The sequence below is a fragment of the Paenibacillus validus NBRC 15382 genome (assembly GCF_004000985.1).
GTDB classification, from domain to species: Bacteria; Bacillota; Bacilli; order Paenibacillales; family NBRC-103111; genus Paenibacillus_G; species Paenibacillus_G validus.
The window spans coordinates 1-57,671 of the sequence record NZ_BIMH01000035.1 but is presented as its reverse complement, the minus strand read 5'-3'; the positions used below and the strand labels follow the sequence as shown (position 1 = coordinate 57,671).

The window sequence follows — 57,671 nt, the reverse complement described above, 5'->3', positions numbered from 1 at the left end:
ACACAAGCTGGCAACATGAACAACCTGTTGGTGCAAAATAATCTCTTCTATTCTCTTCGCCAGCCAGCGTATTTAAATCCGGGTACAAACGGCAATATCCTGGATAATGTTGTCTATAACACCCGCGGATTTGTTGTTGAAGCAGCTGTATTTGTCTTTTCCGGAAATTCATGGGGCATCCCGGAAAACGCTGTAGATATCGCGCTGATACCTGGAACAGTGGTCGGTCCTCCATACGATCCTTTGACAGTACTGGCCGAGAATAACAGTAATGCTTCGATACAAGACACTCGATAACTACAAGCTGCAAGTTTCACTGAAGAGGATGGTAACGTTGTAAAAAGATTTTGGATAGAAAATTGACCTGAAAAGGGTGGCATATGATGCCACCCTTCATTAATTTCTTGAAAATCAACATTAAAATTTAACAGAGCCTTAAAATAAAGAAACGCTGTTTTCGCAAAGATTGTTGTTTTAGGGTAAAGTTTTATAATATCCAGATTTTCTGTAATATTGTAAATAAGAAATAGGATAAATCCGTCTTGTCTCTAAATCAATATTTGGTGGTGATTAGATGATGAAACATCTTTCTTGGATAAAAGGTCTTATCTTCGGTGCTTTATTTTCATTCATTACTGCATTATTATTTATGTTAATAGGTCAAGTTTGGGCTGGTGGAATTACTTCATTCTGGGGTGAAGAGTGGCTATATTTCTCAGTGATAATTCCTTTTGCTATTACCTTTGCAGTTTTAGGTGGATATTTTCACAATAGAAATGCATTATCTAACAAAAAACTTTGGCTGATAAGCCTTATAAGTGCATTTCTCGTAACCTTATACAGCGGAACAGTTGGTGCGATTTTTGGCGAAACTATCGTTAGGGGCGGATTGGAAACGATAAACGTTGAAGGTACATTCGTTTGGGGTACAATCTATGCTTTTATTTTACTTCCCCTTACAACACCATTCGCAAGATTTTTGATAGGAGTTTTTTATAAAATCATTTAGAAGATAAACCACTTTCGTGCTGTAAACCTTTATCCTTAGCGAATCAGGGAACAAGTCATTCTTAATCGCTCTGAACAGCTCTATTTGGTCTGCTTTGCTCACGAAAACAGCGTAAAGAAAAGACCATCGAGAATTCCCGACGGTCTGAAGCACGTGTTCAGTAGACACGGCCTTCGTTTCCTCTAAGTCCATCAGCGGCTCCAAAACGGAGGCAATAGGCCTCCAGCTCATGAAACGAAACCGTATAGAGAGCCAAGTTGTTCACGATGGATTTTGTCGAACCAGGCAGTGCGCTGAATTTCGTGAAGAGCCTTTCCAGCTCCCCCTGACCCTCAGAAGCCCAGAACTGAACCTTCTCGACATTCGGGTTTCCCGCTTTCATCTGGTCAATCAGCGCCTGCAATCCTCGTGCAAACACAAATGTGCGCCGATAAGCCTTCTGAATAAAAGCAACCTCCACCTGACATACTTCCCGGTCCTCATATTGGTTGGCGCCGGTACCATAGACGAAACCGGCCGCACCGACAATCTCGTAAGGCTCTTCACTGAAGATGAGCATGGCTTTGCCAAAAATTAAAGGGCTGCTGATAAAACTAAGCTTAATGGCAAATGAATAAGGCAAATTCAGTTCATCGTGATGCTTGATTACAAACTTTACATACGATTCATAGTCCATTTCCAAATCGCAAGGACGAAATTCGTAGGGCATTACTTCGGTTGTGCTCTTAAGGAATCATTGATGATGACTAATTGCCCAAATCTGTCACCTTTGCCGCCGGTTCCTTTAGAACCAAATCCTTTTGGTGGAATCATTCGGTACCCCTCCTTTTCGAAATCAATCCTTTGTTTTCTTTTTCCTAATTATACCTTGTCGAAAATTTTTAAGATAGTCCTAATCTGGTTAATTTTCACACAAAAGACCAATTCTTTTCCAAGCATACCCTCACGTCTGTAGCTTGTTTCGGAAAATTTGGAATACAATTTGCATAAATATTCATTTTCCTCCAGAGCGGCGAATCTCAATTCCTGCACCTCCGGATGCTCCTTCACGAGCTCACGAACCCAAAACCGCAGCCCGGTAATAAATAGCCGCGTCCCCCTGTGGGCTTTGTCTAAAATGACCATATCCGCAAAAGCAACCTCTTTATCCTTAAATTCCTCTTCCGGTGTACCCTGATAATAACCCAATACTCCGATCACCCGGTTGTCGGCATCCGTGGCTTGAAGCAAATGGCCCTGCGTCAAATAGGAATAAAGCAGGCTAATCGTATCCATGGTTGTATAAGAAAGATGCAGGTCGCGTCTGTTCTCAAGAAAGAATAAACTGACTTTGGCGAACTCATCATCATTGGAACAGCGTCTGCAAAGCGTCGTCATTGCGATCCTTCTTTCTGTCTCCACGAGACGTCAAATTCGCTTCTTCAGCGTTTGCTCCAGCGTTTGAAGAATTTGAGGGTATTGGTTTGTTAATATTTGAAATTGTTCCCGTCTTACAGATAGCAGCACCGATGGGCCCATGGCCCTCACCGTAGCGGTCCTTGGAATATCCCTGAGCAGGGCGATTTCGCCAAAGTGATCACCGTCCTGCAGAACGGCTACCCGCTTATCTCCCTCTTCGGGAACCTGCTTCACGATTTCAAACTTGCCGCGGACAATAATGTAAAATTTATGGCCTTCCTCTCCCTCACGCACAATAGCCTCGCCCTCTTTGCACGTTTCGGTGGAAAACAGGCTAGCCATGTCCTGGAGCAGCGGAAGCTCGATCCCTTCGAAGAAGGGCAGCTTCGCAAGCCGGTCAACCTCCACCGTTGCATGAAGGCCATCCTGAGACAAGTGAAACCCATGCTGCTTTTCCCAAAGGCTATAGTATAGTCCGTTTTGCTGCAGAAGTTCCTGGTGGGTACCGGATTCGACGATTTGGCCCTCCTTGAACACATGAATCCTATCGGCATTCACAACAGAGGCTAACCGGTGGGTTACGGAAATAATCGTAGTGTGCCTGCGAATCTGTTGAATCCATTGATTGATATCCGCTTCCGTAGCCGGATCCAGTGCCGACGTCACCTCATCAAGCAGCAGCAGCCTCGGATTTCTCAGAATCGCCCGTGCAATCGCGATGCGCTGCCGTTCACCCCCTGACAAAGATCCCCCTTCATGGTGGATCATTGTCTCATATCCCGCAGGCCAGCTTGCAATGACGTCATGTATTTTCGCCTGCTTCGCGGCTTCAACCATGTCCGCATCCGTGACGTCAACCCCGTCCAGCAGCAAATTATCCCGTATCGTTGTGTTAAATAAAAAAGTATCCTGAGTAACCAACGTGGATAGCTTTCTTAAGGAAGCCTCGCTTACGGTACGCAGGTCATAATCATCCATCGCAACCGTGCCCTGCCTGGGATCGTAGAAACGGGACAGCAGCTGCAACGCGGTGCTTTTGCCGGAGCCGCTTGAACCTACGAATGCCGTATAGCTGCCGGCTGCGATGTGCAGGCTGACGTCCCGCAATTGATCGGTTTCCTCGGTATATCCGAAGGTGACCCGTTCCATCCGGATCGAAGTTATGGAAGATGGAAGCTCTATGGGGTTGGCGGCTTCCGGAACGCCGGGATGCTGATCGAAAATTTCCCCGACGCGCCGGAAGCTAACGCTCGAATCAATGAGGTTCGGGATCAGGAACGATAAATTGGAGGCCGCCTGACCAACGCTCATAAACAATGTAAAAAAGGCCATAAAGCCGCCGACCGTCATATCGTCATGGAGTATCAAATATCCGCCGAAGCCGAGCATAATCCCGTTCAAGATCAATAAAGCCGTTAGAGGCAAGCGCTCCATCAGGGAGTTGGTCATGTGCATGTTCAAACCAAAGGAAAACAGCTCTTGAATTTGCTTACGGGCCCGCTCCCGCAACCTGGCCTGCTGATGCAAGCCTTTAATCGTTTTATGACCCTTGACCATCTCGTCGATCGTATTGGAGAAGCGCTCCTGGGCTTCTTTATAGCCCGCATTGGCCGTTTCCGCACGGGCTTGAAGGAGTCTGGGCCCGACAAACATCAGTACGGAGCCGGCAAGCACGGCCAGCGCGAGCTTCCATTCGATTGAAAACAGCATAAAGAGACCGAGCAGGATGCTTAAAGCCTCCTTCAGAAAGAAGGGACACGAGATGCGGATCACTTTCTCCATGGACGCCATATCCGCTGCGAAACGAGTAACAAGGTCGCCGACTCTGTAGCGTTGATAAAAAGGCAGCGATTGCTGCTGCAGATGGATAAACAGCTCGGTTCTCAGCTTCCGAATCACCTCGCCGCTCAGCTTGCCTAACGAGTAATCCCCGCATGCACTTGCGCAAATGTTGAAAAATCCGCCTCCGAGCAAAATGCTCAGAATGATCGTGAACGCTTGGAAGTCCTTAGGTGTGAATGCCTCATCCACCAAGTATTTCAGGCTCAAGGGGGCTGCCACCGCATAAGCGACTTCAAAGAAGATGCTAAACAAAAAAATGGAGAACAGTAGTTTATATTGAGTAAAATGGCGCAACATGGTCCTTATAAAATCCAATTTTAATCGCCGCCTCCCAGTACCCATAGATTACCGCAGTTTCGCCAGGCTGTAAACGTTTTCCATGATAGGAGCGAGATTTGATTGCAAAAAAAAGGCAGCTTTTAGCGCTGCCTTTCATTCACGAGCATTTATGGAGCTGGCGCGTATAAACGGTCCAGCCTGCGACGCAGCCACCCGATTTCCCCACTCAGCATCCGTCCAGGTTCGGCCCCGAACCATTCCAAAGAGGCGAACTTGCCGCTCGACCCGATGCGATCGATAATACGACGGTAATCGACCGCTCCGTTCGCCAGCGAAACCATCCCTTGCCGGCTGCCGTTAGCCGCATACACCTGATGGGGTTGAAACACGCTGCAGTGAGCAAGAGAGAGGATATTTTTCAGATGGAAATGCTCCACCCATGGCTCCAACTGCTCATAGCTTTCCAACGGGTCGTCCCCAGCCTCCCATAAGTGAAGGAAGTCCATATTCAGCTTAACCGCTTCATGGCTCACTTCCGTCATCAGCCGATGAGCCGCCGCTTTGTGATCGGCCAGCGTCCCCGGATGTGTTTCCACCAGCAAATCGATTCCATGATCCATACACAGGTCGCCAAGGATTCGAAGCTGCCGAACCGTATCCTCGAACTCGCCTGCGCTCACCTCTCTGCTGCCGCGCCTCCCCGCAAAAGTACGAATCCGCCTCGTTCTAAGCCAGCCCGCCAACGTGAGCAGTTCCTCGCATCGGGTAACGGTATCCGGGAAATTCACCCGGGATCCCACTTCCAAATAATCGCTGATCATTGAAACCGTCAGCCCTGCGGCTTCCGGCAAATGCATCCTGGAGCCCTTGCGCTCCTCATACAGGTGACGGGCGTGAACTCCCCATACTTCCATTCCGTTGAAGGCATGGACTCGGGCAAATTCGATCAGCTGCTCGAAAGAAATCAACGTGTGGCGAAAAGAGATGGTGCACAACGAGCACCCTAATCTGGATGAATCAGACATCAATAAGAAGCCCCCCTGCGTTGGAGTAGCGGGCAGACCATAAGGCAAGCTCCCGCTCCAGTTCCTGTTTAAGCCCACGTTCGATCGCTTCGGCCTTATCCAATGTTTCCAATAGTGAAGGAAGCAGCTCGGTACGGCCGGTCAGCGATAGTTTGACAGCCATATATTGCATCGTGTTGAAGGCTTGAACCAAATCGCGGATTTGCTGCGCCCAATGCTCATAATGTTCCCGTGGCAACTGCAGCTCATCGTGAAAGTACATGAACGCGTAATCATACCCGTATTTGCGAATCACAATCACGTGCAGATGCTTGAGCGCATCCGCGAGCTGAGGCAGCTTCTCAGGCTCCCCGGCCAATCTTGAGACAAGCGCTCGCAGCTTGGATACCAGCTCATTGCCATGGAGATTAAATCCGTCATAAAAGTAAGAAACGACCGTATTCGGTGTCGGCGCCTGGATAGCGAGGGCTTCGATATAAAACCCGTCCGGATAAGGGTTATGAACAAAAGCCTGGAGCACCTGCTCCCGGCTGACGACCCCCTCCCACTTCATATCCGCGTCAAGCATGAACCATTCGCCCTCTCGTTCGGTAGACGAAACCAGCAAATAATGAGGGAACGGATTCAGATTGAACTTATTTTCCCGCTCCGGCATGAGAGACATGTCAATCTGCACGACGACATGCCTGTGCTTAGGGGCATTCTCAACAAGTTCCACCAGTCTGGCCGCATTTGCTGCCGAATCCTGATGCCGGTCATGCCACTGGATCACCCGAGTTCCGAACATTCGTTCATACCACTTCATCGATCGCTCATGCTGAATGGTATCTGAATAATACGACAAACCCGCCTCCGTCCAGGCAAACTCCGCATCCCACACGCCAAAATAAAAAGGGCGGTAATCGACATCGCTGTACCTTTTGACCACCTCGCACAAGCAGCTCACCACACAGTGAACCTTAATGCGCTGCTCCTTCCATCCGAACATAAATTCGCCTCCTTCTGTTACGCTCTTTGCTCCTCGTCAGTACCGGCGGGAGCCAAACGTTCCATGAAATCAAGAAGTGAGCCCACCGTATGAAAGACCCGCGGATCCACCTCCTCCTCCGGTATACGAAGCCCGAATTCCTCCTCAATCCAGACCAACAGCTGCAGCATCATCACCGAATCGACGCGAAGGTCCTCATTCAGCCTGTGCGTTTCCTCCAAGGGAGACAAGTCTGTCAGAAGAAGCCTGGTTTTCATCAATGAATGAAGCTCTGTTATCCGTTGATTCCGTCTCATCAGCTTAGATCCGCCTCCTCCAACATTTTACGGCTGATTTTACCCGTCGCATTCCTTGGCAGCTTCGTGACACACTCCACTTTGGCCGGCACTTTATAGGGAGGCAGCTTGCGTATGCACCATGCGCGAACCGCCTCGGGCGTAACCTGATGATCGGCCGCCACCATGCAGCAAACGACCTCGCCCATCACCGGATGCCGCCCTCGGTAGACGACGCACTCGCGGATGCCGTCCAGTTCGGAGACGACGTTTTCTACCTCCGTAGGATATACTTTAAGGCCGGATACGTTGATCACATCGTCGGCCCTGGCTAGAAGCCGCAGCTCTCCCTGCTCCATATACCCAAGATCTCCGGTGCGGATCACCCGGTCTTGCACAGCTATGATCAGTTCTTTCGGCATGTCTGCTGAAGCCCCGGCTTCCCTAATCCGAATGTGGCCTAACGGCTTGCCGATATCCGCGCTAAACCGAAGGGAGCGGCTGACGCTGATGCATCCGGCTTCGGAGCAGCCATACTGCTGAAGCACACCGTCCGCCAGAGGAGCAAGCTTATCCAACAAACCTTGCGGCAGAGGAGCGCCCGAGCTCATCAACTGATGATAACGAAAGCCGGAAGCGAAAGATGTCAGCACATGCAGCGTCAACGGTACCCCATACACGATATGCTTCGGCGTGTCCCGAAGGAGAGCCAAAGTCAGCTTCGGATTCGTATAGGCCGCGACGTGAGGCACCGCTTGCCGCTTCATAGCGGACAACACTCCGCTGATCAGGCCGTAAGCATGGCTTACCGGCGAGATGATGACCGGGGTAACCGAACCGTCCAGATCAATCGCTTCATTATAAGCCGTGATTTCCTCCGCTACAGCCGACCACGTTCGGCAAATGAGCTTAGGCTTGCCGGACGTACCTGAGCTGAACATGCAAAGCGAAGCCTCCTGGGCGGAGTCAAGGGTATCGTTCGCTCCTTCCGGCGGCCTAAGCGTCAGAAAGCCGTCCTCGGCGGATCGGTACACGAGGCCGCTGCACCCTGCTTCAATCGCCAGAGACTTGGCCGTCTCCAGCGGAGTTTCTCCGTGGAGCAGAAGCACCGATCCCCCTTGCTCCCGCAAAAAAAGCACCAGTATAATCAACTCGGCCGCGTTCGCCATGCAGACCGCGATCCGGCTTCCAGCTTTCCCCGCGTCCCGATAATGCGGCAAAAGCCCCCAGGCTTTCCAGCGTACATCCACATCCTCTTGGCCCAAATACAATTGGTTGACGGCAAACAGCTTCCCATTCACATGCGGACCTCCTCTTACTTGTACTAGTCGGGCGATTGGAAAGCCGACAAAGGATTGGGCACCCTGTGCGATAGCCCTTTTGATTGAACCGTCAATCGTTTATACGTCAACTGCTCCACTCTGGTGGTCGGGGCAAACAAATCCAAAGCCTCAAACCGCTCTTTCCAATGCGGATCTTTTGCCTGATGGCGATGTATACATGCAGACGTCATCCGCCAAAATCGCCTTTCCTCAAAGCCGTACCAATCCGCTAGCATCATAGCCAGTTCACCGAGGTTGACGAAAAATAGCGCCCCCAAAGTCAAATACCGCAGCGGCGTCACATCCTCCGTTTCAAAATTGGCTCTCTCCTCCTGGACAGCATACCGTTCGTGAACAACCGTTAAATCCGGGCAAAACTCCGGTTGCTTCAGAAAGGAACGGCAGTACAGCACATCCTCATGAAAATCTTTGAGCGCCAACCGCTCTGGCCAACCTTCCCGGTGCACCATCACCATATTTTGCGCATGCGATTCCGTAGCGACGCCATGAACTGCGGCCAAGTGGAGGACAGGCAGCACGCACCGCTCCAGAAGCCGGTTCAGCCACGCCTCGATCCCATAGGCTTGAAGCCATGGCTCAATGAGCGGGGTGCCATCCCGTTCCGAAGCACAGAGCGCATAGAAGGGCACGCATTCTTCCCCCAACTGTAAATAGCGGTGCAAGCTTTCCCGCCAAATGCAGCCCACTGCTGCGTACAGCGGGTGCGGGGCCTGGTCATGCTCCCGGCCCGAGCGTCTTCCGTCGCCCTTGTGATCCTGCGGATCATACGAGACGGCAGCCACCTCCCGCAGCAAAATCAGTTTCGCTTCCTCCTTCAAATAGCGGTCTCCATCCACTAAGCTTTGAAGCCAGAAGGACAAGACCGGGGCCGTTACCGTATAGTGGGGCAGCAATTGACGGGAACTTGACGTATTCAACAGATTCATCGACAGCTTGATATACGCTTTATGCGGCTCTGTCCGGTTCGCAAGCGTGCGAATCGACTGCTGGGCGCGATAAGCATCAGGAGAACATCCCAGCAGCACCATACGTTTCGTGCGGAGCTCTTCCGCGCAAGCCGGAACGATCGCCCGGCGCCATTGCCACGGGTGTACCGGCGCGAAGAAATAGTCGGCAGGGTCGCAGTTCTCGCTCCGCAACAACGCTTGAAAGGAATCGACAGCAGCATCCCCCAATTCCTCACGCAGCAAGCCGTCGAGCGACATGCCCGGCAGCACGGCCGCCCGGCTCTCCTCCTTCCGCACGGCCAGCCATATAGGCGTCACATCCCGGGCAAACTCGGGGCCGTAAGCAAGATGGTCGGCATAATCAAAGCCGATCCGCGACTTATAGCTCGGATGGTACCGATGCCCGTCCATGACCGCCGACTCCAAGTCATCTCCGCTTAACCGCCGCAACTCACGGCCTTCCGAAATCCGATGAAACTGAGCTATGGCATCCTTCAGCAGCGTCTGCTCCAGCTCCTCCGCAAACGAGATCAGCTTGGACCGATCTACACCCGGCACATCCAGCACTTCCTCGACAAATAAACGCAGCGAAGACGCCTCCGCTTCTACGCCGCCGCCAAGCCGGATGAGCGGAGATTCCGTTAACATCCGAATCCGGCCGAATGTGAACCTTCTTTGCCCAAGACACCGGTAGATCACCTTCCGGCCCGCAGCATCTTGACCTTGAAGGCTGTATAATATCTTTTCCCCTTCCGCTTCCATCAGCGGCGTGACGATTCCTTCATAGATGACCGACTCCGCCAATTGCCGGAAAATTCTTCTGCGCACATGCACGCAGGCCTCGGATCGTAAAGCTTGAGCAGCCATTAGGTCTTGCTGCCATGTACATTCCACTTCGCTGCCTCCTTCGGCGATCTGTGAATAGCAGACCATCTGAACAATAGGGTATTCACCAGGCACAACAAGGCGGCGGCAAGCAGCGGCGTATTCAACCCCGCCTGGATCGACAGGAACGAGGCAAGCAGCGGAGACAACAACTCCCCGGCCGTCTGAAACGATACCATGACACTGAAGGTCATAGCAGCGCCCGTCCCTCGTTCCCTTTCAAACAGAATGACGTCCAGCACCGCCATCGTTATTGCCAGAAACATGCCGTACAGCATACGCCCAATGATCAATCCTGTAATGCCCTCCGACAGCGCTTGAATCATCAAGCCGGCGGCCATCGTCGCAACGCCCAACGTGTACGCGACATGCAACCGCCCCGGTTTGCAAATACTGCGAAGAAACGGCAGCAGCGTTAAGGCGCATGCATGCGGCAGAAGGAACAGCACCCCGGCTATGCCCGTCGACAGGCGGAAGGCTTCCTCTACGTATGGTGTAAAAAAGGGCCTGACCACTTGATTCGCGACCGTCAAAGTAAAAAACAACAGTCCCAGCGTTACGATATATCGATCACGCAGCAGCCCTATTAACGAAAGTTTCGAGCCTGCAGACTCAGGTTCGCCCGCTTGCCGGGAGCCGCCCCGCCACCCCCAAAGCACCCCTATGCATACGAGCAATTGAACGACATCGGCGGCCGCCGCTCCATAAAACAGCGTTAGAGGCCGTTCCATTTGGAGCATGTGGGCGCCGGTCAGCGCAGCTAACAGAACGGCTGTATGGTGCACGGTGTGAAACTTGGCCGCCGAACCCGCCTGACCGCCCCTATCGATCAGTTCCATCAGAATAGGATAAATCAGCATGTAGCTGCTTTTGAACAGGAGCAGACATACGGTCAAAATCAGAAACTCCGTCGCACTATCCGCCGACGCCAGCAGCGCTGTCGTCAATGCCGTGCCGGCCTGACCAGCAAACAGCAGCCGCTTGGCTCCCGCCTTGCGGGCCAGCCAGCCCCAAACCGGGGAGCAGAGAACGACGGTCAACCGGCAGACGAACAAATAAAAGCCCGTGTAGCTGTAGTCCTCGACGCCGAACACCTGACGAAAAAACTGCGGGTAATACGGCGACAGAAGCACTTCGGTGAAAAGGCCGAGAAACACGCAGCCAAGGAGCGCAGCCTGCATGCCGGTTCTCGAGCGAAGCCCTCCCGCCTCTTGAGCAAGCCGCCTCATACGTTCGCTCCGAACTGCTGAAATACGTTTCGTTCCCTTCGAGGATACACCGCGCGTCCCGTCAATTGTTCGATGATCAAGCTGTTCCGGTATGCGCCCAGACCCAGATCCGGGGCGCCGACGCCGTGCGTATGCAGCTCCCCATTTTGAATAAATATGCGGTTGCCCCCGCCGATTCGAAGCTTCAGCGCGTAATTCTCGGAAATGTCATACCGGCCTTTCGCATCCCGGCAAATATACGGCTCCAACGGGCTCAAGCAAGCCGGCTCGGCATGCTCGTAGCCAGTGGCCAATATGACCACATCGCTGACATGCTCGAACGAAATATCCTGCTGCAGTTGTCGGCAAACCAGCCTGTATCCATCGCTTCCCCTCCCGGAGAACGGAAGTAGCTGCTCCACTTCCGTGGAGGCCATGAGCCGAACGCGGGGGCTTTCCTCCCCTCCGGCTCCCGCGTCGTACAAGGCATCGTAGATGTCGGCGATGGTGCGGGCGCTGATCCCTTTGTACAGCAGGCTTTGTCCTGCTCGGACAGCATCCTTGCGCTCGGGTGCAAGCCCGTAGAAGTACCGCGTGTAATCAGGGGAAAAATGCTCTAGTCCGAGCTTGGAATATTCCATCGGGAAAAATCCCGCCGACCGCGTAAACCAGTCCAGCCGATACCCGTATTCCTGCTGCCCGCTTAGCAGATCAAGCGTAATCTCCGCTGCGCTCTGCCCGGAACCGACCACCGTAATCGAACGGGCTTGAAGGCAGCGCTCCCGATGCGTTAAATAATCGGCCGAGTGGAATACATGCGGACCGCACAGCGATCGGAAGCGAGCCGGCATTTGAGGACGGCTCCCTACGCCTATAACCAGATTACTGGCAAGATAGCTTAACATGCGCGGAGTGCCAAGCTCTCGCACCTCCACCACAAACCGGGCGTCTGATCCGGCTTCTTCCAGCCGGATCCCGGTCACCTCGCAGCCGAAACGGCAAGAGGCCAGCCGCTCTGCCGCCCACCTGCAGTAGTGGTTGTATTCCCGGCGCGAAATATGAAACTTTTCCCGAAAGTAAAAGTGGTACAATCTGCCATGCTCATGCAAATAATTCAAAAAGCTGAGCGGATGCGTCGGATCAGCCATCGTTACCAAATCCGCAAAGAATGGAACCTGGAGGGTCGTGCCCTCGATCATCATGCCGGAGTGCCAATCAAACTGCGCTTTCCGCTCCAGAAAGACAGCTTTCGTCTCCGGTACGCGATCCAGCAGCGCAGCTAAACCGAGATTAAACGGACCGATTCCGACGCCCAGCACATCCAGCACGTCTGAATGATTCAGACCGGCGCCCGTCCTCGACATAAGCCATTCCCCTTTCTCTATCCCAAGCTTCAAAGATCTCACGCTCGCAAAGCATCAGCGCTGCCGTTTTATCCGGAAGCTGCACTTGCCGTTGGAAGCGAAAGCCACACTTTTCAAAAATATGCCGCATCTTCGCATTCCGAATATCCGGTTCGGCGACGATTCGCATAGTCCCCGGGTGCAGGAACTGCAGACGTACGAGAGCAAGCAGCAGCGGGAGCGCATAACCTTGCCCGAGATAGTTCGGCGGGCCGATGAGCAGATGCACCCCCTGATCTTCCGGAGCCGCCTCGTAATATTGACCGATCAAGTCGGACGCCGCCCAATACGATTCGAAATAGCTCATCGGCTCCCCATCCAGCAGACCGATGCACAGCGTCTGATGCGGGTCGGCCAAGAAGCGCTCCAAGTGGTTGCGGTACGCATCCAGAGGAATTTGGAGCTGCCAAAAGGGAACGACATGAGGCTCCTGATGCCAGGCGTGCAGCCGCAGCAAATCGTGCTCCATCGTGACCGGACGAAAGGAAATCGTTCTACCGATCGTTCGATCCTGGATAGTAGCTAGAGGATGATCCTCGTAAAGCTGGTTTAAATTACGAATCAAGACGCCCGACATCCTCCGGCACCTCCAAGACAAGCGGATTATCCACCAGAACGTAAACCGACTGGTTTTCGAGCGATCCGACCAATTCGTCCATGTCATACAGCCGGGTAAGCAAGTTGGCCTTGCACGGAAGCTTCTCCTCCGCTAACAAGCTTTGGAGGAAGGTGGACGGCTCCCTGTTCATAGGGAGAAACCCGGCCAGCACGGATCGCAGCTCGCGAAGCAGCAGACGTTCATCAACAAGCCCTGCGGTGCCGAAGCCGTTAATTAAGCCAAACAAATGGTTGAAGACCAGATAATAACGAAACCGCTCATCGGCAACGGCGTCATCGCAGAACGTCTGACTTTTGACTCCAAGATCAGGAAGCTCTTGCTTCAAGCGCTCTGACATCGAACGGCAGAAATAATAGCCTTGATTATCCCGATAATAGAAGCGGTTAGGGTACCCTTCACGCAGCTGAACGACGCTGTTTTGCTGATGCGCCTCCAGAGCGATGCCATACGTGAAATACAGCCACAGCATCGGCTTCAGCGACATCTCCAGATAAAGGCGGAACCAGTCCAGACTGACGGCTTCCGTCGTGCGGTCCTCCCGTTCAGCCAAACGGCGGACGATGCGGCTGAGGCGGGATTCGGAACCGGGCAGCGGATCCTGAATGAGTGAAGCGACTAGCGCCGCTTGAAGCGCCCGATCACCCTGAAACGGATTTTCACGCAGCACCACTTCAAAGCCCGATTCCTCCTCCCCTTCCAAAGCAATCGACACATAAGCCGGGTCCTTCACGATTGAAAACGCCGGATAACGGCTTGAAACCTCGCCGATTCGCGTGTTCATCAACCGTGCTACCTCAACGCCCCGCTCCAGTTCTTTGAATTTATTCACCCGCAGCGAGTTTGTAATTTTCACGGGAACGGATCCTTTAGCCATCCATGGCGACTCCGGGTGATACACGGTCCGAAACGACGATGTCGCCGAATAGAATCGTCCCCGTGCACCCAAATCTTGAAGCAAGCCCTCCCCGATCAGCTTCAGTACGGACGGTTTACGCAGCATATCCCGGGCCTGCAGCGGGTGAAGCGGAATCAATGTGTAGTCGTCGAGCCCCGTATAGGCGGATATAAAATCCGGTTCCGTCTGCGGACCATCCCGCAGTTCCGATTTAATCCATTCCGTCGCCGTCATGCGGTCAAGCGCCGAGTCTTCACGAACAATGGATCGGTGCGCCCTGAAGTAGTGCAGCTGAAATTGTCCTTTCAGCTCAGGGGAATACACCGACTGTGCGTTATCGGGAACACCCTCGCGGCTCTTCGGTGCAGGATGCAGCAGATGTCCGAACAGCAGCGATTGCTCTGCAGTAAGAAAATCACCGTCATAGCCGTACAGCTGCTCGCGGTCCTCGTCACGGGCGGAAACAAACTGTTCGATACGTTCACAGCTTTCCCTGATTCGCTGCAGCAGTTCCTCTGTTCGCCCGGACGCGTCAACCTGAACCCGTTGTCCCAATTCCCGGACCAGACGCTCCGCGATCGCCAGCTCGTCCTCCGTGACCGCCCCAAGGTCTTCGCTTCCTTTCCATTGGAGTGGAAATTGGAACAGATGCCTTCCGGTCGGAGATTTATACTTCACCGGGACGATTACCGTCCCGTGTTGGTTGACCAGAGGAAGCTGAAGCATCCAACCCTCGTCTGATTCATGCCAATCTCCCAACCCGGTCTCCCTGAGGAAACTGTTAAGCAAGCTTTGCAGCGTAGCCCTTGCTGCGATTGTACGCGCCTCACAACCCTCTTCCCATAAAACTTTCGTAAGTTCCAGCGGCCGTTCCCCGATCATGTGATAACACTCCTTTCCGAGCAAGCAGCTCCGCAGCATATTGACATTCCAATTCCTTGCCGATGCGTATGACATGCCTCAATATTCCGGCCGTATGCTGCAGCGTCGCTAACGGATTCAACAGCGTAAATTTTAAGCAAGCCTTCCCCTTCGCCTTCGTCCGGGCGACAACCGCTATGCCGCCTTCAAGCAGCCGATCCCGAATCCGGCAGTTCAACTCATCCGTCCATCCAGCGCCGTCTTCCGCTCCAACTGAAGGTACATACCGGAAAACAACAGCGTTCAATGTCGGCTCTGCTATCAGTTCCAGCGCGTCCTCCTGTCGAATCCGCTCTGCGGTTTCCTCCGCCAGCTTCAGGGTATGATCGATCATCGCGGCAAACCGCTCGCGGCCGACATGCTGCAGCGACATGTAGAGCTTGAGCGCGTCAAACCTGCGCGTTGTCTGGACCGACTTGCCTACAAGATTAGGCACTCCCGCCTGATCATCCGCTTCCGGGTTTAAGTAGTCGGCATTAAGCCTCAAATAACGGTAATGCAATCGATCCCGAAGCAAAAAAGCTCCGCAGCTGATCGGTTGATAAAACAGTTTGTGAAAATCAACGGTAATCGAATCAGACAAAGCGATCCCCTTAAGCAGGCAGGCGTGTTGATCGCTCAAAGCGAGCGCGCCGCCGTATGCCGCATCGGTATGGAGCCATAGACCATGCCTTCGAGCCGCTTCTCCCAATTCCGGAAGCGGATCGATACTGCCGAAATCAGTGGTCCCGGCTGTAGCTACGAGTACGAAGGGAAGCAGTTCGTCTTCGCGCAAACGGGCGATTGTGCTTTCCAGAAGATCGCTGTGCATTCGGCCCTTCGAATCCACGGGCACCGTGATGACGGATTGTTGTCCCAGACCTAATAAAGCCGCCGATTGCTTGACTGTAAAATGGGCCTCTTCCGAGCACAGCACCCGGAGGCGGTCAGCCTGTGGAGGCAATCCCCGCTGCTGCACATTCCAGTTCCAGCGCATGCAGCAATAATGGTCTCTGGCAAGCAGTAATCCCATGAAATTGGACTGCGTTCCCCCGCTGGTGAACACGCCGTCGCTGCCTCTGCCTGCGAATCCGAACAACCCGCACAACCAGCCGATGACCTCTTGCTCCAGCATCGTGGCCGACATACTTTGATCCCACGAATCCATGGAAGGATTCACCGCGGAAAGCAGCGCCTCCGCAACCAATGAAGCCTGCAGGGGCGGACAGTGAAGGTGAGCCATACAAGCCGGGTGGGTCACTACCGCTGAATGTTTCAGTACAGCCTCACCTATGAAATCCAGCAGCTCCGCCATACCGATGCCCTGCTCGGGACAAACCGGCCGCTGCCGTAAGGAAGCCGCCAATTGATCAGGCAGAGCTCCGCTGTAGGGATGCTTGGCACTTGCAAAATCGCGAATTAACACGCCCAAAGCCGTATTCATATGCTTGCGGAAGAGCACCTGGCTTTCCTCGCTGTGATTCAAAAAATCCGTTGCGAAGGTACCGTTCACCTGAAGACCCCCTGGGGAATGCGGTTATGGCGTTCCGCCGCCAGAACAGCCTCATGGAAAATTTCCGCGATTCGATCGATTTCTTCTTCCGTTACGATTAACGGAGGCAGGAAACGAACTACGCTGCCATGTCGTCCGCCGAGCTCCAGAATGAGGCCTCGTTTCAAACATTGCCGTTGAATTTCGCGAGCCAGCTCACTGTAGGCGGGATAGCTTCCAAGCCTGTCCGAAGCGCGTTCATGATCGATGATCTCCGCGCCGATCATCAGCCCTCTGCCCCTCACTTGCCCAATGCAATTTACGGCAGAACGGGTTTGCTCCAAGTGCTTGACGAGGCGCTGACCGACACGGGCCGCATGCTCGACCAGCCGTTCTTCGCGGATAAACCGCAGCGACGCTGTACCTGCTGCCATCGCCAATTGATTTCCGCGGAACGTACCCGCATGCGCTCCCGGCTCCCATCGGTCAAGCTCCTCCCGGTATACGATCACGGACAGCGGAAGACTTCCGCCCACGGCTTTGGAAATAACGATCACATCGGGCTGAATGCCCGCATGCTCGAAAGCAAACATGCGGCCTGTTCGGCCGATCCCCGTCTGCACCTCGTCAATGATGAGCGGAATCTCCCTTTCGCCCGTTATTCGCCGAATCTCCCGAGCCCAGGCATCGGGCGCGGGAATGACCCCTCCCTCTCCCTGAACTAACTCCATAATCATGCCGGCGGGCGGCAGCACACCGCTCTCCGGATCGTCGAGCAAATGCTCGATATAGCGGCTTCCGACTTGATGCCCTTCCTCCCCGCCGATTCCAAAGGGGCAGCGGTAATCATAGGGATAAGGCAGGAAGTGTGAGCCCGGCATCAACGTACCTACCTGGCGCTTAGGCTGCAAATTCCCCGTCAAACTAAGCGCGCCGCTCGTCATACCGTGGTATCCCCCGTGAAAGGACATCATGACGCTTCTTCCCGTTGCCGTCTTGACCAGCTTCACGGCGGCTTCAACGGCATCTGCTCCCGATGGGCCGCAGAACTGAATACGGGCTTTACCCGCAAATTCCGATGGCAAGGCTTCGAAGAGCTCATCGACGAATCGCTCCTTGACCGGCGTTGTCAGATCAAGCGTAAGCAGAGGCATACCGGAGTTTAAAACATCCTTCATGGCCTCGACCACCACGGGGTGGTTGTGGCCTAAGGCAAGCGTTCCCGCTCCGGCAAGACAATCGTAATACGTCCGGCCGTCCGCATCTTTCACCTGCACTCCTCTGGCTTCAATAATGGCAATGGGAAGCTTGCGCGGATACGTACGGGCATTAGATTCGCGTCGCTGCTGGCTTTCAAGATATATCGCATTGCCCTTCGTCATATAAACTTTCCTCCTTTGGGGAATGGTCTCTAACCTGCCTGTTCTTAACTGTCGAGGTACTTGGTAATATTTTACACCGCTACAGTTGCTAATTGTAAATGATAATCATTATCAGTGCAATAGTTATTTTGTCCCTCTAACTTGATCCGTCAAACCTACTTTTTGGCCCGAACGCAAACAAAGGAACCCTTCCCTGCGGATGGGTCCCCTCTTCGGAACGGACTGTCGGTTTATCTGCGTTTATACAAAAGATACATGAAAAACGGTGCGCCGATCCCCGCCGTAAATACGCCCGCAGGGATATCCAGCGGCTGGAAAAGCATTCTCCCCGCCAGATCCGCTAACAGTACGATAATTGCTCCAAGAAGCGCGGAAATCGGAAGCAAAATTTTATAGGAATTGCCAGCGAGCTTTCTGGCCATGTGCGGCGCAAGCAGACCGATAAACGATATCGTCCCCGCTACGCCGACAGCAGCCCCGGCCAGGGAGACGCTAATAGCAAGAAGCATAAAGCGGTTAAGCTGAAGCCGGCTTCCAAGACCGACGGCAACGTCCTCCCCCAGCGATTGAACATTCAGCTCTTTGGCGAAGAGAAAGGCAAGCGGCAGGAACACGGCAACCCACGGGAATAGTGCAGCTATATATTTCCAGTTTGTTCCGTATATACTGCCGGTTATCCAGTTCAGCACCTGGGAGGCCAGATAAGCGGGGCCGCTTATCAGTATGAACGTCGTCAGCGCGCCCATTGCGGTCGATATACCGATACCGATCAGCACCAGCCGAAATGGGGAGACCCCCTTCTTCCATGCCAGCATGTAGTTTAATGCAGCTGCAGCGAACGCCCCCACAATTGCGATGACGGGAACCCAGTGGATGCTGTAGGCGCCTGCGGACAAGGTCATGAACGCCACAACGGCAACGGATGCTCCTCCGGTTACGCCCAACAAATCCGGAGCGGCCAGCGGGTTGCGGATGACCCCCTGAAGCAATGCGCCCGAAACCGCCATGGCGGCGCCGATTAATATAGCGGCGACAACCCTCGGCAGCCGAAACTCCACGACGACCACCCCGCTGCTTTCGCCGTTATGCCCGACGACCGCCATAATCACTTCGGTAAACGGAATACGGACACTGCCCATCGACAAACTGACCAAGGACAGGACGAGTAAAACCAGGCAAAGCACGAGGGCGGTAAGGAGCCCCTTTCGTTTTCCGGATTTAAGCATGGGCCCTCCTTCTTGCCACATAAATCAGGAACGGAACCCCCAGAAGGGCCGTTGCGACACCTACGGGGACTTCCTTCGGCATGATGATAAAGCGGGAGGCGAGATCTGCCGCAACAAGCAGTACCGCGCCTGTGATCGCGCAATAGGGCAGGAGCCACCGGTGGTCGTTCCCCACCAAATAACGGCACAGATGCGGCACAATAAGCCCGACAAAGGCGATCGGACCTGCTACGGCAACGGAGCCACCGGCCAGCAATACAATAGCAATGGCGGACGTCGTACGGATCAGCACAATTCGTTGGCCCAATCCCTTCGCTACATCGTCTCCCAAGGCCACGACATTCAGCGACCCGGATAAAATCATCGACAGCACCCAGCCAGCAGCAACATACGGAAGAACGACCGCGAGATGCTTCAACTCCCGGTCCGCAACAGAGCCGATCATCCAGAACAGCGCTTGATCAAGCGACTGCTTGTCGATCAGGATGACGCCTGCTGTAACTGAAGAAGCTAAAGCAGCGACGGAAGCACCCGCCAACGTCAGCTTGACCGGATCGAAGCCTCCCCTGCCCTGCGAGCCCAGCAGAAACACGAACATCGCGGTGAGCGCCGCCCCCGCAAACGCGACCCAGATCATGCTTCTCAGGGTAAGCCCCGAACCGAGGACCGAAATGCTGAGCACAAGGAACAGTACGGCCCCTGCATTGATCCCGAATACGGAGGGAGAGGCGAGCGGATTTTTCGTCAGTACTTGCATCAAGGCACCGGCAATGGCCAGGCTCGCGCCTACCACAGCTCCGATCAATGCCCGGGGAACTCGCGTATTCGTAATAATGACGTGCTCATTGGAGCCGTTAAAATGTACATAAGCCTGCCAGACTTCGCTCAGTCCAAAGTGTTGAAGGCCGAACAGAACGCTAGAGAGCATACAGCCGAGCAACAAGAGCACTCCCGCCGCCAATCCGAACAGCTTCATCATGCGGCTGCTCATCGAATGAGCCATACAAGTTCATCCCTCCACAAGGTGCAATTTTACTAAAAAAATGACATTTTCATTGTAGGGGCGGGCTACCCCTTTGTCAATGAATTTGATTCTCATTATCAATTAAAGGTTGACATCCAAAACCTAATCCCTTATATTGGCAATGATAATGATTCCCATTATCAGTCTGCGTACGCAGCGAAACTAAATCATTAAGGAGAGACGAAATCATGCTTTCGATTGTTCGACTCAACCGCATTCCCTTGCTGTTCATCCTTATAACTGTTCTGTTCTTAACGGCGGTCGGCTGCGGCAGCGCAGCGAAGGAAACGCCCCCCGCCGCATCCCAACAGGCTGCGACGGAGTCCGCTCCACCCAAAAGCGAAGCCGCAAGAACCATTAAGCATGCAATGGGCGAAGAAACGATACAGGGTACGCCGAAGCGCGTCGTCATTTTGACCAATGAAGGAACGGAAGCTCTCCTTACCGTAGGCGTGAAGCCGGTCGGCGCCGTCCAATCCTGGGTTGGAGACCCGTGGTACGATCATATCAAAGCGGAAATGCAGGGCGTTACGGTGCTGGGGGAAGAAACGCAGCCTAACATCGAGCTGATCGCCGGTCTAAAGCCGGACCTGATTATCGGCAATAAAGTAAGGCACGAGAAAATTTACGAACAACTGAAAAAACTCGCTCCGACCGTCTTCGCACAAGACTTGGCAGGCGACTGGAAAATCAATTTCAAGCTGTACGCCGAAGCGGTGAACAAGAAGGAAGAAGGGGAAAAGGCGCTGGCAGCATTCGATAAGCGCGTCTCTGATGTGAAGGCCAAGCTGGGCGCTAAAGCGGCAACCCAAGTATCCGTCGTACGCTTTTCCGCCGGCGATGTGCGGATTTATCAGAAGCAGACGTTCAGCGGCGTGCTGTTTAATCAATTAGGCATTGCCCGTCCCGCTTCCCAGGATAAGGACCAGTTCGTCGAGAAGCTGACCAAGGAACGTATCCCGGATATGGATGGCGATGTGCTGTTCTACTTCCTGAACGAAACCCCGGGCAAGGACGATGCCGCCAAGATAGCTGAGGAATGGATGACGGATCCGTTATTCAAAAACTTGAAAGTGGCCAAAACGAACAACGCCCATAAAGTGAATGAAGTGGTCTGGAATCTGGCGGGCGGCTACAAAGCGGCCAACCTGCTCTTGGATGAAATCAGCAAATACTTTGAAATCAAGTAGGATCTCATGGCGGCTTCTGCCACATTAAGACACAAAAACCCACCGCTCAGCTTTATCGGTGGGTTTTTACTGTAGATTTATTCTGATAATAATGAGCGAGCTCGATAATCATCGCGCCCATCCGCTCGCTTTCAGGGGCTAATACACGCTCGACCCCTTCCTCTTTCAAAGCTTCAGCCGTCACTTTGCCAACCGCTGCCGCCAGCACCTTCTTTTTGAAGCTTTCATGAATAGCCGGATAATACCCGTTGCTTTTGACAAATTGAAAAAAATACCGGACTTGAACCGCCGTCGTGAAACAGACCGCATCCACGGAACCATCGGCCAGTTCTTGGCACAATTGGCGCGACACGGTATCATCCGGAGCCATATGTTTATAAGGTAACAGGGTCCTGACAACGGCTCCTTTGTTCTCCAGAAAGTTCACTAACGATGGCATAGGCTCGCCATGCAGCTGAATAGTTACGCCTTGACCCGTAAATTCATAAGTTTCAAGCGCTTTAATAAGTCCTTGTGTCGTTCCGTCATCATCAACGGCAACGGGTTGAATTCCCATTTTTTTCAACAGGGCATAGGTTTTATACCCTCTTGCCGCTACTTTGGACTGTTTCACAATTTCGAGAAAAGCGGAGCGAATACCGATTCGTTCCGCCTGATTGAACAAAGCTTCAAGCCCGGTTCCCGTTGTGAACATCATCCAGTCCGATCCGCTTTCCACTACACGAAGGAGATCGCGCTCTACCTCGCTTTCTGCAAGGAACAAGGTCCCTTGCTGTGAACGAACAACGGGGATGCCTCCTTGCTTTTCAATAATGGTGCTCAGTTCACTTATTTTTCGGGACCCCGCAATGACAATGCGTTTTCCCTCCAACCCTCCAGTCATTCCGGATACTCCTCTCTTAAGCAGCGACACTGATGTTATGAAATCAAACTTTTTGCTGGACGAGCTATTGCCTCATCGAATCGTTGTTGAAATTGTTGAATGCCCACACGCTTGAAAAATTGATGAAAAGTTTCCTGACCCGTACGATGCTCTTTATAGAACTAAATGAAGGATTCGAGTACGGGCCCAACCTGATCCGCTGGCACACGACCTTTCAATTTTTCATTAAACTGCGCATGAAGTCCGATATAATTGAGCCCCTCTTGCTTCTGCGGATGCACACCGTGAAAATAAGCTGCGTGCCATCCGATAGTCTGGTCTTCTCCACGCTCGGGCAGCGGACCGACCAGCTCCTCCAGCTTGGCCTGAAACTTCTCGGGTCCCCAGTCGGCTACAAGGAGTTTCATCCGGGCATGATGCCGTTTTTCTCTAAACCCATAATCGCTAAAGATGGTCGTCACAGCGATGGAGACCTTCAGTACCTCTTCCGGACGCACAAAAATATTCAACGGTTTGGCGAGAAATGGTTTAGCCGATAGCCCGCCGCCCACTTGGACATGAAAACCGATGACGGTCTCTCCATCCATCACTTTCGTAGCCGGGGTAAAAGCCAAATCCTGAATTTCCGCATGGGCATTGTTGTAACGGTTTGCCGAAATCGATATTTTATACTTCCGAGGCAAATTTGAAAAATCGCGGTTTAGAACAAAAAAATCATTGACCTGCTGTATAATTTCGGACGTATCCATCATTTCATCCGGGTCAATGCCCGCTAATGGATTACCGACAATGGCCCTCGGGCAATCGCCGCAAGCTTCATAGGAGTACAAGCCAACTTCTTCAAGCCGATTAAAGATGTCGGGCAAGTGTTCTACCCGCAACCAGTGAAATTGAAAAGATTGCCGCGTCGTCACGTCCAACAGATTACGGCCATAATCGAGTGAAATACCTGCAAGTGTCCGCGCTTGCCTGGCAGTGAGCATGCCCGAAGGAATTCGAATGCGCATCATGAAATGGCCATCCCTCGGCTTCTGCTCATACACGCCGGCCCATTTGAACCGGTTCAACTCATCTTCAGGTATGGATTCATATCCTTACTTCGCATACCTTTCAATAATGGTACGAATAACATCCAGACCGTCCTTTTCGAGCTTCATCATTTCGATTTTGTTAAGCTTCGATGGATCTTCTGCCCAAACGGTTTCATAAGCCATCTTATCATCCCCCTAACCCTATGACTGTACTTCAAAACCAAACGAGAAAGGAATTCCAACTTAACAACTATAATAAAAGAAAAAGCGATAAAACGAACCATCCAAAAGGGCATAAATTATGACCATCCACTTCGCTGGAAAAACCCATCCAATGATGAGCCCATATCACCATCCATGTTCAACAGATTGATATACATTCGTCATTTTTTTTGATGGAAAAAGAAAAACGCTTTATTTCAAATCAAATGTTATGATAAAAACAAAACACGGGCATTGATTAGCGGCCTCATGAAGTCCCTCCGGCTCCGGGGATATATTCGCTGCTGCCCGGATGCCCCCATTCTCTGAAACTTTATTCAACGATTGCCGGTTTGTGATATGATATCTGTATATTCAAATTTCCGAACATGTAGGAGAGAACGTTATGTATCAAGAAATACAAGATTTTAAAGCCGACTTTTTCAAGGCGCTAGCCCACCCCTTGCGTATTAAAATTCTTGAAGTTTTAGCCGAGGGCGATAAGAACGTGAATGAGATTCAAACGATTTTGGGAAGCGAAGGGTCTGCGGTTTCCCAACAGTTAGCCGTACTAAGAAATAAGAACGTGGTCTATGGGATTAAGGATGGAACCTCTGTTATTTATTCTTTAACCGATCCTTTAATTAAGGACTTGCTGCTGGTTGCGAAACAAATTTTTGACAATCACCTTGTGAATGCCATTTCCATGCTGGAAAACATTAAAAACAATTAAATTGCTTCTTCATAAGGAGGAATTGGAGTTGTTATACTCGATTTGCTCCTTTTTTTTGAACATTTCTACGGAATCCGAAATTGACAATTAAACGTATTCCTTATATGTTTGTATATATTCAAATATTCAAATATTCAGAAAGGCGATGCTGGATATGAAATTTTCGTTTACCGGCAGATTTCAGGGCTATAACAGAGAAAGCTTTCAGAAGGACTTCATTTCGGGGTTGATTGTAGGTATTATCGCCATTCCATTAGGAATGGCGTTTGCCATTGCTTCAGGTGTCAAGCCTGAATACGGGTTATACACAACGATTGTTGCTGGAATCATCATATCCTTATTGGGCGGGTCAACCTTTCAAATTGGCGGTCCGACTGGAGCTTTCATTCCTATTCTGTTTGCCATCGTGATGCAGTATGGATACGAAAACTTGCTTATCGCCGGTTTTATGGCTGGGGTCCTTCTGGTAATCATGGGTCTGTTCAAACTTGGTAAAGTGATGAAATTTATTCCGCGCCCCGTTATTATCGGCTTTACCTCTGGCATCGCCGTTACTATATTTACAGGTCAAATTGCCAGTTTCCTTGGTTTGCACCAGCTTGAAAAGCACGAGAATTTCATGGCCAACATGAAGGAATTAGGTATACACATGGCGTCAACCAATAGTTACAGTGTAGGAACAGCGCTGATTTGTCTCGTGTTTATCATCCTAACACCACGACTGTTCCCGAAAGTTCCCGGATCCTTAGTCGGGTTATTGGTTTCGACTGTTGTCGCCTCTTTGTTGTATCCTGACAAGGTTGCAACGATTGGTTCGACCTACGGCGCAATTCCAAACAGCATCCCCGGCATTCGCATGCCTTCGCTTTCCATTGAACATATGCTGTATTTAATAAAACCAGCTCTAGTCATTGCCATGTTAGGCGGCATCGAATCCTTGCTTTCAGCCATAGTTGCTGACGGAATGACAGGCACCCGACATAACAGCAACCGTGAACTGATCGGTCAAGGCATCGCCAATATGATCACTCCGTTGTTCGGGGGGATTCCTGCCACCGGGGCTATAGCCAGAACGGCAACGAATATAAAAAGCGGCGCGGCGTCTCCCCTCTCCGGGGTCATTCACGGTATTGTCGTCTTTTTAGTCTTGTTCCTATTTGCTCCATACGCTTCGAATATTCCTCTTGCCAGTATGGCGCCGATCTTAATGGTTGTCGCTTGGAATATGAGCGAACGTAAAGAGTTTGCCCACATCCTGAAAACCCGAACTGCGGAATCTTTCGTTTTGGTGAGTACATTTCTTCTTACTGTCTTTACAGACCTGACGACCGCGGTTGAAGTGGGATTAGTATTATCAGGCATAATCTTTGTGAAGCATATGAGCGTTCTCCTTAGTACGACCAAGGTACTGCCCGACCCTTCCGACAACAACAAAAAAGTATCCGCTCACATGATCCACGAGCAGCATAATTGCCCGCAAATCAGCATTTACACCGTAGAGGGAGCTTTGTTCTTCGGGGTTGCCAATCGTTTTGAAAAGTCCATCATGGACGAGATTCATAACAAACCTAAAGTGCTCCTATTGAAAATGAGCCATGTTCCATATATGGACGCAACCGGAGAAGCCCATTTAGCAAGTATAGCCAAACACTTAAAGAAGCACGGCGGCGTCGTGATCATTTCTGAAATCCAAGACCAACCGCGCCAACTGCTGAAAAAAACAGGCTTGGACGAAATCATCGGGCAAGATCACTTTTTTGACCAAACAGGCAATGCCATTAGCTTTGCCTTAACCAAACTTAATCACGCTCAATGTCTTGGTTGCGAACATGATGCTTTTCGTGAATGTCAACAATTATCAAGGCCCAGGGCTATTCCGGTTCAACCCCAACTGGTTCATTCCTCTTCGCTTCAGGTCTCCGATTAGGTCCCTGATACTCCATTTTTCCATTTCAGGGACAAAAAAGGCACTAACGCAGTGTTAGTGCCCGGGGGTCCTCCCTGTAGCCTGGAGGTTATCTTGCCGGTTCGGTAGCAACGCTCGGATTAACCGACTGAAGCTTCCTGATCTCGATCCGGATCAGCAGCGAAACCACGAGCGCAATGGCAAACAGTCCCGCAAAAATATACAGTGTGCCGATATAGCTGTTCGTCGCGGTACGCACCCAGGCCGCGATAATAGGTCCGGCCAGCCCTGCCGCCGCCCATGCGGTCAAAATATAACCATGTATCGCCCCGAGCTGTTTGGTGCCGAACAGGTCGCCGATATAGGCCGGTATGGATGCAAAGCCGCCGCCGTAACATGTAAGAATCAAAAAGATCAAAATTTGAAACAGCCAGGCGTTGGAAACGGCGGGGAGCAATAAATAAGCTCCGATCTGAATAACGAAAAACGCTGTGTATGTATTGGGTCTGCCGATATAATCAGAGAACGACGCCCACCCGATCCGTCCCAATCCGTTAAACAAGCCCATCAGCCCGACCATGGAAGCCGCTGCGAGCGGTGCCATTTTGGCAATTTCCTGTGCCATTGGAGAAGCCACGGAGATGATGGCGATACCGCAGGTGACATTGATAAACAGCATCAACCAAAGCATCCAGAAGCGCGCCGTCTTTACCGCTTCGTTGGCTGTAAGCTGTGAGAGATCGACCTTTATCTTCTTCCTGCCGGACTCGATCGCAGCCTTAAATTGTTCCGGCATCCAACCGGCAGGCGGCGGAGAAAGATAGAGCGAGGAGCCGCCCATCAGAATGAAATAGACGGCGCCCAAGATGTAAAAGGTGTTGGCTATGCCGACCGAGTCGATCAGACGAGCCATGACCGGACTGCTGATCAACGACGCAAAACCAAAACCCATAATCGCAAGTCCGGTGGCGAGGCCCCTTCTGTCCGGGAACCATTTGACCAAGGAAGAGACCGGCGTGATGTAACCGACGCCCAGACCAATGCCTCCGAAAACGCCGTAGAACAAATATAACAACGGCAACGACGACAAGTTCACGGCAAGGCCGGACCCGGCAAGGCCTATCCCGAAGAAAACGGTAGCCAGCAAACCTGCCTTTCGGGGACCGTGCTTCTCGACAAAATGACCCAGAAACGCCGCAGACAAGCCAAGAAATAAGATAGCCAAGCTGAACGTGAAAGTAACCTGTTTAATACTCCACCCGAATTCATTGATGAGCGGCTTCGTAAACACACTCCAAGCGTACACCGAGCCGATCGAGATGTGGATGCCGACCGCTGCGGCAGCGATCAGCCACCGATTTTTCGTTTTTTCCATAAATCCATTCCTCCCTTTTGTATCAAATAAAAAAGCCGCGAATCGCTTTACACGGGAAGCCCGAAGTAAACCGAATGCGGCGGTTAGCCTTAAGCAGAAATTCTACCAAGCGCCAACGGCACACTGTTCAATTGGTGTGAACCGTTAACCGGTAACAGGATCGCTGTCCCGTGTGAACGGATTTCTACTCGGCTGATTTTGTGAACATTCTGTGTCCTGCTTATCCATTACAATATACCATGAAAACGCTGACAGCGTAAATAGCCATGATTACATTTTGTTCTGTCCAGCAAACGTCTCTTGGTGATAAGGGGATCAAACGAAGGCAGCCGTTCCTTGAAGGAACGGCTGCCTTCGTTACGCCGGCCTGGACTCCAGGCCGGTCGTGCCGGCTTTGCGCTTGCGTTCGAACCTCACCAGCTGGATCACGATGAACAGCAATACGAGCAGCTGCGGAGCCAAGGTCTCCCATGTCGGATAGACGCCAAGCCTCGGGAAGGTCGGCAAGTAACCGGGCACATGAGCGGGTACTCGCCCGGCCACCTGCAGCGAGTGAATGCTCTCGCCGAGAAACTTAACGACCAGATAGTAAATAAGCAGCGTCGCCGTTAAGAAAAACGGTCGGACCGGCAGCCGCACGATCCCTTTGACCAGCAGCACACCGAGTACGATCAGAAGCAAAGCCGCAGCGCCGATGCCGAGCAGCAGCTGTAGAGGCTCGATGGAAGGCGCCATCCCGATGTAGAAGATCGTTGTCTCCGCCCCTTCGCGCAAAATAGACAGAGCAGCAATAAAGAACAGCGACCACAAGTTGCCGCTCGCCAGCGCAATGCCGATTTTGTCGCGGATGAACCGGTTCCACGATTCAGTCTGCGATTTGCTGTGCAGCCAGGCGCCAACCGTAAACATCAGGAAGACGGATACAAGGCCCGTCACGCCCTCCAGCATCTCCCGGGTGCTGCCTGCCTCCGCGCTGGCGAACGCAAGCGTCAACACCAAGGCAAGAGCGCCGCTCACAATCAAACCCGCGACGGCCCCGCTCCAAATCCACTTCTGCTTGGAGGCGTTCCCCGTCCGGTGCACGAATGCGAGCAATGCGGTCAGCACGAGCAGCGCCTCCACCCCTTCGCGAAGCAGGATTAAGGCCGCGTCCGAAGCCGAATAAGCCGCGTTGGCCGTATAAGGCGCCAACGCCTGCTCCATCTCGATCAAGAGACTTTCGGCTTCTGCCGTTCTCGGAGGTTCCGACAACAGCAGGCTGGCGGATTGCGTCATTAACGTTTCAATACGCGTATACGTCTCCGGGGAGCGGGTTTGCACGCTGCCTTCCACCGCAGGCCATAGGCCAATAAAGCTTTGCAAGTCGTCCGTCGCCGTTGACACGCTGCCGTCACGCAGCTCGCGCTGAATGTTCTGCAGCAGCGCGAGCGCACCCGCAACGCTTTGCCCGCCGCCCGCCGCCTGCGCCTGGACCGATTTGCCCTGAGCGTAATCGTCGACGAGCTTGATCAAGTCGGCGACGCCGTTCTTCGCCGCTTCCGCTCTCGGCGGTTCGGCCTGCAGCGCGATACGCGTCAGGCTGACTTTCGTTTCAATGCTGCCGTACACGCTTGTGTTATCGGAACGGATCGCGGCTTCGACTTTAAACCAATGATTGACGAACTGTTTGTAGTCCGCATTTGCCTTTGTCCATTGGTTTTGCCCGATTTCAGCCGATATTTGCCTCAGCATCGGCAGCAAAGACGCTGCCGCCTGCTTGCCTGCATCCGGATGCTGCTGCTTCTCGTAGGCAGCGACGTAATCGCCCGTCGCCTTCGCAAGCTGCGATACCGCTTGATAGGCGGCATCCGGCTTGATTTCCGCTTCGGCCAGCGCCGTCTTCGCCGCTGTCAAAGCGCTCGCGACCTGTCCGGCCAAATCCGAGCCCGGCGCTTGCAGCGCCTTCCACTCGATGTCGAACAGCTCCAGCTCCTCGTTCGTTCTCGGCCAATGGCGCTCGCCCGCTTCGACCAGCGCTCCCCCTACAAGCGGCAACAGCCGCTCGGGGCTCGCCTCTGCTGCCTGTGCTCCCTTGGATCCATACAGCCCCGTCAGCAGGAGGAGAACCGCAAGCACAGCCCCCCATTTGCTGCAGCCGCCGGCCAATCGATTATTGCTCATACGGATCACCTCGAATGTCTTTTCTCCACTAAAATAACCCTTCGCCGATATAACCGCCCGGCTGCACGCCCGGGAAACAGGCAAATACCGCGCTTCCCACATGCGATATGTATTCGTTCAGGGCGTCCATCTTTGCCAGTCGCTGCTGCATCGGAACAAATTGTTTGAAAGGATCCCTCTGATAGCTAATAAACAGAAGTCCGGCATCCAACTGTCCGGTCTGCCTATCTATTCCGCTTGAATACGAGTAGGAGCGCCGCAAGATTTGCATTGAGCCGTCTCCGCGCGCAATCCTCACGTGAGCGTTGACCGGGATCACCGGGTCGCCGGCAGCCGTCTTCGCGTCAAGCTGCACCGGATCGAATTCACTCTTCGCCCCTAAGGGCGCACCGCTATCGCGATGACGGCCGAACGTCGCCTCTTGCTCGTTCAAATGCGTACGGTCCCACACCTCGACCCGTATCCGGATGCGCCGCACTACCATATAACTGCCGCCTCGCATCCACCCCTGTTCATCCGAAGGCTGCACCCAGACAACCTGATTCATCAGCTTCGCGTCCTTCGTATCGGGGTTGGCCGTTCCATCCTTGAAGCCGAGTAAATTACGAGGCGTATCGCCGCTGCCCGAAGCGGCAGCCGTGCGTTGAAAGCCTTCCTGTGTCCAGCGCAGAACGGCAGTGCCGCGAGCAATTCGCGCCAAGTTGCGCACTGCATGGAAGGCAACCTGGAGATCGTCCGCGCATACCTGCACCCCGATGTCCCCTCCGCACCATTCGGCGCGCAGCTGATCGCCGGGAAATCGCGGCAACTCGCCTAAGGCCGAGGGCCGTTTGGCCGCCAGCCCGAATCGGCTGTCGAACAGCGCAGGGCCTACGCCGAACGTGAACGTCAGCTTCGACGGGCTGAGCCCAAATGCCTCTCCCGTATCCGCCGGCGGCAGGTTGGGATTGCTGTTCTCGTCGCCGACAGGACGGCCTTCGGTCATACGGGCGGCGGCGTCCGTCCATTTCCGGAGCAACACCGGAAGATCCTCCGCCCGTGTCGTGATCAGATCGAAGGCGGCGAAGCAAACAAAGTTTTGCGAAGGGGTTACAATCCCGGCTTGAACATCTCCGTGAAACGGAATTTGCTCGTTCGAACGGGGTGCGGTGCGTCCCCTCCACATACCGGACTCCGCAAGCACGCTGCCGACGCCAGCCGAGCCGACCAGTAACCCGAGCCCGCCGACACCGGCCATTTTCAACAATTCCCTGCGGCTGACAACCGACTTCCCCGACTGGCCGGGGCCTCGCCCTTCGTTCGCAGGCGGCAACGGTTGTTGATTTCCGTTAAGCTTCACGTCTTAGCCCTCCAGTACTTTGCCCATCTGGGACAGCGGCTCGGCGAGCGCATCGAGTGCCTGGCTAAGCTTTTTTGTCTGATCCGGCGTCAATTCCGTATACAGCACATACCCGTCGCCTTTTTTATAAGGTGCCAACGCGGTGCTTAAATCGTTGAACCGGTCGGCGATTTGCTTTGCAAGTACGCCATCCTTTTTCTCCACTTCCGGCTTAAGGATGTCAAAAATTTTATTCGCCCCCTCAACGTTCGCGGCAAAATCGTATAAGTCCGTGTGCGAATACCGCTCTTCCTCGCCCGTCACTTTAGAGGAGGACACTTCATTCAAGAGCTCGACCGCACCGGTTACGAGCATTGACGTATCAATCTCCACATTCTCCACTTTAGCCCGCAGCAGCTTGCTGTCGCTCAGCAATTGGTCGGCGTAGATCTCCTGTCCCTTGGTCGTCTTGTCTGTCCATAACGCTTTTTCGATCCGATGGAACCCTCTCCATTCCTTCTCGTCGACGTCCCCTTCGCGTGCATCCAAGTTAGGATCCAGCTCCCCGAGCGATTCCGCGATCGGTTCGATCCGCTCGTAGAACATGCGGGTAGGCGCGTAGAGCGTCTGGCTCTTGGCCACGTCGCCCGCTTTGACAGCGGCTGCGAATTCGCCCGTAGATTTCACGAATAAGTCGCACTGCTCAATGACGTATTTGCGGTAAGTTTCGGCGGCTTGCTTCAGTGCGGCGTTGTCTGCGGCATCGGCGGGCTTCTTCGCTTCCGTCCCTTGCGTCGCCGCAGGCGTTGTTTGGGCAGCGCACCCGCCGAACAGAAGCGCTGACCCTAGTAAAACGGATGAAAGTATACAGCCTTTATGATTCATAACCTCATAACCCCCCCACATATGATAATGATAATTATTCTCAAAATAAAATATCATAGAATACTGGGGCTGGCAAGTTGTTTAATGCTAAACTATTGAATGTTCAATTATTTGCCACAAGCAAGGTCAAGGTTGCATGATTGGTGGAGGCGCCCATTATCCCCTCTCTTGCTATGACAGCCGCGACTGAACCAGGAGCACCTCTTGCGCTGCAAATCAAAAAAGCCCGCGGCAACCCATGCGGACTTCTAAGAATTTCGATTGTCGTCAACCCGGCGCAGCTACTTCAGCAGCTTGTTCATCGTGACGAGAATTTCGTCGATGACCTCCCGGTCGCCCGACTGAATCCGTTCGACTACGCAGCTTTTCATATGCCCTTCCAGGAGCAACTTTCCTACGCCGTTCAACGCCGATTGAATGGCCGCGATCTGGTTCAACACGTCGTCGCAGTATGTATCTTTCTCGATCATCCCGCGAACGCCGCGAATTTGGCCTTCGATCCGGTTGAGCCGGGTGACGAGGTTGCTTTTCATTTTATCGGAGTGGTGGCTCTTGCGTTCGCTTCCGGCATCGGCGCTCCCGTTCTCCGTATGACATCCGTTCTGGTCTTGCGTCTCCATGGCCATTCCTCCTATCAACCTTCATTATAACCGCTCCCGAATCGAATTTGAAGCGTCCCTCCCGTGATACGGGAAAGAGTTGTCATATTCAATCCGATCCTCGCATATACTTAATCTCGCGTCCGTAAACAGGACGACCGAATAACAATAAGGGACAGGTGATACCGTTATGTGGGAAAGCGTATTAAAAATGCAGCAATTGGAAATTCAAATCAACTCCGGAGACAAGGCCGTCCGCTTACGCATCAGGGAGGAAGCGGCTGCGGCGTCGCCGAAGGCGCTGGAGCTGAGCCAATCGGAGTTATTCGAACTGATGCATACGTTCCTAACCATCAATCGCACATTCAACCAAGAAGTGATGTACTACGACGAAGCATAGATGCAGCGCCTCCAAACCGGATGAACCCACCGATTTATAGATGGTCCTGAATTCCTGCACACCCTCCCGGCAGCCGTCTTTCGGACGGTTTGCTGAAATTCAGGGGGAGGGTATTGCATACTTCTCCATCGCAAGCGTGAATGAAGAGCCTTGACCAACCTCCGATACATAATGAATGGAGCCGCCGTGCGCGGTGACGATTTGTTTCACAACGGCAAGACCGAGTCCGGTCCCCCCCATTTTACGGCGATCCGAATTGTCGACGCGGTAAAATTTAGTGAAAAGCTTCTCCCTTGCCCGCTCCGGAATACCCAGCCCGTAATCGCGAACCGTAACGTGAATCCTTCCATCCTCTTCCATCAGCTTCACTTCGACCCGATCCGACTCCGGCGAGTATTTCACCGCATTGCTGATCAAATGAACAAGCGCCTGCTTCATCCGTTCCGGATCCGCATAGACAAGCAACGGGTTCGGGCCGGCTTGCAGCAGGATGCGGTGCGTCGCATGCTCCTTCCAGCCTTCGACGGCCTCGGCCGCAAGGCTGCGCATGTCCGTTGGCGAGAACGAATAACTTTGCTGCCCCGCCTCCATCCGCTGCAGATCCAGCAGATCGTTCAACAATAACGTAAGCCGCTTCGCTTCCCGGTGTATCGTTTGCAAATAGCTATGCCTCTTGTCCGCCTCCGGATTCCGTTCCTTGATGATTTCCGCGAAACCCATGATGCTAGTCAACGGTGTCCGCAGTTCGTGCGAAACGACGCTCATAAACTCGCTTTTCATCCGATCGATTTTCTCCTCGTCCGTCCGATCGCGAATGCCGATGTAATAGTGCTGCGGCGAGGTTTCCGTTAAGCCGATGACATATCCCGTCACCTCATAGACACGGCGCTCGCCGTCCTTCAACCGGTAATCAAGACGTTCGGCGAACAGCTCCACATGTCCGTTTAACAGTTGCTCAAGACGTTCAAGCAGCTGGGGGGAACGAGCCTCGCCGCTTTGCAGCAGGTGCTCGGCGAAAGCTCTGACATCCGGATAATGGGCCGGTTGAACGCGAAACCATTCCACCAGCTTTTCGTTATGCAGTACGATACGGCCGCTCCCGTCGCACAGCAGCCTTCCCTCCAAGCCCGACTCAAACGCTTGTCGGATCAATACCGCTTGAGACTCGCTCTTCGCGATCACCTGCTGCAGTCGTTCGGCTAGTAATTCCTTTTCCCGCAAGTCCCGGCGAAGCTCGATTTCGGTCACGACCCAACGGCCAAACTCGACAAGCCGGGCCAATTCGCGCTCTCCGATCGTTCGCGGCTCCGTATCGATGATGCACAGTGAGCCGAGAATGTTCCCCTTCGATGTCTGGATCGGGACCCCGGCATAGAAGCGGATCCCGTTCTCTTGGCGTACGAACCGGTTGTCCGCGAACCGCTCGTCCAGACGGGCATCCGTCACAACGACCGGTTCCCGTTCCGCGACCACATATTGACAGATGGCGGCTTCCCGCTCCGTCGAGCGGGAACGCTCTAATTCTTCCTGAAGCCCGAAGCACGACTTGAACCATTGCCGGTCTTCGGTAACCAGCGTAATTAAACAGGTCGGCACCTGGAACACGTCCGCAACCAATCGAGTAATCCGATCGAAGGCCGGCTCGCCGGGCGTATCCACGATATCTAAAGCATACAGCTCCTGAAGTCTTCGTCGCTCGTCTTCATCCGAGAACTTTACGATGTTCAACCGCACCCTCGCCCACGCACCCTCGACTTGAAATGTAGTCTTGATATTATTCGACACAATGCGGTCCAGCTCCTTCATCCATGCACAAAAAACCAATGTCCATGCGGACATTGGTCGTTGATCGTTGATCGAGGGATTACACTTTCACGGATGGAATTAACGATTCGTACAAATCGATATATTGCTGGGCCGACTTGCGCCAGCTGAAATCTTTCTTCTTTATATTCGCCAGCAAATTCGCCCACACGTCCGGCTGCCGATACAACCTGACCGCACGGTCGATCGTATACAGCATGTCATGCGCGTTGTAGTTGGTGAACGTGAAGCCCGTGCCTTGTCCGGTCTCTTCGTTATACGGGCTCACCGTATCCTTCAAGCCGCCCGTCTCCCGTACGATCGGCACGCTGCGGTAACGCATCGCGATCAGCTGGCCGATGCCGCAGGGCTCGAATAACGAAGGCATCAGGAACATATCGGAGGCCGCATACACTTGCCGTGCAAGCGACTCGTCGAACAATATTTGCGCCGACAGCTTGTCCGGATTTGCGGCAGCCGCCCACCGGAACAGCTCCTCGAAGCGCGGTTCGCCCGTTCCGACGATGACCCATTGCGCGTCAAGCTGCATCAGTTCCGCGATGACGCGGTCGATCAAAGAGAGCCCCTTCTGATCGACCAAGCGCGTAACGAGCGCGATTAACGGCACCTCTTTGTTGACGGGCAGGCCAAGCCGTTCCTGCAGCTTCAGCTTGTTTTGCTGTTTTTTCGGGTAGGAGTCGCGGTATCGGACCTCGAGGTTTGGATCGGCCATCGGATCGAACTCTTCGTAATCCAGCCCGTTGATAATGCCTTGCAACCGGTGATTTTGGCTGCGCAGCAGACCGTCGAGACATTCGCCGTAATAAGGCGTTTGAATCTCCTCCGCGTAGGTCGGGCTTACTGTTGTCATATAATCGGAGTAAAGCAGCCCGCCCTTCAGAAAGCTGGCTCCGCCGTGCAGCTCCAGCGCATAACCGTGCAGATGCTCGTCGCCGAGCGCGAAGTAGTCCTTGAACGCCTCCTTGTCGAAGACGCCCTGATACTTGAGGTTGTGAATCGTAATGATCGTTTTGATGTGCGCGTACGGGGGCTGGTAGCTGAAATGAGCCCGATACAAGACCGGAATCATGCCGGTCTGCCAGTCGTGGCAATGGATCAAATCCGGTATGAAGCCGATGTGCGGCATCGCGTCCAGAACAGCGCGACAGAAGAACGCGTAACGTTCGGCGTCGTCCCCGTAACCGTAGCAGCCTCTGCGGCGATAGTAATATTCGTTATCGACAAAATAAAAGACGATACCCTCGTGCACCAGCTTCAAGATGCCGCAGTACTGCTTTCTCCACCCCATCTGAAGGTCGAAGGAGGCCACTTGCTCCATCCGTTCGACGTACTTGGCCGGAATGTCTTCGTATTTGGGTAAAATGACGCGAACATCCGCACCCTGCTTGACGAGCGCTTTGGGGAGCGAGCCGATCACGTCGGCGAGTCCTCCCGTTTTGACAAAGGGGACGGCTTCAGAGGCTGCAAATAACACTTTCATGGCTTCCTACCACTCCTTTATATAGAGCGCATCCGGCCGTGCGCTCGGTTGCAAAGGCCGGACGCGCCGATTTATTAAATCACTTTGGTTTTGGAAGCGATAAACGGTGCTTGTTTGTCTCCGGTAAGCACGCGGCCGCGATTGATGAACACGTCCTTGTCGAGGATAGCGTTCTCGATGATGACGTTCTCTTCAATTTCGCAGTTTTGCAGGATAATACTGTTTTTCACGTAGGCGCCTTTGCGAATCTTCACCCCGCGGAACAAGATACTGTTCTCTACCTTCCCTTCGATCATGCATCCGTTAGCGATCAAAGCGTTACGGGCGTGGGCGTTCTCGGCATACCGTGCCGGCGGTTCGTCCTTCACCTTCGTATAAATGAGATTGCGCTGGAAGAACAACTCTCGCCACACCTTCGGGTTGAGCAGCTGCATGCTGTGCTTGTAATAGCTTTGGATCGTATTCACAATACCTGTATACCCTTGATGGTGATACGCGTAAACGCTTAGTTTATCGATATTTTTCATAATGCCGTCGCGCACGAGATGATCGTAGCCTTGCGCCAGGCAAGATTCCACCATATCGAGCAGCAGCTCCTTGCTCATGATGTACATCTCCATGGAGATGTTGTCGGTGCGCAGCCGCCCGGACTGGTCCTCCATCAGCGTGACTTTTCCGTCATCCTTGACGGCCATCCGGCGGAATTTGGCGTATTCGGTTTCTTCCGCTTTCTTATAGACAACGGTAATGTCCGCATTTTTTTCCAAATGGTAATCGAGCACTTCGTTAAAATCGATATTGCACACCATATGAGAGCGGGTGATGAGCACATATTCCTCGCGTCCGCGGTAGAAATAATCGCGATGGTTGTAAAATTGGAACAAATCGCCGCGCGCCATACCGGTCGTCTCGTGCAAAACCGCGGGGAGAATGAACAAACCGCCGCGTTTGCGGTCCAAATCCCATTCCTTGCCGGAGCCGAGATGGTCCATCAGCGACCGGAACTTGTGCTGCGTGAACACCGCAACGTTGCCTATGCCGGAATTGACCATATTGGACAAGGCAAAATCGATCATGCGATAGCGGGAGCCGAACGGTACCGATGCGACGCAGCGCGAGTAAGTCAGCTCCTCCAGTTCATCCGGTTCGTTCACCAAGTTGATTACGCCCATCAAACGTTTCATACGCCCGTCATCCTTTCACCGAGAACGAAGTGTTTTTGCCAATGTACTCGTTGCTGCCGATTAATACGATGGATTCGTCGCCTTGCCCCTCCGGACTGCCGACGACCGCACCGTCCTCGATGACCGTTCCTTCGCCAATAATCGCTTTGTGGATACTCACATTGCTGCCGATCTTCACGTTCGGCATAATAACCGAATCGCGGACAAGGCTGCCTTCGCCCACCTGAACGCCATAGAACAAAACAGAGTGATCGACTTCCCCGAACACCGCGCAGCCTTCGTTGACGAGCGAGCGTCTGACCTGTGCGGTCGGCGCGATGTACTGTCCCGGCTGGTACGGATTGACCGAGTAGAAGCGCCATTCGCGATCGTTCAGATTAAACTCGGGCTCATCCTCAAGCAAATCCATATTCGCTTCCCACAAGCTTTGAATCGTGCCGACGTCCTTCCAATACCCGTCGAACGGGTAAGCGAACATCTTCTGTTGATCCCGCAGCATCGCCGGTATCAAATCTTTGCCGAAGTCTTTGCTTGACTCCGGATCCACTTCGTCTTTGATCAAGTAAGACTTAAGCACCTGCCAGTTAAATATGTAAATGCCCATCGAAGCCAGGTTGCTCTTCGCTTCCTTCGGCTTCTCGGCGAATTCGGTAATCCGCTGCTCCGCATCGGTGCTCATGATGCCGAACCGGCTCGTTTCTTCCCATTTCACTTCAATGACGGCGATGCTTGCGTCCGCGTCCTTGCTCTTGTGGAAGTCGAGCATCAGGTCGTAATCCATCTTGTAGATGTGGTCGCCGGAAATGACGAGCACATATTCCGGGTCGTATTGATCGATGAACGGAATATTCCGGTAGATGGCATTGGCCGTTCCTTTATACCAATCCCCGCCGCTTTGCTCCATATACGGAGGCAGGACGGTTACCCCGCCGTGCTTACGGTCCAAGTCCCACGGCGTGCCGATGCCGATGTACGTATTCAGTACGAGCGGTTGATATTGCGTAAGCACGCCCACGGTATCGATTCCCGAGTTCGTGCAGTTGCTTAGCGTGAAATCGATGATGCGGTACTTGCCTCCGAAATGCACCGCCGGTTTGGCCAACTGTGTCGTCAGCACGCCCAACCGTCTTCCTTCGCCTCCTGCAAGCAGCATGGCTACACATTCTTTTTTACGCATCGGTTTGACCCCTTCCCCGCTTCGCATTCGTTGCTTTACGATTGACAATCTTGATCGGTTTGAAAATGACCGTGGCCAGCGGAGGCAGCGCTACATGCAGGCTGTCCGGATGACCATGCCACGCTAACGCTTCCGTCTTCAGCCTGCCGGGGTTCAGCTTGCCTGAACCGCCGTATTCGCCGGCATCGCTGTTGAATTGCTCGACATACTCTCCAGCGAACGGGACTCCGATTCGATATTTCGCATGGTACACCGGCGTAAAGTTGGTCACGATGACAAGCGCATCCTCCGGCTTGCGCGACTTCCGCATAAACGTCGTGACGCTTTGCGCCGCGTCGTTCGGGTCGATCCAGGCGAACCCATCGGGCGAGTGGTCGAGTTCCCACAACGCCGGCTCGCGCAAGTACAGATGATTCAAGTCGCGTACATAACGGTGCATGCTGCGATGGCTGTCATAAGCCAACATCTCCCAATCGAGATCCTCGAGATCCTTCCATTCGTCGAATTGGCCGAATTCCCCGCCCATGAACAGCAGCTTTTTGCCGGGATGGCTCATCATGTAGCCGTATAAGGCGCGAAGATTGGCAAACTTTTGCCAGTAATCCCCGGGCATTTTATTTAATAACGATTTCTTTCCGTGCACAACTTCATCATGAGACAGCGGCAGCACGTAGTTTTCGGAGAAGGCGTACATGAAGCTGAACGTCAATAAGCGATGACTCCCGCCGCGGAAGTACGAATCGGTTTCCATATACTTGAGCATGTCGTTCATCCAGCCCATGTTCCATTTGTAATTGAAGCCAAGTCCGCCTTCGTGCACCGGAGCGGTGACAAGCGGCCAGGCGGTGGAATCTTCCGCCATCATCAGCGCGTTCGGATAATAACTGAACACCGTATGATTCAGCTTCTTCAAGAATTCGATGGCATCCGGATTCTCGTCCCCGCCATGGGCGTTCTTCACCCACTGATCGCGCGGCTTGCCGAAATTAAGATAAAGCAAGCTTGCGACCGCATCCACGCGCAGCCCGTCAATATGGTACGCGTCCATCCAGAAAAGCGCATTGGAGATTAAAAAATTCACAACTTCACGTTTGGAAAAATCGAAGGTCAGCGTGCCCCATTCCGGTTTCTCGGCCAGGCCCGGATCGTTGTACTCGAAGAGCGGTCGCCCGTCGAACTGGCGAAGCCCGTGCTCGTCTTTGACGAAATGGCCCGGCACCCAGTCCATAATGACGCCGAGACCGGCGTTGTGGCAGCAGTCGACGAAATACATGAACTCGTGCGGCGTACCGAATCGGCTGGTAACCGAATAATACCCGGTAGCCTGATACCCCCAGGATCGGTCGTAAGGATGCTCGGCCAGCGGCATCAGCTCCAGATGGGTGTACCCCATATCCTTCACATACGGGACGAGCTCATCAGCCAGTTCGCGATACGTGTAATAGGCGCCGTCCGGCTTCTTTTTCCAGGTGCCCAGATGTACTTCGTAGATGTTAAGAGGAGATTCGTAGACGGAAGCGCTCTGCTTCCGGTCCTGCCACGCTTGATCCGACCAAGCGAAATCGCCCAGATCGAATACGCGCGAGGCGGTGCCCGGCTTCAGCTCGGACCAAAAAGCGTACGGATCGGCTTTATACAGGAGCGTCCCGTCGGGGGTAAGGATTTCGTACTTGTAATACTCGCCGGGTCTGACCCCGGCAATGAACGTCGACCAGACGCCCCAAGTGCTCACCTTATGCATCGGATGTCTGGTTCCGTCCCACTCATTAAAGTCGCCGACAACGCGAACTTCACTCGCGTGAGGGGCCCATACGGCAAAACGGACGCCGACGGTTCCGTCCCATTGCGTGACATGAGCGCCGAGAAGCTTGTAGCTCCGATGCAAGTTGCCTTCATGAAACAGATACAAGTCCTCCGGACCGGGGATTGCGGTGTTCAAAGTAGACATCCCCCTCAAATAAAGTATTCTGTCACTATTACACAAATACTACATGACAGCTAGAAAATCCTTTCCGTTTAGTAAAAATCTTCTAGAAATTGTTTCGAGTCCCTGCCGGATGGCGAATAGCGGGAATGGAGGAGCGGTGTTGGAGGATGGGGACGGGCTGCCCGATGGATGACGAACGGCGGACAAACGACGAAAACCGTCATAGTTGGCGTGAAGAAACCCGTTGTTGGGTTTCGGCTGTTTTTCTTGCGATTTTTTTCGCGCAGGTACTGGCATAAACCATCCAACCTCGGTTAAAATACAGAGGTTTGGAGAGGAGGTGTCACAACATGATGCAGCAGAACAACGAACAGAAACCGGAACTCAAACCGACCGTGATTTGGAAATGCAGGGATGCCTCCTGTAAAGCCTGGGTTCGGGAAGATTTCGCGACCGGCACTTACCCTCCTTGCCCGATTTGCAAAGGAGAGACGATTCGAAGCTATAAACATTTACCGGCGGTGGCGATTAAAAAACCCAGAAAATCAAAAAAGGTCTCCCCTTAGTTGACGGGAAGACCGGGAACCAGCCTTATTTATTTGTTCTTCGATTTGTTGCTTGATTCCGCTACTTCGGAGTCCTGGTTGTTGCCTGGTTGGGACTTTTTACCATTGTTATTGGCGTTGTCACGAGACATACCTGTTTGCCTCCCTTCGATTCGATGATCCCCTTCAGTATTTCCTCTGCCCAAGAGGGCTATTCGAGTGGAATTGCGTCTCTCCTTCATGTAAAATAGATAGAATGGCGCAAGCTTCGCAGCGGTTGACGCATGACCTGAAACTTGCCATACATATGAGAACGCAAAGGATGGACGAAGACGCATGTATGCAGCTCAAGATTGGAAAGATTACGAAGTGATCGATACCGGAGACGGAGAAAAGCTGGAGCGCTGGGGGACGGTCGTTCTGCGCAGGCCTGACCCGCAAATCATTTGGCCTCTGATCAAAGAAACGGGCGAGTGGCGCCAAGCGGACGCGCATTATCACCGGAGCTCGAGCGGCGGCGGCCAATGGGAGTACAAGAAGCAAATTCCGGAGCGGTGGACGATCTCGTATCGCAACCTCTCTTTCCACATCAAGCCGACCGGCTTCAAACATACCGGACTGTTCCCGGAACAAGCGGTCAACTGGGCGTGGATGATGGATAAAATTCGCGGCGCAGGCCGTCCGATCCGCGTGTTGAACCTGTTCGCCTACACCGGCGGCGCCTCGGTTGCCTGCGCGGCGGCCGGAGCCGAGGTTTGCCACGTGGACGCTTCCAAGGGCGTCGTCCAGTGGGCCAAGGAAAACCTGCAGCTGTCCGGCCTCGGCGACCGCCCGGTACGCTTCATCACCGACGATGTATTCAAGTTCGTGCAGCGGGAGCAGCGCCGCGGAAGTAAATACGATGCGATCATTATGGACCCGCCTTCCTACGGACGCGGCCCGAACGGCGAAACGTGGAAACTGGAAACCAACTTGTATCCGTTCGTTGAATCTTGCATGAGCATCTTAACGGACAAGCCGTTGTTTATGCTGATCAATTCGTATACGACCGGCATCTCGGCGTCCGTGCTCAAGAATGTGCTGTCGCTATCGCTTGGACGCCGGTACGGCGGCACGATCACCTGCGGCGAGATCGGACTTCCGATTACCGCTTCCAAGCTGATGCTGCCGTGCGGCATTCTGGGACGCTGGGAGGCTTAACGAATGGCCGGTGTTCCCTCTATCCCCGTGTTATATGAAGACAATCATGTGATTGTCGTCATCAAACCGCCGAACGTGCCGACACAGGAAGACGATTCGCGGGATCCGGATTTGCTAAGCTTGATTAAAGCGGACCTGAAGGTCCGGCACCGAAAGCCGGGCAACGTGTATCTCGGTCTGGTGCAGCGGCTTGATCGTCCCGTAGGCGGAGTGATGGTGTTCGCCAAGACGTCGAAAGCCGCCTCCCGGCTATCCGATGCGGTACGGACGCGGACGATTCGCAAGCAGTATCGCGCCGTCGTGAACGGCAAACCGAAGGAACCAAGCGGAACGCTGCGCCACCATCTGCTGAAAGATTCACGCACGAATATGGTTAAGGTCGTACCGGCCGACAAGGAAGGCGCCAAAGAGGCGATTCTCGATTACCGGATCGTCGGCTCTCAAGACGGCCTGTCGCTCCTCGAGATCGAGCTGCATACCGGCCGGCCGCACCAAATTCGGGTGCAGTTCGCTTCAATCGGCTGCCCCTTGGTCGGCGACCAGCGCTACGGCGGCGCTTCGGCAGTCCCCGGCCAGCAGATCGCGCTCTGGTCGGTAAGCCTTGCGTTCGAGCACCCGGTAACGAAAGAGGCGCTGCGCTTTCATTCGCAGCCGCCGACAGCCTATCCGTGGCTGCTGTGGGAGCAACGGTAGCTCGATGTCTGCGCCGCTCCGCTCGCGGTTCTGACCCCTGAAAAATAAACACATACCTAACGAGGTATGTGTTTATTTTTATAGAATTGTTCCATCAGATTCGAGACAACCTCACATTTAATGGGCTTACTTATGTATTCATCCATGCCAGCGGCTAAACATTGTTCGCGATCGCCATTCAGCGCATTGGCGGTTACGGCGATAATGTAAGGGCATCGTTCCGGCGGCAGCGATGCTTTTATCGATTTTGTGGCTTCCAGACCGCTCATCACAGGCATTTGAATGTCCATAAAAATAAGATCATAGGTCTCGCGGGCGACAGCCTGGATCGCCTCTTCGCCATTCTCAACAATGCTGGCGCGATAACCGAGACTTTCCAGAATCCTTTGCAGGACCAGCTGATTGATGACGTTGTCTTCTGCAATTAAAATGTTCAGAGGCTGTCGAACATAATTATCCTCCTCTATAGACGGATGCTGCTGCAGCGACTCCTTATCGCCTTCCGCCTTAACCATAACCGTAAATACAAAGGTTGCCCCGGGTCCATGCGTAGGCTCAATCCATATTTCCCCGCCCATCAGATCGACGAGCCTCTTGCTAATCGCCAGGCCTAACCCGGTTCCTTCCGGTTTGCGGTTCAAGAAGTGATCTATCTGGTAAAAGGGCTCAAACAACCGATGGATCTTATCTTCCGGTATGCCGATTCCGGTGTCCCTAATCATAAATTGAAGCTGCACCTGATTCCGGGCTTCCATTACTTTCTTCACGGAGATGGTGATTCCGCCGCTATACGTGAACTTGATGGCATTGCTGATCAAATTCAACAGCACTTGCCTCAGCCTGTTCGAATCTCCGATAACGGTTTGAGGAACTTGGGGATCGATGAATACAGTCGATTCCAAATTTTTTGCAAGCGCTTTTGAAAGCAGGACGTCAAGCGTCTCGGAAATATTGTCCTGCACACTAAAAGGCTCTTCCGCCAGTTCCGTCTTGCCGGCTTCAATTTTGGAGAAGTCCAGAATATCGTTGATCAGGGCTAGAAGTGTATGTCCGCATTTGCTTATGATTTCGACATACTCTTGTTGTTGAGCGTCGAGATCCGTCGTTTCTATAAGCAGGTCTGTCATCCCGATAACACCGTTCATGGGCGTGCGGATTTCGTGACTCATCATAGCTAAAAACTCGCTCTTTGCTTTATTCGTGCTTTCCGCCGCTTCCTTTGCGATTAACAGCTTTTTCTGTTCGGTTATATCCTTGGCAATAATATAATAGCCAACGGTTTCCCGATTGATGATGATGGGGGCAATGGTTGTTATCAGCTCCACGACATGACCGGCTTTATGTTTGAATTTATCAATGTGTTTTTCTGCGAATGTATGGTTAGCGGAATCTAACAATATTCTTTCCAGATTGCGGACCCCAATGAAGGCTGCAATCTTCATGCCGATCATCTCATGAACACTATAGCCGGTCAGCTGTTCGGCCCTTACATTTGTGTTCGTGATCTTGCCGTTCAAATCAAATGAAATGACAGCATCGTGGTTATATTTTTTTAATGAGGTATATCGTTCAATGGTCTCTTGCAGTTTTAATTCGATAGTTTTACGTTCGGTAATATCCTGGATAATTCCTTTTACGATCAGGGGACGACCGTGATCATCAAATGAAACAGATACGCGAATATGCAAATATTTGGTCGAGCCGCCAGGGTTCAATTGACGAAATTCCGAGCTGAAATCATGACCTTGGAAGGCTTGTTCCATGCAAGCTGCAAACCGCTGCCGATCGTCCGGATGAATCAGAGACGCAACATCGCTTGGAAGAAGTTCATTTTTGTTCAGGCTGAATATTTCATAAGCTTGATCCGATAATGAAAGTTTATTGCAGGAGATATTCCATTCCCAGCTTCCCACCAGCGCAATGCGCTGTACCTCGGCAAGATTATCCTCGTTTCTCTTTCGTTCTGTTATATCGCGGGCAATCCCCAAAATTTTTTCGATTTGGCCGTGCTCATTCCTGATCGTTCTAAGCGTGGATTCAAACCAGATATAGCTGCCGTTTTTATGACGCACCCGGTAGGTAATGACATCGTTATCGGATAGAGACATCGTCCGCAATTTTTCCAGGTCGTCAGGATGATAAAAGGCAGGGCTGCTTTTTCCAATAACCTCTTCCGGCTCGTAACCTAGTATTTCGCGAATGGAGGGGGAAATATATCGGGTTATTCCATCCGGCGTGTTGTACGATATAATGTCTAATGCATGTTTCGTTATCAGATTGTACAATTCCTCTGTTGCAAGCAATTTCTGTTCGGCAGCTTTTTTCTCAGTAATGTCAATAATATGGGAAATGAAATAGAGGGGAGTTCCATGCGGTTCTTCGCGAACAAGCGAAACATGCAGGGACGTCCAGAGCTCGCTGCCGTTTTTTTGGACATACCTTTTTTCCATTTCGCGATTGGATGAGCCCCCGTCCAGCAGCTCATCGATGAAATCGTCCGTCCTTTGCAAATCATCCGGGTGGGTGATGTCCCTAATGGTAAGCTCAAGCAATTCTTTTTCCGAATAACCCATAATTTTGCATAAAGCGGGATTCACCTTAATCCATGTTCCGTCCATGGACACCAAGGCGATGCCGATTGGAGCAAAGGTGTATGCTTGCTCAAAATAAGTATGGTGATCCAGTTGTATGTTCCGCATACAAAGATCCTCCCGTTCAAATGTAGTACGTTATATTCAGGCCGAATACGAAGTAGACCTCCTCGCCATGTCGGCACGGGAGGTCTACTTCGTATTCGGCATTCGTATATATACAAGGGCACAACTGTTAGGCGTTCGCCACTTTACCGAGCAAATACACGAGCAGTTGCTGATTGTGCGATGAAATCCGGCTTAAATATTGCTGCAGAAACTGTTCGCGGACTTGCACGCCGCGTTCACACTCCGTCCGTCCGTGCTCCGTTAAGATTACCCAAACAATGCGCCGGTCTTTCTCGTCCCGCTCGCGGGCGATCAAGCCGCTCTTCTCCATCCGATCCAGTAGCGTTGTAATCGCCGCAGGCGTCGTGGCCAAATAATCGATAAAATCGGACGGCTTCATCTTCGTCTTACCGGCGACCTGCAGCAGCTCGAGCACGGTTAATTGACCTTCTGTCAGCGAAGGCGCCAGCTCTGTTTCCATATGCGTGCGGAGGTCTTTGGACAATTTCCACCATAGTTTGGCGAATTCTTGAGTTATCACTACCATCACTCCCGAGAATCCTATCGTTTTCCTTATTATAACATCTCTTCCTGTCCAATAAAAGGTTAATCACCTAAATATTTTATGACATGAAACGATAAATTCGGGTACCATTTGACGGGCTTCAACATATCATGCAGCAGAGGGCGATCGCCCATAGGGGCAGCTTGTCAATCCTTGTAGCAAGGAGGAACATTATGGAGGACTGGAAAACAAAAATTGGAGAAATCGCTTTGCATAAAGGCATCATTAAAGACCCACACTGGCTGGATCGCTTGGACGATCCGATGCCGGTGTGGGCCGTGTTGGAGCTGATGCTTGAATTGTTGGAACGGGTGGAACCGACGTACTCGAGTTACGATTAATCCGTCACGTAATTTTTAGCAGATCGACGATCCAATCTTTCTTGTCCAGCGCGATCATCTGCTTCCCTGACGACTTTCGCTCATCGATCGGCGTTTGCTCCGTGGAGAAAGTCGCTTTCTCCCCCGAGTTTAGAATAGCGGTCAAGTCGAACGGTTCTTTTACTGTAAACGCGCCGAGCAGCATGGAACCGTTCGGTTTCACACGCTTGCCTTCTTTGAACTCGAAGGTGAGAATCCCCTTGCCCCCGCGTCCTTGAACCGGATAATCGGCGACGAGCGAGCGTTTGGCGTACGCAAGCTCTGTCACAACCACCACTTCGCCTTCATCGCCTTCCACCAAATCGGCCGCAACCACTTCGTCGTCTTCCTTCAACGCGATGCCGCGAACGCCCGCAGCCGCCCGGCCCATCGGGTTTACTTCCTCTTCTTTGAAGCGAATGGCCATTCCCTGCTTCGTAATCAGCAGGACGTCCTTCGTTCCCGTACTGAGCAGCACGTTCAACAGCCCGTCCTGTTCGCCGACCTTGCACGCCACGATTCCGCTCGAGCGGTTGGTCGCGTAATCCTTTAATTCCGTACGTTTGACCTGGCCTTTGCGCGTAAAGAACAGCAGCGACTTCCCGGGCTCGTCGAAATCTTTCAACGGAATCACGTTCACGATTCGGTCGTCCTTCGGGATCGGAATGACGTTGACGATCGCCGTTCCGTTTTCCTTCCATTTGTACTCCGGAATCTGATGGACGGGAAGCAGGAAGTACTGCCCTCTTTGCGTGAAAATGAGCAGATTTTCCAGCGTGTTCACGTCGAACAAATGCCGGAGATAATCGCCTTCCTTCAAGCCCGTCTTATCGATCTCGCCGCCCGAGCGGATAAACGAAAGCTTGCCCGTCCGTTTAATATACCCGTCTCTGGACAGCGTAACGAACACGTCTTCCGCCGTTACCATGACTTCGAGATTGACCTTCAGCTCTTCAACCTCGTCCTGAATGACCGAACGCCGGTCGATGCCGTATTTATCGCGAATTTGCGAGAGTTCGTCCTTGATAACGCCCAGCAGCTTTTTCTCGCTGCCCAGAATGCTCTGCAGGTAAGCGATCGTCTTCTGAACTTCCTTCAGCTCTTTCTCAAGCGAATGGATCTCCAGATTTGTCAATCGGTACAGCTGCAGCGTAAGAATGGCGTCCGCTTGCCGCTCGGTGAAACCGAACATCCAGACCAAGTTGTTCTGCGCGTCTTGGCGGTTCTTGGAAGCCTTGATCGCGGCAATCACTTCGTCCAGTATATTCAATGCTTTCACGAGGCCTTCCAGCACGTGCCCGCGGTCCTCGGCCTTCTCCAGCTCATACTTGGTGCGGTGGGTAACAACTTCCTTCTGATGCTCGATATACGCCTGGAGCATATCCAGCAAACCGAGCTGCTTCGGCGTTTTGTTCACGATCGCGACCATGTTGAAGTTATACGTGATCTGCAGATCCGTTTTCTTCAGCAAATACGCCAAAATCCCCTGCGCATCGGCATCCTTCTTCAGCTCCACGACGATTTTCATGCCTTCGCGGCCGCTTTCATCGCGCACCTCGGCGATGCCCTCGATCTTTTTCTCCAGCCGTATATTTTCCATCGCGGTCACGAGCCGGGACTTCACCACTTGATACGGAATCTCCGTAATGATGATTTGCTGCTTGCCGCCGCGCAGCTCCTCGATCGCTGTCTTTGCCCGCACATAAATGCGGCCGCGGCCCGTACGGTACGCTTCGCGTATGCCTTCCGAGCCCATAATGATGCCTCCGGTCGGAAAGTCCGGACCTTGGACGAACATCATAAGCTCCTCCAGCGTACTGTCCGGGCGGTCGATCAGCGAGATGCAGCCGTTAATGACTTCCCTCAGGTTATGCGTCGGAATTTCCGTGGCGAAGCCCGAGGAAATACCGCTGACGCCGTTAACAAGCAAATTCGGATAACGCGAAGGCAGCACGACCGGCTCCTTCGTCGTGTTGTCGAAATTGTCTTTGAACAGCACGGTCCGCTTATCGATGTCCCGCAGCAGCTCCATGGCGATCTGCGACAGCCGGGCTTCCGTATACCGCATCGCGGCCGCCGGGTCGTCGTCCATCGAGCCCCAGTTGCCGTGGCCGTCTACGAGCACATGCCCCATCTTCCAAGGCTGTGCCATCCGCACCATCCCGTCGTAAATGGACGAGTCGCCGTGCGGATGATAGTTGCCCATCACATCCCCGACCGTCTTGGCGGACTTGCGGTATGTCTTATCCGGCGTGTTGCCGGCATCGTACATCGCATATAAAATCCGCCGCTGCACCGGTTTCAGGCCGTCGCGTACGTCGGGTATGGCGCGGTCTTGAATAATATATTTGGAATACCGGCCGAAGCGGTCGCCGACAACCTCTTCGAGAAAGGCCGGCAAAAAGTTCTCAAGTATGCTCAACTTGCTGCCCCCCGTTTATTCTTCATATTCCGTGAAGTCGACGTTCTCGATAATCCAGCGTTTGCGCGGATCGACCTTGTCGCCCATGAGCGTAGACACCCGTCTCTCGGCTTTGGCCGCATCCTCGATCTGCACCTGAAGAAGCGTGCGGGTCGCCGGATCCATCGTCGTTTCCCACAGCTGATCCGGGTTCATCTCGCCGAGTCCTTTATACCGCTGAATCTCAACGCTCTTGCCGAGCTCCTTCATGAGCGCTTGCAGCTGCTCGTCCGTCCAGGCGTAACGCACTTCGCTGGATTTACCCGATTTCTTGGTCACTTTGAACAGCGGAGGCTGGGCAATATACACCTTGCCGGCGTCGATCAACGGCTTCATGTAACGGTAGAAAAACGTAAGCAGCAGCACTTGAATGTGCGCGCCGTCGGTGTCGGCGTCGGTCATGATGATGATTTTGGCATAATTGCTTTCGGAAACTTCGAATTCCGGTCCGACACCCGCGCCGATAGCGGCGATAATCGCCTTGTACTCGTCGTTCTTCATGATGTCGGCCAGCTTCGCCTTCTCGGGATTCATCGGCTTGCCCTTGAGCGGCAAAATCGCCTGATGCTTCGAATCGCGTCCTTGCTTGGCCGAACCGCCTGCCGAATCCCCTTCGACGATAAACAGCTCGTTGCGGGTATAATCTTTGGACTGCGCGGGCGTCAGCTTGCCGCCGAGGTTCGAGCTCTCGCTCTTGCCCTTCCTGCCGCTGCGCACTTCCTCCCGCGCCTTACGGGCCGCCTCGCGCGCACGGGCCGACTGGATAGCCTTCTTCATGATCATTTGCGCGACCTGCGGGTTTTCCTCGAGAAACACAGCCATCTTATCGGACACGACCGCGTCGACCGCGCTTCGCGCCGAGGCGCTGCCGAGCTGATCTTTCGTCTGTCCGACGAATTCGACCTCGCCCATCTTGATGTTGATGACTGCCATCAGTCCCTCGCGCAAATCCTGACCGTCGAGATTTTTCTCCTTCTCCTTGAGCAGTCCAGCTTTCCGCGCGTAATCGTTCATAACGCGCGTATACGCCGTCTTGAATCCGGTTTCGTGAGTACCCCCGCCGCGCGTCGGAATCGAGTTGACGAACGAAGCGAGCGTCTCCGTGTAGCCGTCGTTGTACTGCAGCGCTACTTCGACCTCGATCTCGTCGCGTTCCCCCATAAAATGAATGACGTCGTGCAGCACGTTCTTCTCTTCGTTCAAAAACTGGACGAACTGACTCGCGCCGCCCTCGTATTGAAATACGTCCTCTTTATTGTTGCGCAGGTCGTTCACCGTTACTTTCAGACCCGAGTTCAGGAACGCGATCTCCTGCAAACGTTCAGATAACGTATCGTAATTGATCGTCGTGCCGCCCTGAAATACCCGCTTATCGGGCTTGAACGTCACTTTCGTGCCGGTTTTGCGCGTATTGCCGATCACTTCAAGACCGGTTACGGGCTCGCCGACATGCTCTTTCCCGGTATCGTCAACCCAATATTCAAACCGCTGGCGGTGCACTTTGCCCTCGCGGTAAATTTCCACTTCGAGCCATTCGGACAGCGCGTTCGTCACGGATGCGCCGACGCCGTGCAAGCCGCCGGATTTCTTGTATCCGCCGCCGCCGAATTTACCGCCCGCATGCAAAATTGTAAACACCACCTGCGGTGTCGGAATGCCCGTTTTGTGCATACCGGTCGGGATGCCTCGGCCGTTATCCTGCACCGTCACCGATTGGTCCTTATGTATGATCACATCGATTTGCGAGCAGTGCTTGGCCAAGTGCTCGTCCACCGCGTTATCCACGATCTCCCAGATCAGATGATGCAGACCGGACGTCGTGGTGCTGCCGATATACATCCCCGGGCGCTTGCGCACCGCAACGAGTCCTTCGAGCACCTGAATATCGTCCGCCCCGTAATCCGCAGGCGCCGCCGTTGTATTTCCAAACAAATCGAGTTGTTCCGTCATCGCAGCCTCCCAAACAACACAGCACGAGAAATCAAAGTTTCGCTGAGTTTTCATTAGCCGAAGGTGACGAACTTGGACCGCTTGTCCATTTCTGCCAAATCGTCCAAGTATGCTTTCAGCTAACATGCATTATAACATTTGAACGGATTAGTTCAACACATCTTTTTTCGTGAAAACGGCAAATGATACGAGGATCGACAACGCGACCCAGACACTGAGCACCGTTAACGAAAACGGCAGGTCCATCCCTTTGATGGGTGGAAGACCGCCGGTCAAGTAATCCGTCAGGTCAAGATTGACCATAAATAAATATTTCGCCGTCTCCCACGAGGAGACCATGCTTGTCAAGATCGTGCCGGAAATTAGCACCGCCAGCATGATGCCCATACCCGCCGCCGTGCTGCGGACGAGCACGGAAATCATCATCGTCATGATCGCCACGGCAACGGCCGCAAACCAGACGAGCCCCAGCTCAAGCAGCAGGTAAAACCACTGCTCCACCACGCGAACGCGGGAGAAATCGACGTCCGTTCCCGTCACCGAGAAGCCGAGCAGCCGCGGCATATCCCATCCCCCGTAACCGAAGAAGAGCCCCGAGATCAAGTAGCTGAGCAGCGCTGTGGCCACGACGACGACGGAAGTGAACAAGATGAGCGTGATCAGCTTGCTGAGAAGCACCCGCCACCTGGGCACCGGCCGCGTCAGCAGCAGCTTGATCGTCCCGCTCGTATGCTCGCCGGAGACGATATCGGCGGCGATGACCATGACCATCAGCGGAATAAACAAGCCGACGGCGTTTTGAACGAACGTTACTGTAAAGGTTACCCCGTTCGGCGAAGCGGGATTCACATCTTTATCCAAATAGTATTGGGCAAGCTTCACTTCAACCTGCAAACGCTGCTTCCACTCCTCCGGAAGTCTCGCGCTGCCGAGCCTTTGCGTGTAATCGCGCACCTTCTGACGCTGCTCCACGCGCCAGTCGGTCGTGCCGAACTGCTTCTGATTGTTTTGCGCCACTTTCATCTGGGCGTAGGTGAACATCGGAATGATCGCCGCGAGGATGAGCAGCACGACGAGCAGCCGTTTCTTTTTGACCATCTTGATGCTTTCGTTCATCACAAGCCCGTACAAGCTAGCCAATGCGCTCACCCTCCGTCACTTTCAAGAATAAATCTTCCAGCGTCGGAAGCTTGATTTCGATGCCGTGCAGCTCAACCCCCGCTTCAATCAGACGCTTGGACAACAGCGGGATATCGTCCGGGTTCATCTGCATGGCGATCCTCGCCGGCTGCTCGTCCGAACCCGCATCTGCGCTCAGACCCGGCGTGTCCGTACCCGCGCCGTGCGGCTCCAGCACCTGCAGCGCCTTGCCGGCCGGCCGCACGCTCCAGACGACCCTGCTCGCCGATTCGTCGACGAGCGAAGACACTTCGCCAACCTGCAGCACCTCGCCGTGGCTTATAATCGCAACGCGGTCGCACAGCTGCTGAATTTCGCTCAGCAGGTGGCTCGACACGAACACGCTTAGTCCCGTCCGGGCGAGGCGGCGAATAAATTCGCGCAGCTCCTTGATGCCTTGCGGATCGAGACCGTTCGTCGGCTCGTCCAGGATGAGCAGCTTCGGATCGTTCAACAGCGCCTGCGCAATACCGAGCCGCTGCCGCATGCCGAGCGAGTATGTCTTCACCTTGTCGCGGATGCGCGCGTCCATGCCGACGATCTCCACTACCTCGCGGATGCGCTTCTCCGTCACCCCGGGAAGCATGCGGGCGAAATGCTCCAGGTTCTCCCAACCGCTTAAATACGGGTACAGCTCCGGATTTTCGACGATACAGCCGACGTACTGCAGCGCTTCCTCGTGCTGCTTGAGCACGTTGTACCCGCAGATGTGAATCTCGCCTGCCGTCGGCTTGATTAAACCGACCAGCATCCGGATCGTCGTCGTTTTACCGGACCCGTTCGGGCCCAAGAAACCGAAGATTTCACCGGCACGAACATCGAACGAAATGCCTTTGATAATAAGCTTGTTCCCGATCTTCTTCTTAACCCCTTCCACCGACAAGACGATGTCGGCGTCCCTGCCCTTGCTCGTCCGCTCCGCCATGACCCTCTCTCCCCCGTTTACTGTAAAATGTCCGCGATCCTCTCGGCAATACGCTCATAGCCTTGCTGGTTCGGATGAAAATGATCGGTGTATAAATATTTCGAGCCCTGCAGCTCGAATAAATCGTACGTCGGAACGACCGTTACATTCGGGTAACGGCTTGCGATTTCGAAAGCGGCCGTATTCCAGCGCTGGATGATCGGAGCGCCGGCACGGTCTTTATCGATGTCGAGAAAAGGATGATACAGCCCGACGTACAAGACGCGCGCATTCGGATTCGCCTTGCTCACCCGGTCGATGATCTGCTCCAGCCGCTGGAGCGCCTCCGGCATCCGCGTGAGTGCCGCTTGCGGGTTGAACGCTTCACCCAGCTGAACGTCGGAGCCTGACGGGACGGGCGCTGCAGTCCGGTCCTCCGTTCCTTCGCCTGGGTTCGCTTCATCAGGCTTGGAGGCTTGGCCGGCTTGGCTGTTCGGCGCGTTGAAGATGCCTTCGCCGCCTTGAAATAAATCGTTCCCGCCGATCGTGAGCAGAACGAGATCCGATTCCGAAATCGACCTCGCGATGTCCTTCTTGGCCTCCCAATCCTTCAACAAATCGGTCGTGCGGAACCCCGGAATCGCAAAATTGTTATAAACGTACACCGGTTTGCCGAGTCGCTGCTCCAGCTTGTCCCGTACGCTGCGCACATACCCTTTGCCCGTAATATCCCCCGTACCGGCGGTTAACGAGTCGCCGAGCGCTGCGATCCTTATCTGCGTTTTCGCTTCCCAGGCTTGACCGGATTGTGGTTCGGATGGCGCCGCCGCCCCTTCATTTGCAGCGGGTGCAGGTACGGTACCGACAAAACCGGTGCCTACCCCTGAAGCCGCTTGCGGGAATATGATTTGATTGACGGCATACGCAAAGCCGGCAGCGCATACCGCTGTGGACAGAAGCGCCCCGAAGCCGACGGAACGCCATAACCAGCGTGTAGAGCTCATGCTTCTCCCCCGATCCCATGTCTAATTTTGTCACAGCATCCACTATACTTTTTAGAGTAGCCGTTCATTGACCGATTTGCAAATGTACGGACTTATGCCTATGCTGTATACTACTTGTATAAGGTGCGGACAGAGAAAGTCAGGCAGAAATATAGGATGGTGTATAGGGCCGGAATGAACTAACATGCCCAAGGGGGATTTATAGCGGCGGAGGTCCTGCGGGTCAACTCAAATATTTCATCGGGTTTTGCTGGGAACCGTTCTTAATAATTTCAAAGTGCAGATGGACGCCCGTTGAATTTCCGGTGCTTCCCATCACGCCGATTTTTTCGCCTTTGGTGACGAATTCGTCCTTCTTGACTTCGATTTTGCTTAAATGTCCGTAAAGCGTCTCATACCCGTTCCCATGGTCGATCACAATGCAATTGCCATATCCGCTCTTCCAACCGGCATAAACGACCTTGCCGCTGTCGGACGCCATAATCCCCCGCTGCTCGGACACAAAATCGGTGCCGTTGTGCGACTTGCCCCAGCGCAGCCCGAATTGGCTCGTCACTTCGCCCCGCAGTACGGGCATGGCGAACTTGCCGGACCCGGCGCCGGCAATCACTTTCGTACCTTGTTTGACGACGGTTTGCACCGGCGCTTCCAACAACTCCTCGCCTACGGTCGATTGTTCCGTAAACCGCCCGTTCACATGGATCGATTGAACCGTCACCTTCTTAAGCCCGGGCTTGCCTTGCGATACAATTTGAATGACGCCGGCCCTCAGGCTGTCATCCTTCTCATAAACGACGCCGCTGGGCACCTTCCTCTGTTCGGTGCGCAGCTCGGTCGTTTTGACCGTAAGCAGCGGCTGTTTCACTGTAATCGCAAGCTTCTGCCCGACGCGGATCAAATCGCGTTTAATTTCCGGATTGTTCGCCCGAAGCGTCTCGAGCGGGATCGCAAACTTCTGGGCGATTAAGGACAAGCAGTCGCCGCGCTCCACCGTATACGTTTGCGCTTCGTAGGCCCCTGATAATATGCGTTCCTTCACTACGTCGGAAGCCTCGACCTTCCCGGGCTTGACGAGCGTCTCGTTGATGCTGACGTCTTGGACGAACGTACCGGTTGTCCGCGCTTCGGCTGCGGCAACTGCGGAATCCGGGGAGGATCCGACGAATTCGGCGGATAACGCCCGCACTCTTTTGTTCTTCCCGTCCGGGGACGGCAGGAATGGAGCTTTAATCTGCTCCAGCAGTTCGGCGGCCGCAGCTACATCTTTCACAACCCCGACCGATTTGCCGTCAATGCGGATTTCCGCAGCAAAGAAATAAAACACGATTCTGTCTTTCAGCGCGGCAATAACGGCTTCGTTATCGATAACACCGTGAAACGTTTCGTTGCCCACGAAATGAAGCCTCTCCATATTCGAGGTTACCCGTAAATTCGGCTGTTGGCGTTCCATTTCCTCGTAACGTTCGTTCTTCCACCTTTTCACCACATCGGGATCCGAGACGGTTCCCATCAGCTGTTCGTCCAGAAACACATCATAGCGCGGAATGCTTTGCGCCTTGATAAACCACCGGCCTGACAGCACAACGGTGACAATGACAGCAAAGGCCGTGACCCATTGAATCGTTCCTAACGTACGCTTCCACAGACGTGTCGAGTTCTTCAACGTCTCTACCTCCCTGAAATTTACGTTCTTCGCGCTCCCGGGCGGGTGTGCTCCGCATCCCCACATGTATATGAGACCTTGCGTCGAAAAAGACAAAAAAATACCCCCGACTTCGCCGTAAGGCTAGAAATCGGAGGTTTGGACGGCCCGCCACCCGGATTAGCTCGGCGGCAAATACTGCAGCAGGCGGCTATGCTTTTCTTTCAACGCTTCCAAGTCAAGCTTCATGTCGAGCGCCTCAAGCAGCCCTTCGGCCTGCTCTTCAAGCGCCGTGCGCCATTGCCCCGCCAGCTCGGCGATGACGCTGCGCAATTGATCGGCGTAAGCCTCCTCCAGCCGGGCGGCTTGCGCTTCCGTAAAGCGGCGCATCGGATCGTTCAGCTTCGCTTCCAGCTCCTTGCGCAGCTGTGACTTGCCCTCTCCTTCGAAAAACTGCTTCGCATTCTTGAAGAAGGACGCCAACCACTTCGTCTGCACCTCGTCCGCCAGCAGCGTGTCCGTCAACTCCGGCGTACGCAGCTTGAACGGCTGCACATCGGCAGGCTCGAATGAAGGAATTTCCGTACGTATCGTCTCCGTCCACGAGTCAGCCGCCTGCTTCGCCATCCGGTTGATCTTGTTCTCGATACGCAGCGTCGTGGCCAAAATCTCTTGGGACAAATCGAAGGAGATCATCCGGCGCAGGTCTTCCCAAGCCGATTGCAGCACCACTTTGGCGTCGCGCGGGTCTTCACGGAACAGCGAAGGGTTAAACGCCACGTTGAACAATTCGCCGAAACGGTATGAAGATCGCTGCTTGACATAATACAGCAGCTCCTCGATTTCCTTGCCGAGCTCCCGGACGTCAGCCTTATCGGCGTCCTGCTCCAGCCGGGCGGCGCTCGTTCGCAGGGCGCTGCGCAGTTCTTCCGCCTGCTTGGCCCGGTCGGCCGCATCGCTCTTCGCGCTGTTGATCCAGCGCTGCAGCGTGTCCGCCGCGCGGCGGATGTCCGCTTCGCCGGCTCTGACCGCGATGTCGGTCAGTTCCCCGAAGGTGAAGCGGACGAAGTCCCGCTCGAAGCGAACGATGCCCGATTGCTCCGTCGTCTGCGGATCGCCGTTCTGCTTGCCTTCCAGGGCGTAATAACTGGAGAGCGGATAAATGCGCGGATGGCGAATGCCGTGTTGAAGCAAATTGCTTTCGACATGACCGACGACACCTTCCAGCTCCTCCGCCGAGGAAGCGAGGTCGGCGGCGTTGACGATGAAAAACATTTTATCCAGTTCGAAGCTGTCCTTGACCCGGCCGAGCTGCAGCAGAAATTGCTTGTCGGCGTGGGAGAACGCATGGTTGTAATACGTGACGAACAGAATCGCGTCCGCGTTCTTGATATAGTCGAAGGCGACGCCGGTATGACGTGCGTTGATCGAGTCCGCTCCCGGCGTATCGACCAGCACGACGCCCTGCTCCGTCAACGGGTTCGTATAATATAATTCGATGAGTTCGACAAAGCACGATTTGGATTCGTCCGCGGCGTAACCGCCGAATTCATCCGATGTGATGCGCAGCTCCTGCCCGAGGAAATCGCTCATGCCGCTCCAGCCCTGCTGAACGGCACGGAGAAACGCATAATGCGGCTTGCCCTTGCCCGGAATCCGGTCGGCCTTCAACCCGCCGATCGCCTGCAGCGCCTGTTCGATCGTAACGGCCTTCTCGCCAAGCACCTCGAGCGAGTACAACACGTCGGCGATCAGCCGGTCGCGGCTCTTCATGCGCACTTTGGCCGTTCCGTGCGGCCAGCCCGCTTCCGGATCGGGCGGCATGATTTTGTTGATCGCCGCCGTCGTCGGATTCGGCGAAACGGGCAGCACCCGTTCGCCGATCAACGCGTTGGCGAACGACGATTTGCCTGCGCTGAAAGCCCCGAACAGCGCGATCGTGAAGCGGTTGCCGGCAAGCCGCTCCGCCTTCTCCAGCAGCGAACGGCGCAGCGACTGCACCGCCGCAACGTCCGCGAGCTCGCCCGCGGCGAGGCGCAGCCGCTCGGCCGTCTCGC

45 protein-coding genes and 2 pseudogenes (1 of these 47 running past the window's edge) are annotated in these 57,671 nt (G+C 53.5%); 10 read left to right on the top strand and 37 right to left on the bottom strand.

Annotation, left to right across the window (positions count from 1 at the left end; genetic code table 11):
• Both PVA01S_RS27325 and PVA01S_RS19435 read left to right on the top strand, forming a co-directional pair.
• Nucleotides 1-297, top strand: a pseudogene (locus PVA01S_RS27325) (collagen-like protein); its annotated part reaches 670 nt to the left of the window's first position; the annotation flags it as partial.
• 277 nt (nucleotides 298-574) lie between these two features.
• Nucleotides 575-1,009 (top strand): hypothetical protein, encoded by a 435-nt coding sequence (locus PVA01S_RS19435; RefSeq protein ID WP_230876251.1) that lies wholly within the window; start codon nucleotides 575-577, stop codon nucleotides 1,007-1,009.
• A 157-nt stretch (nucleotides 1,010-1,166) separates the two neighbouring features.
• On the opposite strand, the gene PVA01S_RS19430 is transcribed toward PVA01S_RS19435, so the two are convergent.
• The 16 genes from PVA01S_RS19430 to PVA01S_RS19355 form a co-directional block, all read right to left on the bottom strand.
• Nucleotides 1,167-1,718, bottom strand: coding sequence for a hypothetical protein (locus tag PVA01S_RS19430; protein ID WP_054797989.1), 552 nt, complete (start codon nucleotides 1,716-1,718; stop codon nucleotides 1,167-1,169).
• A gap of 152 nt (nucleotides 1,719-1,870) precedes the next feature.
• Nucleotides 1,871-2,386 (bottom strand): hypothetical protein, encoded by a 516-nt coding sequence (locus PVA01S_RS19425; protein WP_127608949.1) that lies wholly within the window; start codon nucleotides 2,384-2,386, stop codon nucleotides 1,871-1,873.
• A 30-nt stretch (nucleotides 2,387-2,416) separates the two neighbouring features.
• Nucleotides 2,417-4,546: an ABC transporter transmembrane domain-containing protein gene (locus tag PVA01S_RS19420; protein ID WP_280531824.1), complete on the bottom strand. Its 2,130-nt coding sequence runs from the start codon at nucleotides 4,544-4,546 to the stop codon at nucleotides 2,417-2,419.
• Between the two features lie 149 nt (nucleotides 4,547-4,695).
• Nucleotides 4,696-5,553 carry a sugar phosphate isomerase/epimerase family protein gene (locus PVA01S_RS19415; RefSeq protein ID WP_127608947.1) on the bottom strand — a complete coding sequence of 286 codons (858 nt, stop codon included), beginning with the start codon at nucleotides 5,551-5,553 and terminating at the stop codon, nucleotides 4,696-4,698.
• Nucleotides 5,546-6,541 carry a DUF6005 family protein gene (locus PVA01S_RS19410; protein ID WP_127608946.1) on the bottom strand — a complete coding sequence of 332 codons (996 nt, stop codon included), beginning with the start codon at nucleotides 6,539-6,541 and terminating at the stop codon, nucleotides 5,546-5,548. Before PVA01S_RS19410 ends, PVA01S_RS19415 begins: the two co-directional genes overlap by 8 nt.
• Before the next feature lie 17 nt (nucleotides 6,542-6,558).
• On the bottom strand, nucleotides 6,559-6,837 hold the full coding sequence (gene asbD, locus PVA01S_RS19405; protein WP_054797982.1) for a petrobactin biosynthesis protein AsbD: 279 nt from the start codon (nucleotides 6,835-6,837) through the stop codon (nucleotides 6,559-6,561).
• The gene (locus PVA01S_RS19400; protein WP_127608945.1) at nucleotides 6,837-8,117 is read right to left on the bottom strand and encodes an AMP-binding protein; all 1,281 of its coding nucleotides are present in this window, start codon (nucleotides 8,115-8,117) and stop codon (nucleotides 6,837-6,839) included. Before PVA01S_RS19400 ends, asbD begins: the two co-directional genes overlap by 1 nt.
• Before the next feature lie 23 nt (nucleotides 8,118-8,140).
• Nucleotides 8,141-10,000 carry an IucA/IucC family protein gene (locus PVA01S_RS19395; protein ID WP_244932993.1) on the bottom strand — a complete coding sequence of 620 codons (1,860 nt, stop codon included), beginning with the start codon at nucleotides 9,998-10,000 and terminating at the stop codon, nucleotides 8,141-8,143.
• Nucleotides 9,973-11,220: an MFS transporter gene (locus tag PVA01S_RS19390; protein ID WP_127608944.1), complete on the bottom strand. Its 1,248-nt coding sequence runs from the start codon at nucleotides 11,218-11,220 to the stop codon at nucleotides 9,973-9,975. Before PVA01S_RS19390 ends, PVA01S_RS19395 begins: the two co-directional genes overlap by 28 nt.
• Nucleotides 11,217-12,563 carry a lysine N(6)-hydroxylase/L-ornithine N(5)-oxygenase family protein gene (locus PVA01S_RS19385; protein ID WP_155615299.1) on the bottom strand — a complete coding sequence of 449 codons (1,347 nt, stop codon included), beginning with the start codon at nucleotides 12,561-12,563 and terminating at the stop codon, nucleotides 11,217-11,219. Before PVA01S_RS19385 ends, PVA01S_RS19390 begins: the two co-directional genes overlap by 4 nt.
• Entirely contained in the window at nucleotides 12,490-13,179 is a 690-nt protein-coding gene (locus PVA01S_RS19380; RefSeq protein ID WP_127608943.1) for a GNAT family N-acetyltransferase, read from the bottom strand. The genes PVA01S_RS19385 and PVA01S_RS19380 overlap by 74 nt, the downstream gene beginning before the upstream one ends.
• Nucleotides 13,157-14,998: an IucA/IucC family protein gene (locus tag PVA01S_RS19375; RefSeq protein ID WP_127608942.1), complete on the bottom strand. Its 1,842-nt coding sequence runs from the start codon at nucleotides 14,996-14,998 to the stop codon at nucleotides 13,157-13,159. The genes PVA01S_RS19380 and PVA01S_RS19375 overlap by 23 nt, the downstream gene beginning before the upstream one ends.
• Entirely contained in the window at nucleotides 14,943-16,529 is a 1,587-nt protein-coding gene (locus PVA01S_RS19370; RefSeq protein WP_244932992.1) for a pyridoxal phosphate-dependent decarboxylase family protein, read from the bottom strand. The genes PVA01S_RS19375 and PVA01S_RS19370 overlap by 56 nt, the downstream gene beginning before the upstream one ends.
• Nucleotides 16,526-17,914 (bottom strand): aspartate aminotransferase family protein, encoded by a 1,389-nt coding sequence (locus PVA01S_RS19365; protein ID WP_269103581.1) that lies wholly within the window; start codon nucleotides 17,912-17,914, stop codon nucleotides 16,526-16,528. The genes PVA01S_RS19370 and PVA01S_RS19365 overlap by 4 nt, the downstream gene beginning before the upstream one ends.
• A 206-nt stretch (nucleotides 17,915-18,120) precedes the next feature.
• Nucleotides 18,121-19,116: a FecCD family ABC transporter permease gene (locus PVA01S_RS19360; protein WP_127608940.1), complete on the bottom strand. Its 996-nt coding sequence runs from the start codon at nucleotides 19,114-19,116 to the stop codon at nucleotides 18,121-18,123.
• Nucleotides 19,109-20,119, bottom strand: coding sequence for a FecCD family ABC transporter permease (locus tag PVA01S_RS19355; protein WP_174817603.1), 1,011 nt, complete (start codon nucleotides 20,117-20,119; stop codon nucleotides 19,109-19,111). Before PVA01S_RS19355 ends, PVA01S_RS19360 begins: the two co-directional genes overlap by 8 nt.
• Before the next feature lie 209 nt (nucleotides 20,120-20,328).
• Between PVA01S_RS19355 and PVA01S_RS19350 the strand changes: the two genes are divergently transcribed.
• On the top strand, nucleotides 20,329-21,330 hold the full coding sequence (locus PVA01S_RS19350) for an ABC transporter substrate-binding protein (protein ID WP_127608939.1): 1,002 nt from the start codon (nucleotides 20,329-20,331) through the stop codon (nucleotides 21,328-21,330).
• 52 nt (nucleotides 21,331-21,382) lie between these two features.
• Here PVA01S_RS19350 and PVA01S_RS19345 read toward each other — a convergent pair whose 3' ends face one another.
• Nucleotides 21,383-22,213, bottom strand: coding sequence for a uroporphyrinogen-III synthase (locus PVA01S_RS19345; RefSeq protein WP_127608938.1), 831 nt, complete (start codon nucleotides 22,211-22,213; stop codon nucleotides 21,383-21,385).
• A gap of 188 nt (nucleotides 22,214-22,401) precedes the next feature.
• A pseudogene (locus PVA01S_RS19340) lies at nucleotides 22,402-23,427 on the bottom strand (nitrite/sulfite reductase); the annotation flags it as partial.
• Nucleotides 23,428-23,851: 424 nt separating this feature from the next.
• On the opposite strand from PVA01S_RS19340, the gene PVA01S_RS19335 reads away from it, so the two are divergent.
• Both PVA01S_RS19335 and PVA01S_RS19330 read left to right on the top strand, forming a co-directional pair.
• Complete coding sequence (locus tag PVA01S_RS19335; protein ID WP_127608937.1) at nucleotides 23,852-24,178, top strand: ArsR/SmtB family transcription factor; 327 nt, start codon at nucleotides 23,852-23,854, stop codon at nucleotides 24,176-24,178.
• 154 nt (nucleotides 24,179-24,332) lie between these two features.
• On the top strand, nucleotides 24,333-26,105 hold the full coding sequence (locus PVA01S_RS19330; protein ID WP_127608936.1) for a SulP family inorganic anion transporter: 1,773 nt from the start codon (nucleotides 24,333-24,335) through the stop codon (nucleotides 26,103-26,105).
• 88 nt (nucleotides 26,106-26,193) lie between these two features.
• Here PVA01S_RS19330 and PVA01S_RS19325 read toward each other — a convergent pair whose 3' ends face one another.
• From PVA01S_RS19325 to PVA01S_RS19305, 5 genes are all read right to left on the bottom strand, one after another.
• Nucleotides 26,194-27,459 (bottom strand): L-lactate MFS transporter, encoded by a 1,266-nt coding sequence (locus PVA01S_RS19325; protein ID WP_127608935.1) that lies wholly within the window; start codon nucleotides 27,457-27,459, stop codon nucleotides 26,194-26,196.
• Between the two features lie 357 nt (nucleotides 27,460-27,816).
• The gene (locus PVA01S_RS19320) at nucleotides 27,817-29,619 is read right to left on the bottom strand and encodes an FTR1 family iron permease (RefSeq protein WP_127608934.1); all 1,803 of its coding nucleotides are present in this window, start codon (nucleotides 29,617-29,619) and stop codon (nucleotides 27,817-27,819) included.
• A 28-nt stretch (nucleotides 29,620-29,647) separates the two neighbouring features.
• The gene (gene efeB, locus PVA01S_RS19315) at nucleotides 29,648-30,958 is read right to left on the bottom strand and encodes an iron uptake transporter deferrochelatase/peroxidase subunit (protein ID WP_372813874.1); all 1,311 of its coding nucleotides are present in this window, start codon (nucleotides 30,956-30,958) and stop codon (nucleotides 29,648-29,650) included.
• A gap of 3 nt (nucleotides 30,959-30,961) precedes the next feature.
• A complete protein-coding gene (gene efeO / locus PVA01S_RS19310; protein ID WP_127608933.1) occupies nucleotides 30,962-31,822 on the bottom strand; it encodes an iron uptake system protein EfeO in 861 nt (286 codons plus the stop codon).
• A gap of 281 nt (nucleotides 31,823-32,103) precedes the next feature.
• Nucleotides 32,104-32,442: a metal-sensitive transcriptional regulator gene (locus tag PVA01S_RS19305; RefSeq protein WP_230876248.1), complete on the bottom strand. Its 339-nt coding sequence runs from the start codon at nucleotides 32,440-32,442 to the stop codon at nucleotides 32,104-32,106.
• 169 nt (nucleotides 32,443-32,611) lie between these two features.
• Here PVA01S_RS19305 and PVA01S_RS19300 point away from each other — a divergent pair, with 169 nt between their 5' ends.
• Nucleotides 32,612-32,821, top strand: a complete 210-nt coding sequence (locus PVA01S_RS19300; protein WP_054800488.1) for a hypothetical protein — start codon at nucleotides 32,612-32,614, stop codon at nucleotides 32,819-32,821.
• Between the two features lie 99 nt (nucleotides 32,822-32,920).
• Here PVA01S_RS19300 and PVA01S_RS19295 read toward each other — a convergent pair whose 3' ends face one another.
• The 5 genes from PVA01S_RS19295 to glgB form a co-directional block, all read right to left on the bottom strand.
• Nucleotides 32,921-34,606, bottom strand: coding sequence for a GAF domain-containing sensor histidine kinase (locus PVA01S_RS19295; RefSeq protein WP_164751903.1), 1,686 nt, complete (start codon nucleotides 34,604-34,606; stop codon nucleotides 32,921-32,923).
• 79 nt (nucleotides 34,607-34,685) lie between these two features.
• Nucleotides 34,686-36,125, bottom strand: a complete 1,440-nt coding sequence (gene glgA, locus PVA01S_RS19290) for a glycogen synthase GlgA (protein ID WP_127608931.1) — start codon at nucleotides 36,123-36,125, stop codon at nucleotides 34,686-34,688.
• A 74-nt stretch (nucleotides 36,126-36,199) separates the two neighbouring features.
• Complete coding sequence (gene glgD, locus PVA01S_RS19285) at nucleotides 36,200-37,309, bottom strand: glucose-1-phosphate adenylyltransferase subunit GlgD (RefSeq protein ID WP_164751902.1); 1,110 nt, start codon at nucleotides 37,307-37,309, stop codon at nucleotides 36,200-36,202.
• Nucleotides 37,310-37,316: 7 nt separating this feature from the next.
• Complete coding sequence (locus tag PVA01S_RS19280) at nucleotides 37,317-38,486, bottom strand: glucose-1-phosphate adenylyltransferase (RefSeq protein WP_127608930.1); 1,170 nt, start codon at nucleotides 38,484-38,486, stop codon at nucleotides 37,317-37,319.
• Nucleotides 38,479-40,434, bottom strand: a complete 1,956-nt coding sequence (glgB, locus tag PVA01S_RS19275; protein WP_174817602.1) for a 1,4-alpha-glucan branching protein GlgB — start codon at nucleotides 40,432-40,434, stop codon at nucleotides 38,479-38,481. The genes PVA01S_RS19280 and glgB overlap by 8 nt, the downstream gene beginning before the upstream one ends.
• 329 nt (nucleotides 40,435-40,763) lie before the next feature.
• Between glgB and PVA01S_RS19270 the strand changes: the two genes are divergently transcribed.
• The 3 genes from PVA01S_RS19270 (at nucleotide 40,764) to PVA01S_RS19260 (ending at nucleotide 42,851) form a co-directional block, all read left to right on the top strand.
• Entirely contained in the window at nucleotides 40,764-40,979 is a 216-nt protein-coding gene (locus tag PVA01S_RS19270; RefSeq protein WP_127608928.1) for a cold-inducible protein YdjO-related protein, read from the top strand.
• Nucleotides 40,980-41,294: 315 nt separating this feature from the next.
• Nucleotides 41,295-42,158, top strand: coding sequence for a class I SAM-dependent methyltransferase (locus PVA01S_RS19265; RefSeq protein WP_054800273.1), 864 nt, complete (start codon nucleotides 41,295-41,297; stop codon nucleotides 42,156-42,158).
• Between the two features lie 3 nt (nucleotides 42,159-42,161).
• Nucleotides 42,162-42,851 carry an RluA family pseudouridine synthase gene (locus tag PVA01S_RS19260; RefSeq protein ID WP_127608927.1) on the top strand — a complete coding sequence of 230 codons (690 nt, stop codon included), beginning with the start codon at nucleotides 42,162-42,164 and terminating at the stop codon, nucleotides 42,849-42,851.
• 56 nt (nucleotides 42,852-42,907) lie between these two features.
• On the opposite strand, the gene PVA01S_RS19255 is transcribed toward PVA01S_RS19260, so the two are convergent.
• Nucleotides 42,908-45,550 (bottom strand): PAS domain S-box protein, encoded by a 2,643-nt coding sequence (locus PVA01S_RS19255; RefSeq protein WP_127608926.1) that lies wholly within the window; start codon nucleotides 45,548-45,550, stop codon nucleotides 42,908-42,910.
• 127 nt (nucleotides 45,551-45,677) lie between these two features.
• Nucleotides 45,678-46,097: a MarR family winged helix-turn-helix transcriptional regulator gene (locus PVA01S_RS19250; protein WP_155615343.1), complete on the bottom strand. Its 420-nt coding sequence runs from the start codon at nucleotides 46,095-46,097 to the stop codon at nucleotides 45,678-45,680.
• A gap of 191 nt (nucleotides 46,098-46,288) precedes the next feature.
• On the opposite strand from PVA01S_RS19250, the gene PVA01S_RS26760 reads away from it, so the two are divergent.
• A complete protein-coding gene (locus PVA01S_RS26760; RefSeq protein WP_164751901.1) occupies nucleotides 46,289-46,456 on the top strand; it encodes a hypothetical protein in 168 nt (55 codons plus the stop codon).
• Nucleotides 46,457-46,460: 4 nt separating this feature from the next.
• Here PVA01S_RS26760 and gyrA read toward each other — a convergent pair whose 3' ends face one another.
• The 7 genes from gyrA to PVA01S_RS19215 all read right to left on the bottom strand — a co-directional run.
• Nucleotides 46,461-48,896 (bottom strand): DNA gyrase subunit A, encoded by a 2,436-nt coding sequence (gene gyrA / locus PVA01S_RS19245; protein ID WP_127608925.1) that lies wholly within the window; start codon nucleotides 48,894-48,896, stop codon nucleotides 46,461-46,463.
• A 15-nt stretch (nucleotides 48,897-48,911) separates the two neighbouring features.
• Entirely contained in the window at nucleotides 48,912-50,885 is a 1,974-nt protein-coding gene (parE, locus tag PVA01S_RS19240; RefSeq protein ID WP_127608924.1) for a DNA topoisomerase IV subunit B, read from the bottom strand.
• A gap of 147 nt (nucleotides 50,886-51,032) precedes the next feature.
• Nucleotides 51,033-52,025 carry an ABC transporter permease gene (locus PVA01S_RS19235; protein ID WP_054798116.1) on the bottom strand — a complete coding sequence of 331 codons (993 nt, stop codon included), beginning with the start codon at nucleotides 52,023-52,025 and terminating at the stop codon, nucleotides 51,033-51,035.
• Nucleotides 52,018-52,989, bottom strand: a complete 972-nt coding sequence (locus PVA01S_RS19230; protein ID WP_054798117.1) for an ABC transporter ATP-binding protein — start codon at nucleotides 52,987-52,989, stop codon at nucleotides 52,018-52,020. The genes PVA01S_RS19235 and PVA01S_RS19230 overlap by 8 nt, the downstream gene beginning before the upstream one ends.
• Before the next feature lie 17 nt (nucleotides 52,990-53,006).
• Nucleotides 53,007-53,972 (bottom strand): GDSL-type esterase/lipase family protein, encoded by a 966-nt coding sequence (locus tag PVA01S_RS19225; RefSeq protein WP_127608923.1) that lies wholly within the window; start codon nucleotides 53,970-53,972, stop codon nucleotides 53,007-53,009.
• Between the two features lie 223 nt (nucleotides 53,973-54,195).
• On the bottom strand, nucleotides 54,196-55,635 hold the full coding sequence (locus tag PVA01S_RS19220) for a M23 family metallopeptidase (protein ID WP_164751900.1): 1,440 nt from the start codon (nucleotides 55,633-55,635) through the stop codon (nucleotides 54,196-54,198).
• A gap of 159 nt (nucleotides 55,636-55,794) precedes the next feature.
• Nucleotides 55,795-57,671: dynamin family protein (locus PVA01S_RS19215; RefSeq protein ID WP_174817601.1), on the bottom strand; the 1,877-nt coding region annotated here is incomplete at its 5' end.

Excerpts from the sequence above, each read along its gene's own strand:
- PVA01S_RS19435 (WP_230876251.1), top strand. The coding sequence starts at position 575 with ATGATGAAACATCTTTCTTGGATAAAAGGTCTTATCTTCGGTGCTTTA.
- PVA01S_RS19430 (WP_054797989.1), bottom strand. The coding sequence starts at position 1,718 with ATGCCCTACGAATTTCGTCCTTGCGATTTGGAAATGGACTATGAATCG.
- PVA01S_RS19425 (WP_127608949.1), bottom strand. The coding sequence starts at position 2,386 with ATGACGACGCTTTGCAGACGCTGTTCCAATGATGATGAGTTCGCCAAA.
- PVA01S_RS19420 (WP_280531824.1), bottom strand. The coding sequence starts at position 4,546 with ATGTTGCGCCATTTTACTCAATATAAACTACTGTTCTCCATTTTTTTG.
- PVA01S_RS19415 (WP_127608947.1), bottom strand. The coding sequence starts at position 5,553 with ATGTCTGATTCATCCAGATTAGGGTGCTCGTTGTGCACCATCTCTTTT.
- PVA01S_RS19410 (WP_127608946.1), bottom strand. The coding sequence starts at position 6,541 with ATGTTCGGATGGAAGGAGCAGCGCATTAAGGTTCACTGTGTGGTGAGC.
- asbD (WP_054797982.1), bottom strand. The coding sequence starts at position 6,837 with ATGAGACGGAATCAACGGATAACAGAGCTTCATTCATTGATGAAAACC.
- PVA01S_RS19390 (WP_127608944.1), bottom strand. The coding sequence starts at position 11,220 with ATGAGGCGGCTTGCTCAAGAGGCGGGAGGGCTTCGCTCGAGAACCGGC.
- PVA01S_RS19385 (WP_155615299.1), bottom strand. The coding sequence starts at position 12,563 with ATGTCGAGGACGGGCGCCGGTCTGAATCATTCAGACGTGCTGGATGTG.
- PVA01S_RS19380 (WP_127608943.1), bottom strand. The coding sequence starts at position 13,179 with ATGTCGGGCGTCTTGATTCGTAATTTAAACCAGCTTTACGAGGATCAT.
- PVA01S_RS19375 (WP_127608942.1), bottom strand. The coding sequence starts at position 14,998 with ATGATCGGGGAACGGCCGCTGGAACTTACGAAAGTTTTATGGGAAGAG.
- PVA01S_RS19360 (WP_127608940.1), bottom strand. The coding sequence starts at position 19,116 with ATGCTTAAATCCGGAAAACGAAAGGGGCTCCTTACCGCCCTCGTGCTT.
- PVA01S_RS19355 (WP_174817603.1), bottom strand. The coding sequence starts at position 20,119 with ATGGCTCATTCGATGAGCAGCCGCATGATGAAGCTGTTCGGATTGGCG.
- PVA01S_RS19350 (WP_127608939.1), top strand. The coding sequence starts at position 20,329 with ATGCTTTCGATTGTTCGACTCAACCGCATTCCCTTGCTGTTCATCCTT.
- PVA01S_RS19345 (WP_127608938.1), bottom strand. The coding sequence starts at position 22,213 with ATGACTGGAGGGTTGGAGGGAAAACGCATTGTCATTGCGGGGTCCCGA.
- PVA01S_RS19335 (WP_127608937.1), top strand. The coding sequence starts at position 23,852 with ATGTATCAAGAAATACAAGATTTTAAAGCCGACTTTTTCAAGGCGCTA.
- PVA01S_RS19330 (WP_127608936.1), top strand. The coding sequence starts at position 24,333 with ATGAAATTTTCGTTTACCGGCAGATTTCAGGGCTATAACAGAGAAAGC.
- PVA01S_RS19325 (WP_127608935.1), bottom strand. The coding sequence starts at position 27,459 with ATGGAAAAAACGAAAAATCGGTGGCTGATCGCTGCCGCAGCGGTCGGC.
- PVA01S_RS19320 (WP_127608934.1), bottom strand. The coding sequence starts at position 29,619 with ATGAGCAATAATCGATTGGCCGGCGGCTGCAGCAAATGGGGGGCTGTG.
- efeO (WP_127608933.1), bottom strand. The coding sequence starts at position 31,822 with ATGAATCATAAAGGCTGTATACTTTCATCCGTTTTACTAGGGTCAGCG.
- PVA01S_RS19305 (WP_230876248.1), bottom strand. The coding sequence starts at position 32,442 with ATGGAGACGCAAGACCAGAACGGATGTCATACGGAGAACGGGAGCGCC.
- PVA01S_RS19300 (WP_054800488.1), top strand. The coding sequence starts at position 32,612 with ATGTGGGAAAGCGTATTAAAAATGCAGCAATTGGAAATTCAAATCAAC.
- glgA (WP_127608931.1), bottom strand. The coding sequence starts at position 36,125 with ATGAAAGTGTTATTTGCAGCCTCTGAAGCCGTCCCCTTTGTCAAAACG.
- glgD (WP_164751902.1), bottom strand. The coding sequence starts at position 37,309 with ATGAAACGTTTGATGGGCGTAATCAACTTGGTGAACGAACCGGATGAA.
- PVA01S_RS19280 (WP_127608930.1), bottom strand. The coding sequence starts at position 38,486 with ATGCGTAAAAAAGAATGTGTAGCCATGCTGCTTGCAGGAGGCGAAGGA.
- glgB (WP_174817602.1), bottom strand. The coding sequence starts at position 40,434 with ATGTCTACTTTGAACACCGCAATCCCCGGTCCGGAGGACTTGTATCTG.
- PVA01S_RS19270 (WP_127608928.1), top strand. The coding sequence starts at position 40,764 with ATGATGCAGCAGAACAACGAACAGAAACCGGAACTCAAACCGACCGTG.
- PVA01S_RS19265 (WP_054800273.1), top strand. The coding sequence starts at position 41,295 with ATGTATGCAGCTCAAGATTGGAAAGATTACGAAGTGATCGATACCGGA.
- PVA01S_RS19260 (WP_127608927.1), top strand. The coding sequence starts at position 42,162 with ATGGCCGGTGTTCCCTCTATCCCCGTGTTATATGAAGACAATCATGTG.
- PVA01S_RS19255 (WP_127608926.1), bottom strand. The coding sequence starts at position 45,550 with ATGCGGAACATACAACTGGATCACCATACTTATTTTGAGCAAGCATAC.
- PVA01S_RS19250 (WP_155615343.1), bottom strand. The coding sequence starts at position 46,097 with ATGGTAGTGATAACTCAAGAATTCGCCAAACTATGGTGGAAATTGTCC.
- PVA01S_RS26760 (WP_164751901.1), top strand. The coding sequence starts at position 46,289 with ATGGAGGACTGGAAAACAAAAATTGGAGAAATCGCTTTGCATAAAGGC.
- parE (WP_127608924.1), bottom strand. The coding sequence starts at position 50,885 with ATGACGGAACAACTCGATTTGTTTGGAAATACAACGGCGGCGCCTGCG.
- PVA01S_RS19230 (WP_054798117.1), bottom strand. The coding sequence starts at position 52,989 with ATGGCGGAGCGGACGAGCAAGGGCAGGGACGCCGACATCGTCTTGTCG.
- PVA01S_RS19225 (WP_127608923.1), bottom strand. The coding sequence starts at position 53,972 with ATGAGCTCTACACGCTGGTTATGGCGTTCCGTCGGCTTCGGGGCGCTT.